The organism is Paenibacillus sp. 3LSP, from assembly GCF_032465655.1.
Classification (GTDB): Bacteria; Bacillota; Bacilli; order Paenibacillales; family Paenibacillaceae; genus Fontibacillus; species Fontibacillus barengoltzii.
Window position 1 is genome coordinate 1 of record NZ_JAWDJI010000219.1, and the last position, 52,986, is coordinate 52,986.

48 protein-coding genes and 2 pseudogenes are annotated in these 52,986 nt (G+C 50.6%); 6 read left to right on the plus strand and 44 right to left on the minus strand.

The annotated features are described in order from the left end of the window. Window positions 1–613 precede the first annotated feature (613 nt). From RW092_RS18860 to RW092_RS18905, 10 genes are all read right to left on the minus strand, one after another. Window positions 614–754, minus strand: coding sequence for a hypothetical protein (locus RW092_RS18860; RefSeq protein ID WP_316010972.1), 141 nt, complete (start codon window positions 752–754; stop codon window positions 614–616). 40 nt (window positions 755–794) lie between these two features. Further along, the gene (mutS, locus tag RW092_RS18865; protein WP_316010973.1) at window positions 795–3,653 is read right to left on the minus strand and encodes a DNA mismatch repair protein MutS; all 2,859 of its coding nucleotides are present in this window, start codon (window positions 3,651–3,653) and stop codon (window positions 795–797) included. 74 nt (window positions 3,654–3,727) lie between these two features. Then, window positions 3,728–5,236 carry a putative amidoligase domain-containing protein gene (locus RW092_RS18870; protein ID WP_316010974.1) on the minus strand — a complete coding sequence of 503 codons (1,509 nt, stop codon included), beginning with the start codon at window positions 5,234–5,236 and terminating at the stop codon, window positions 3,728–3,730. Window positions 5,237–5,393: 157 nt separating this feature from the next. After that, a complete protein-coding gene (gene cotE, locus RW092_RS18875) occupies window positions 5,394–5,939 on the minus strand; it encodes an outer spore coat protein CotE (protein WP_016312022.1) in 546 nt (181 codons plus the stop codon). A 64-nt stretch (window positions 5,940–6,003) separates the two neighbouring features. Then, window positions 6,004–6,999 (minus strand): aromatic acid exporter family protein, encoded by a 996-nt coding sequence (locus tag RW092_RS18880; protein WP_028540110.1) that lies wholly within the window; start codon window positions 6,997–6,999, stop codon window positions 6,004–6,006. A gap of 306 nt (window positions 7,000–7,305) precedes the next feature. Beyond that, entirely contained in the window at window positions 7,306–7,797 is a 492-nt protein-coding gene (locus tag RW092_RS18885; RefSeq protein ID WP_316010975.1) for a hypothetical protein, read from the minus strand. A gap of 272 nt (window positions 7,798–8,069) precedes the next feature. Further along, window positions 8,070–8,816, minus strand: a complete 747-nt coding sequence (locus tag RW092_RS18890) for an ABC transporter permease (RefSeq protein WP_232228388.1) — start codon at window positions 8,814–8,816, stop codon at window positions 8,070–8,072. An 87-nt stretch (window positions 8,817–8,903) separates the two neighbouring features. Beyond that, the gene (locus RW092_RS18895) at window positions 8,904–9,683 is read right to left on the minus strand and encodes an ABC transporter ATP-binding protein (protein WP_016312018.1); all 780 of its coding nucleotides are present in this window, start codon (window positions 9,681–9,683) and stop codon (window positions 8,904–8,906) included. Between the two features lie 34 nt (window positions 9,684–9,717). Continuing rightward, window positions 9,718–10,719: an ABC transporter substrate-binding protein gene (locus RW092_RS18900; protein WP_316010976.1), complete on the minus strand. Its 1,002-nt coding sequence runs from the start codon at window positions 10,717–10,719 to the stop codon at window positions 9,718–9,720. A gap of 198 nt (window positions 10,720–10,917) precedes the next feature. Next, a complete protein-coding gene (locus RW092_RS18905; protein WP_316010977.1) occupies window positions 10,918–12,435 on the minus strand; it encodes a carboxypeptidase M32 in 1,518 nt (505 codons plus the stop codon). A 134-nt stretch (window positions 12,436–12,569) separates the two neighbouring features. Between RW092_RS18905 and RW092_RS18910 the strand changes: the two genes are divergently transcribed. Genes RW092_RS18910 through RW092_RS18920 form a run of 3 tightly spaced genes read left to right on the plus strand, consistent with a single transcriptional unit; the run spans window position 12,570 to window position 14,739 of the window. After that, a complete protein-coding gene (locus RW092_RS18910; protein WP_028540116.1) occupies window positions 12,570–12,893 on the plus strand; it encodes an iron-sulfur cluster biosynthesis family protein in 324 nt (107 codons plus the stop codon). 40 nt (window positions 12,894–12,933) lie between these two features. Continuing rightward, window positions 12,934–13,506 carry a beta-class carbonic anhydrase gene (locus RW092_RS18915; RefSeq protein ID WP_028540117.1) on the plus strand — a complete coding sequence of 191 codons (573 nt, stop codon included), beginning with the start codon at window positions 12,934–12,936 and terminating at the stop codon, window positions 13,504–13,506. 30 nt (window positions 13,507–13,536) lie between these two features. After that, on the plus strand, window positions 13,537–14,739 hold the full coding sequence (locus tag RW092_RS18920) for a MalY/PatB family protein (RefSeq protein WP_254899701.1): 1,203 nt from the start codon (window positions 13,537–13,539) through the stop codon (window positions 14,737–14,739). Window positions 14,740–14,807: 68 nt separating this feature from the next. On the opposite strand, the gene RW092_RS18925 is transcribed toward RW092_RS18920, so the two are convergent. The 5 genes from RW092_RS18925 to RW092_RS18945 form a co-directional block, all read right to left on the minus strand. Further along, window positions 14,808–15,623 carry an ABC transporter permease gene (locus RW092_RS18925; protein ID WP_028540119.1) on the minus strand — a complete coding sequence of 272 codons (816 nt, stop codon included), beginning with the start codon at window positions 15,621–15,623 and terminating at the stop codon, window positions 14,808–14,810. Beyond that, on the minus strand, window positions 15,620–16,648 hold the full coding sequence (locus RW092_RS18930; RefSeq protein WP_028540120.1) for a daunorubicin resistance protein DrrA family ABC transporter ATP-binding protein: 1,029 nt from the start codon (window positions 16,646–16,648) through the stop codon (window positions 15,620–15,622). Before RW092_RS18930 ends, RW092_RS18925 begins: the two co-directional genes overlap by 4 nt. Window positions 16,649–16,756: 108 nt before the next feature. After that, window positions 16,757–17,512: a class I SAM-dependent methyltransferase gene (locus tag RW092_RS18935; RefSeq protein ID WP_316010978.1), complete on the minus strand. Its 756-nt coding sequence runs from the start codon at window positions 17,510–17,512 to the stop codon at window positions 16,757–16,759. 35 nt (window positions 17,513–17,547) lie between these two features. Next, window positions 17,548–18,237, minus strand: coding sequence for a glycosyltransferase (locus tag RW092_RS18940; RefSeq protein ID WP_028537772.1), 690 nt, complete (start codon window positions 18,235–18,237; stop codon window positions 17,548–17,550). A 122-nt stretch (window positions 18,238–18,359) separates the two neighbouring features. Next, window positions 18,360–19,049 carry a glycosyltransferase gene (locus RW092_RS18945; protein ID WP_085170328.1) on the minus strand — a complete coding sequence of 230 codons (690 nt, stop codon included), beginning with the start codon at window positions 19,047–19,049 and terminating at the stop codon, window positions 18,360–18,362. 232 nt (window positions 19,050–19,281) lie between these two features. Here RW092_RS18945 and RW092_RS18950 point away from each other — a divergent pair, with 232 nt between their 5' ends. Then, a complete protein-coding gene (locus RW092_RS18950) occupies window positions 19,282–19,992 on the plus strand; it encodes a GT-D fold domain-containing glycosyltransferase (protein ID WP_028537770.1) in 711 nt (236 codons plus the stop codon). 38 nt (window positions 19,993–20,030) lie between these two features. Here the strand turns inward: RW092_RS18950 and RW092_RS18955 are convergent, their stop codons facing one another. The 18 genes from RW092_RS18955 to RW092_RS19040 form a co-directional block, all read right to left on the minus strand. Next, the gene (locus tag RW092_RS18955) at window positions 20,031–20,321 is read right to left on the minus strand and encodes an ATP-binding cassette domain-containing protein (RefSeq protein ID WP_406879544.1); all 291 of its coding nucleotides are present in this window, start codon (window positions 20,319–20,321) and stop codon (window positions 20,031–20,033) included. 205 nt (window positions 20,322–20,526) lie between these two features. Next, window positions 20,527–21,792: an MFS transporter gene (locus RW092_RS18960; protein ID WP_316010979.1), complete on the minus strand. Its 1,266-nt coding sequence runs from the start codon at window positions 21,790–21,792 to the stop codon at window positions 20,527–20,529. Window positions 21,793–21,915: 123 nt separating this feature from the next. Continuing rightward, complete coding sequence (locus RW092_RS18965) at window positions 21,916–22,755, minus strand: ABC transporter permease (protein ID WP_009226567.1); 840 nt, start codon at window positions 22,753–22,755, stop codon at window positions 21,916–21,918. Next, window positions 22,752–23,936: an extracellular solute-binding protein gene (locus RW092_RS18970; protein WP_009226566.1), complete on the minus strand. Its 1,185-nt coding sequence runs from the start codon at window positions 23,934–23,936 to the stop codon at window positions 22,752–22,754. The genes RW092_RS18965 and RW092_RS18970 overlap by 4 nt, the downstream gene beginning before the upstream one ends. Window positions 23,937–23,952: 16 nt before the next feature. Beyond that, a complete protein-coding gene (locus RW092_RS18975) occupies window positions 23,953–24,993 on the minus strand; it encodes an ABC transporter ATP-binding protein (RefSeq protein WP_085278274.1) in 1,041 nt (346 codons plus the stop codon). Between the two features lie 30 nt (window positions 24,994–25,023). Next, window positions 25,024–25,848, minus strand: coding sequence for an ABC transporter permease (locus tag RW092_RS18980; protein ID WP_085170323.1), 825 nt, complete (start codon window positions 25,846–25,848; stop codon window positions 25,024–25,026). A gap of 5 nt (window positions 25,849–25,853) precedes the next feature. Further along, window positions 25,854–26,888, minus strand: coding sequence for a LacI family DNA-binding transcriptional regulator (locus tag RW092_RS18985; protein ID WP_085170322.1), 1,035 nt, complete (start codon window positions 26,886–26,888; stop codon window positions 25,854–25,856). Then, the gene (locus tag RW092_RS18990) at window positions 26,885–27,628 is read right to left on the minus strand and encodes a glycerophosphodiester phosphodiesterase (RefSeq protein ID WP_016312007.1); all 744 of its coding nucleotides are present in this window, start codon (window positions 27,626–27,628) and stop codon (window positions 26,885–26,887) included. The genes RW092_RS18985 and RW092_RS18990 overlap by 4 nt, the downstream gene beginning before the upstream one ends. A gap of 16 nt (window positions 27,629–27,644) precedes the next feature. Next, window positions 27,645–28,667, minus strand: coding sequence for a CehA/McbA family metallohydrolase (locus RW092_RS18995; protein WP_316010980.1), 1,023 nt, complete (start codon window positions 28,665–28,667; stop codon window positions 27,645–27,647). Further along, window positions 28,667–29,134, minus strand: coding sequence for a hypothetical protein (locus tag RW092_RS19000; protein ID WP_016312005.1), 468 nt, complete (start codon window positions 29,132–29,134; stop codon window positions 28,667–28,669). The genes RW092_RS18995 and RW092_RS19000 overlap by 1 nt, the downstream gene beginning before the upstream one ends. A 242-nt stretch (window positions 29,135–29,376) precedes the next feature. Further along, window positions 29,377–30,297, minus strand: a complete 921-nt coding sequence (locus RW092_RS19005; RefSeq protein WP_085170320.1) for a TraB/GumN family protein — start codon at window positions 30,295–30,297, stop codon at window positions 29,377–29,379. Between the two features lie 168 nt (window positions 30,298–30,465). Further along, complete coding sequence (locus RW092_RS19010) at window positions 30,466–33,123, minus strand: glycosyl hydrolase family 28-related protein (protein WP_316010981.1); 2,658 nt, start codon at window positions 33,121–33,123, stop codon at window positions 30,466–30,468. Between the two features lie 114 nt (window positions 33,124–33,237). Next, the gene (locus RW092_RS19015) at window positions 33,238–34,908 is read right to left on the minus strand and encodes an extracellular solute-binding protein (RefSeq protein ID WP_316010982.1); all 1,671 of its coding nucleotides are present in this window, start codon (window positions 34,906–34,908) and stop codon (window positions 33,238–33,240) included. After that, complete coding sequence (locus RW092_RS19020; protein WP_316010983.1) at window positions 34,905–37,277, minus strand: helix-turn-helix domain-containing protein; 2,373 nt, start codon at window positions 37,275–37,277, stop codon at window positions 34,905–34,907. Before RW092_RS19020 ends, RW092_RS19015 begins: the two co-directional genes overlap by 4 nt. Before the next feature lie 267 nt (window positions 37,278–37,544). Beyond that, entirely contained in the window at window positions 37,545–38,675 is a 1,131-nt protein-coding gene (locus tag RW092_RS19025; RefSeq protein WP_316010984.1) for a glycoside hydrolase family 88 protein, read from the minus strand. A gap of 44 nt (window positions 38,676–38,719) precedes the next feature. Then, the gene (locus RW092_RS19030) at window positions 38,720–39,631 is read right to left on the minus strand and encodes a carbohydrate ABC transporter permease (RefSeq protein WP_406879538.1); all 912 of its coding nucleotides are present in this window, start codon (window positions 39,629–39,631) and stop codon (window positions 38,720–38,722) included. Further along, complete coding sequence (locus tag RW092_RS19035; protein WP_028537757.1) at window positions 39,612–40,535, minus strand: ABC transporter permease; 924 nt, start codon at window positions 40,533–40,535, stop codon at window positions 39,612–39,614. The genes RW092_RS19030 and RW092_RS19035 overlap by 20 nt, the downstream gene beginning before the upstream one ends. 61 nt (window positions 40,536–40,596) lie before the next feature. Then, window positions 40,597–42,252, minus strand: a complete 1,656-nt coding sequence (locus RW092_RS19040) for an extracellular solute-binding protein (protein WP_028537756.1) — start codon at window positions 42,250–42,252, stop codon at window positions 40,597–40,599. A gap of 298 nt (window positions 42,253–42,550) precedes the next feature. On the opposite strand from RW092_RS19040, the pseudogene RW092_RS19045 reads away from it, so the two are divergent. After that, window positions 42,551–42,808, plus strand: a pseudogene (locus tag RW092_RS19045) (YdeI/OmpD-associated family protein); the annotation flags it as partial. Window positions 42,809–42,828: 20 nt separating this feature from the next. Here the strand turns inward: RW092_RS19045 and RW092_RS19050 are convergent. After that, on the minus strand, window positions 42,829–43,209 hold the full coding sequence (locus RW092_RS19050) for a hypothetical protein (RefSeq protein WP_139816661.1): 381 nt from the start codon (window positions 43,207–43,209) through the stop codon (window positions 42,829–42,831). 68 nt (window positions 43,210–43,277) lie between these two features. Next, window positions 43,278–44,132 (minus strand): helix-turn-helix domain-containing protein, encoded by an 855-nt coding sequence (locus RW092_RS19055; protein ID WP_316010985.1) that lies wholly within the window; start codon window positions 44,130–44,132, stop codon window positions 43,278–43,280. A 107-nt stretch (window positions 44,133–44,239) separates the two neighbouring features. Between RW092_RS19055 and RW092_RS19060 the strand changes: the two genes are divergently transcribed. Then, on the plus strand, window positions 44,240–45,406 hold the full coding sequence (locus tag RW092_RS19060) for an epoxide hydrolase family protein (protein WP_028537750.1): 1,167 nt from the start codon (window positions 44,240–44,242) through the stop codon (window positions 45,404–45,406). 36 nt (window positions 45,407–45,442) lie between these two features. Here RW092_RS19060 and RW092_RS19065 read toward each other — a convergent pair whose 3' ends face one another. The 9 genes and pseudogenes from RW092_RS19065 to RW092_RS19105 form a co-directional block, all read right to left on the minus strand. Next, window positions 45,443–46,480: a Gfo/Idh/MocA family protein gene (locus RW092_RS19065; protein ID WP_316010986.1), complete on the minus strand. Its 1,038-nt coding sequence runs from the start codon at window positions 46,478–46,480 to the stop codon at window positions 45,443–45,445. 13 nt (window positions 46,481–46,493) lie between these two features. Continuing rightward, complete coding sequence (locus RW092_RS19070) at window positions 46,494–47,462, minus strand: sugar phosphate isomerase/epimerase family protein (RefSeq protein ID WP_016311989.1); 969 nt, start codon at window positions 47,460–47,462, stop codon at window positions 46,494–46,496. Window positions 47,463–47,486: 24 nt separating this feature from the next. Then, a complete protein-coding gene (locus RW092_RS19075) occupies window positions 47,487–48,197 on the minus strand; it encodes a ThuA domain-containing protein (RefSeq protein ID WP_316010987.1) in 711 nt (236 codons plus the stop codon). Window positions 48,198–48,215: 18 nt separating this feature from the next. Then, window positions 48,216–49,289: a Gfo/Idh/MocA family protein gene (locus tag RW092_RS19080; RefSeq protein ID WP_016311987.1), complete on the minus strand. Its 1,074-nt coding sequence runs from the start codon at window positions 49,287–49,289 to the stop codon at window positions 48,216–48,218. A gap of 162 nt (window positions 49,290–49,451) precedes the next feature. Continuing rightward, window positions 49,452–50,318, minus strand: a complete 867-nt coding sequence (locus RW092_RS19085; protein ID WP_316010988.1) for a helix-turn-helix transcriptional regulator — start codon at window positions 50,316–50,318, stop codon at window positions 49,452–49,454. 178 nt (window positions 50,319–50,496) lie between these two features. Then, window positions 50,497–51,249 carry a sugar phosphate isomerase/epimerase family protein gene (locus RW092_RS19090; RefSeq protein WP_316010989.1) on the minus strand — a complete coding sequence of 251 codons (753 nt, stop codon included), beginning with the start codon at window positions 51,247–51,249 and terminating at the stop codon, window positions 50,497–50,499. 339 nt (window positions 51,250–51,588) lie between these two features. Beyond that, window positions 51,589–51,657: pseudogene (locus RW092_RS23870) on the minus strand (TetR family transcriptional regulator); the annotation flags it as partial. A gap of 150 nt (window positions 51,658–51,807) precedes the next feature. Next, window positions 51,808–52,185, minus strand: coding sequence for a retropepsin-like aspartic protease (locus RW092_RS19100; protein ID WP_127576059.1), 378 nt, complete (start codon window positions 52,183–52,185; stop codon window positions 51,808–51,810). Further along, the gene (locus RW092_RS19105; RefSeq protein WP_127576060.1) at window positions 52,182–52,427 is read right to left on the minus strand and encodes a hypothetical protein; all 246 of its coding nucleotides are present in this window, start codon (window positions 52,425–52,427) and stop codon (window positions 52,182–52,184) included. Before RW092_RS19105 ends, RW092_RS19100 begins: the two co-directional genes overlap by 4 nt. Between the last annotated feature and the right edge of the window lie 559 nt (window positions 52,428–52,986).

Consider the following 52,986-nt stretch of genomic DNA (forward strand, 5'->3'; position numbering starts at 1 on the left):
CAACCAAGATTAACAATTAATTGAATACCATGTCACTTTAGATGCAAGGCTAGTGCGCAAGCCCGGGGTTTCGCTCCAATGTACTCGATTTTTCATACACATCCCGCCAAAACCACCAAACTGAGCTTCATTATACTTGAAATTTCATCCATAATCCGCTGCATCCCCGGGGGTTCGCTCCAATGTACTCAATTTTTCATATACATTAGGGCTAAAAACCCAAACCAAGGCTAATTATACGCGAAATTTCATACACAATAAGGACAAGACAGAATCGGAACCGATCGGCCAACTCTGCAATGCACGTCGTGGTACCGTTGTAGGTAGTGTCGTTGTTCTTCGTTACTGTTGTACGTGATACCGTTGGACACCGTTGTTCATAGAGTTGTCATTTCGAGCTCTATCCTCTATCCTACGTAGTGTGTATGCTTGGCAATCATAAAAACTGACGCTCAATGCACCGTTGGGTCACTCGGTATCAGCATGTGGCCAGACCGCCCGTCGTGCCGCCAGAAACGCGCGCTGGGAGCAGCGCGCGTTAGGAAAGTCATCGATCTATGTTGCCAACTCAACCTCAGCCGAATCAGCCGCACTTCCGTTACAACCACAGGCTTTATTGCAGCCACGCAGTTGCAACTGCTTCTGCCGAACTCCCCTCACACCCGCAGTTCAACAGCTTAAGTCGGTCGAAGCTCCACTCGCCCCCACAGTTAACATCTGCAGCACCTGCACCATCCGCCGCCCACAAATACAACTGATCGTTCCCCTCCTACGTCACAATCCCTATCGTACGTTTACAAATCCTTCACCTTCATCTTCAGATCATTAACCAGTTGCATGGCTTGCAGCGGGGTCATGTTCATTAAATCTGCATTTTTAATGAGGTTAATGATCGTACGAGTTGCCGGGTCTTCCGGCGCCGGAGCTGCCGGCTTCGCCTGAACTGGCGGCTCATCGTCGCCAAACATTGAAAGCTGCACGACCGGCCCAACTTCGCCGGAATCCGACTTAAGCTCAGCCGATGCCGCAGCTTCCGTTACCCCTGCAGCCGCAGTTGCAGCGGCCTCCACCAAAGCAGCGCCTGAAGATCCCCTAACAGCTTCATCGGTGGCTGCCGTTTCCCGCACTATCGGAGCAGTCTGCTGCTTCACAAGCGGCGAAACCGCCTGCGAAGAAGACCCTGCTGTTGCTGCCGCGTCTGCTGATGCGGTTGCTTTCGCAGGCGCACCTGCAACTGCAATGCTGCTTCCGTCCGCCAACGGACTTTTCTCCTCCAGCTCTTTCAGCAGCCCATACGCCCGGCCAATGATCTCATCCGGCAGGCCGGCCAGCCGCGCGCAATAGATGCCATAACTCGTGTCAGCCGCGCCGGGGATCAGCTTGCGCAAGAAATGCACCTTGTCGCCGCTTTCCTGCACTGCCATGCTGTAGTTGTTCAACCCGCGCAGGCTGTGCTCCAAATAAGCCAACTCATGGAAATGCGTCGACACCAGCGCCTTACAGCCAATCCGGTCGTGGACGTATTCAATCACGGCCTGTGCAATTGCCATCCCTTCGCTGGTCGATGTGCCCCGGCCCAACTCGTCGATGATGATCAAGCTGCGCGGGGTAGCCTTCTCCGTCATGATCTGAATATCGGCCATCTCCACCATAAAGGTACTCTGCCCGCCAATCAGATCATCTGCGGCCCCAATCCGCGTGAAGATGCGATCCACCAGCGGGATTTCCGCTTTAGCTGCAGGGACAAAGCTGCCGATCTGCGCAAGGATGGAAATCAGCGCGACCTGACGCATATACGTACTTTTCCCGGCCATGTTAGGTCCCGTGATCAGCAGGATGCTCGCCTCATCCTTGCGGAGCTCCGTGCTATTAGCGATAAATGCCGTATCTTTCATCACCGCTTCCACCACCGGATGCCGGCCTTGCTCCACGACGAAGTCGTAGCCATCGGTCAGCTTCGGCTTCACAAAGCTGTTGTCCGAGGCTACCTGCGCCAGCGAGCGCAACACATCGATTTCAGCGATTTGCTCGGCCAGCTTCTGCAAGCGAGGGATATCCGCAGCGATCCGTTCACGCAGCTCGTTAAACAGCGTGTATTCCAGATCGACCATCTTCTCCTCAGCTTCGAGAATCAGCGCTTCCTTCTCCTTCAGTTCCGGGGTAACAAAACGTTCGGCATTCGCCAGCGTCTGCTTCCGTTCATACCGCCCTTCCGGCAATGCAGACAGATTGGCGCGCGTCACTTCGATATAATAGCCAAAAACTTTGTTGTAACCGATCTTCAGCGATTTGATCCCCGTTGCTTGCCGTTCAGCCGCTTCCAGCTCGGCGATCCAGCGTTTACCGTTAACGCTGGCTTCGCGAAGCTCGTCCAATCTTGCATGATACCCAGCCTTAATAAGGCCTCCATCCCGCACCGACACTGGCGGATCGTCAGCGATCGCTGCATCAATCATGTCGGCCAGATCCGCACACTCATCCATTGCCGAAGCAATCCGCTTCAACGTGGTTGAGGCCGAGTCTGCGCACAGCGTCTTGATCGCCGGCACCTGAAGCAGCGACGTTTTGAGGGCGACCAAATCCCGACCGTTCGCATTGCCGAAGGCGACGCGTCCCACCAGCCGCTCTAGATCGTAGATGTCCTGCAAAGCGCCGCGCAAATCCTCGCGCAAAATAAACGCGCTGTGCAGATGCTCCACTGCCTCCAGACGTTCCTCGATCCGCGTCTTCTGCAGCAGCGGCTTGTCGATCCAGCGCCGCAACAGCCTGGAGCCCATTGACGTTTCCGTGCGGTCAAGCAGCCACAGCAGCGATCCTTTTTTCGAACGCTCGCGAACCGTCTCAACCAATTCCAGATTCCGTCGTGTAAACGGGTCCAAAATCATAAAATGCTCCGGCTCATAAGCCGATATTTTCGTAAGTTGTCCCAGCGAGCGCTTCTGCGTCTCGCTTAAATAACCGACCAGGACAGCGATATTGTCCCGCCGCTCCGGCTCCAGACGAATCCATTCGGCCTCGCCAAACAGCGATCGTGCCGTATCTTCCTTCGCTTTCGCCCAAGGCGTATACACGACGGGCTTGCTCAGCGGAGCAGCTTGTCCCGCAATCCAATCCAGCAGTTCCTTGTCCCCGATGATTTCCGCCGGGTCGTACAGGCCAATCTCGTCGCGCAGCCACTCTTTGTTCGCCGGCGCCGACGTCGCGTACAGCTCCCCCGTGGACAGGTCACAGGCAGCCAGAGCCATCATCCCCTGCCGTTCAGTGACCGACACGATGTAGTTGTTCGTCCGTTCGCCGACGGTTTTCCCTTCCATGATCGTCCCCGGGGTGATGACCCGGACGATCTCACGCCGAACCATGCCTTTGGTTTGCGACGGGTCCTCCATCTGTTCGCAGATCGCAACTTTGTATCCTTTTTCAATCAAACGATGAATATAATTGTCCGCCGAATGGTAGGGAACACCGCACATTGGAATTTTCTCTTCGGCGCCCCCGTCCCGCCCGGTCAGTGTAATTTCAAGCTCCTTCGCAGCCAGGATTGCATCCTCAAAAAACATTTCATAGAAATCGCCCAGCCGGAAAAACAGAAACGCATCCTGCGCTTCCGCCTTAATCCGTAAATACTGCTCAATCATCGGCGTGTAGGTAGCCATGATTCCCCTCCAATTAACCTAAGCACATTCAGGTCTTTCATAGAATCCTATTATACCAGAAAAGGGCAACCCGGTTATGAAGGATTTTGCAATTTCCAGGCGGGGCGAATATCCGCAGATTCGTCCCAGACATAGCCGGACTGAATGGCATTCAGTAAAGGTTCGATATATCCCTGATATCGCGTATAGTCGGGAACTTCATGGATATCGGCGATCAGGCGGGGTAACGCTTCGCGAAGCGGTTGCTTTCTGCCGGTGTAAAACGCCGTCCAAACCGCCTCCTTCTCCAACGGTCGTGCCTTTAAGCGTTCCGCATGCTCGATAATGAAGCGCGCCAATGCCACGACCCCTTTGGTGACGAGCGGAGAGATTAGGAAGCTAGGTAAGGTGCGATATTCGAAGCCGCCGTACTCCTTGAACCGAAAATCGCCGAGAAACCCGTACTTCGGTCTACGTAGCGCACTTCGGGGATCCTCCAGTAGAGCCAGCGGCAGCGCCAGGTAATTGTCGAGCGTCCGCAGCAACTCTGGAGTTAACGACACTCCGCTGAAATGCAGGTGTCCGCCCAACGGAAAACCGCGTTGCGGCATCGCCCCCGCCTGCCAGATCAGCCCTTGATCTTCGATGGAAGCTCGGGCTTCATGAAATGCGCGCAGCAAATGAACGACAACATCGCGCGGTTCCTTGCCGGGGCGCGGCCTTAGCTCTGCCAGCGGAAATATCCGCTGCCCGCGATATCGCAACACATCGCAGCCCGCTTCCCCATGAAAGTGCAAGTAACGGGAAGCCGGAATCACTTTCCCATGGGCACGATCAAACAGCAAAAACTCGGGGTCCATCCCAATCAACCGCTCTGTCGGTGAGTCCAGCAGCTTCTCCTGTTCCTCCAGGGTATCTCGCATCGCCTGGGCGATGGCCTTGGTTGCCGCGCTGCCGAGGTCCGAGATTGGGGTGATGGAATCCACCGTAAATTTCCCCTCTTCCCCGGCCGAGATCACCACTTCACCAAAATCAAGTCCCACGGCGTATAGCGCCCGAACCGCCGTGTTCGTCAGGCGTTTATAAAGCGGTGACTCCGGGGACAAGGCTTCCCCCAAGAGCGGGAGCGTTAGCCCCGCTTGACCAAGCGGACGTACCTCCCAGGCCCGCAAGTGGAATACCGTAACGGCATAGCGGCGGAGATATGACGCAGTAGTGCTTGCAGCTGTTTGAGCGGTTCTTGCCTCAGGCGTTGGCTTCAGCCCAGCGGTTTCGAGCCGGCGCCGCCAGTCTTCCAACGAGTGTGTCGGCCGTCCCAACACGATCTCCTGGACCCGGCCGCCCCAATACGCTTCCTCGCGTCCGTAGTAAATCCATTGGGAAGCGTCTGCAGCAGTTCGCACACCCCGTCCTCCTGAAGCAGCCCCTGCCCCCGCTGACTTCCTGCCGAAACTCGAAGATGTACGCGATAACGCTCTGCTGGATGATTCCGGTCCTTTCAACACCCGGTAGGGTCCGCCCAAACGTTCCAACGCCTGCAGCAGCCGAGCTTTAAATGTGCTGGAGCCCAGACGCATTTTTAGTACGAGGTGCTCATCCTTCACCACTGAGTTCATCCCCCGTCTTCGATAGAGGTATTATTCAAAAATAAAAACAAAAAGAGGGCAGCCGCCCTCTTCGACGACGCCCCTGCCGCATATGCTACAGTGTACACTGAAACTGTTGATACTTACCCCTTTGCCTACTTGCTTCCTGATCGAATTACAGTTCGTCGTCGAGGAGATCCGGATCCAAATCTTCATAATCGCCGAGCTCGGAGCCGAAATCGTAGTCCTTGTCATCAATGCCGCTGTTCGGCACGACCAGCACGTTCAACTTCGTTTCGGCAACCAGTTCCACCGCGAATTCGCGTTCCACCCGAATGGATACGCGGCCGTCTCCCGATACGGTGGCTTCGACGGTGCTCGGTTCCTGCGTGGCTTCTGCGGACACTTCCACCGTCGACGAACGGTGTCTGGAATCCAAGTAGTTCAGCGGTACATTCTCAACATACGATACCGTTTCTTTAGCGACCTCGGTCTGCGAGTTCTTGTCGTACGAATACCAGATGTTAATATCGTAAGTACCAATAACTTCAATTCCGTCTCCCGCTGCGACCGCTTCGTACTGGTGGTTGATGATCCAGGCCCCCAGGATGCTCGACGGTTTATGAGGGGGAGTCACGGTATGTGTTACGGTAGAGAACTTACGACCTTTGCCGCAGATCGCTTTCGTGATGATCTCTCTACTTTGATATTTCAATGACATGTTAGAACCTCCTCCATACATCATTCAATACAAGTGTATGCAGGACATTCGTCTAGGGTGACAACTATTTTATTGACGCCTGTTTTCGTTTTGCTCCCCGTTTTTCCGCGATTCGTGGAATGGGAGCCTTATTTTTTTTGGAGACAGCTAGATATAAGGAAAGTTCTCGGCATAACTGCAAAATGGCTGAACGCATTTCAAATTCCTCACGGGTTGAAGGCATTTCCATTTTCTTGAACTCCTCCTCCAGCTCCGCGAGCATCTGCTCGGTAATCCCCGTATATTCCTCTTGATTCACATCTACGCTAAGCCGATCAAACAATACAGCCACAAATTCGCCTTGCGGGATCCGATGGTACACCTGCGAAATCAGCTCCAGCATCCCTTCGATCCGGCTTAACTGTTCTTTGCGCATGATAAAATACGCCGTCCAGGCCTCGTTGGGCGAGATCATCTGGTTCTCGGCTGCCCGCTTCGCGAGCGCATAACCCTCGTCGATCTTTCGGGCCGCATCGGTGATCTCCTTGCCATCCCATAAGCGGTAGGGATCACGCAACGAAGCGGCAATCTCCTGAAATATGCCGGAAAACAAAGCATCCACCTCACGCCGAGTTTCCAGCAGCTTGTCTTCCGTTTTGGGCATGTACAGAAAATTGACAACCATGGCCGAACCCAACCCAATGATCAGCAGCTCCACCTGGATTAACAGCACGTGCCAGGAGATCTCCCCGCCGCTAAATACGCGGAACACGACAACGGAGCTGGTCACAATCCCTTCCTTGAAGCCCGCGCGAGCGATCAATGGGAAAGCGACGAGGATGTAAATGGCCAGCACCCAAATATGAAACCCGAGGAAGTAGAAGATGCCAAAAGCAAGCAACAACCCCAAAGTTGAAGCAAAAAAACGTGCCGTTATCGATGCCAGGCTGCGCTTGCGGGTGACGTCGACCCCTAAAATCGCCAGCAGTCCCGCCGAATTGGCACCAGGCACCCCTAAGGCATCCGCAATAAATATTGCCATTAACGTGGCAATGGCCGTTTTGATGACTCGAAAACCCATGAATTCTCACCCTTTTTGTCGAAAGCGATCTATGAAAATATCCTACTTGATTTTCGGAATCCAAACAATCCCACTTTCACCCTCATCCTTTACTGTAGATTACCGACCACGGACCGGCAGGGTAACGTCAATACAAGTCGGACTCCAAGAGCTGCAAAGACTGTTCCTTGCTTGAGGAGTGCACCTGAACAAGCAAAAGGGCCTGACCCTACATGCCTGGCACAGGACAGCAAAGAAGAAGATCGCCAACTACCTGACCAAGCTGGCCGGATAGGGCGATCTTCCTGTTTTCTTAAATAATTAGAATCAGAACTGTCTTGCATTGATATTAAGTTTGTATTTATCCCCAGTTTTATTATAGATATAAACTTCCCAATCTCCGGATAATCCATTACCTAACATATCTTCAAAGCTTATTGTTTTTTGACTTCCTCCCTTTAATTCATAACCATCTGTAATTTTCAGACCATTACGGCTGATATCAATAAAGACAGATGAAGAAGCATTATTTTTAACCCAAACGTTCAAATAGATACCATTTTCGGGCGCTGTAGTAAATTTACCAGTATATGCCGAAGAACCTGTATGAGTGACATTATTAATGAGATGCGCATCCATTGGATAGAACATGTTGTCATCAATAATTGTAGGTTTAATGTTTGATACTTCTTCCGTAGCTGACAATGACACCACAGATTGAGCGGATACCGGAGCAACATGTTCAGACGCAGATGCAACCGGGGCAAGAGATAACAAAGCCGATGCGATCAAAACAGCTGATACCTTTGTTTTCTTCACAGACTTGTAAACCTCCAAAAAAATTCTAATTTATGTAAATAAACGGTTTGTGTAGATATCATACAATATTAGCCAATTCTGGCGGTTACGTTTTTTTCATTTTTAAGAAACCGAAGTTTATACTTTTCTATATTTCCCTCTTTTTTCTTAGTTTTAAGTTGTTTATTGACCAGTGAACTTGTTCCTAACGCGATAATTCAACATATGCCAGCCCACGGTGCGCTTATTTTGACTTTTGATTTCCTGATAATGGGGAAATCTTGTAGGGAGCGTTACCGCTCCCTTACCAGCTTCCGCTCGATATAAACGACCATCTGGTACATCGCCGTCGCCACGATGGCGATGATGACCAGGCTCGACAGCACCAGGGTGAAGTTAAACACTTGAAACCCGTAGACGATCAGGTAACCAAGACCGATTTTGGCTACGAGGAATTCTCCAACGATAACCCCGACCCAAGCCATCCCTACGTTCACCTTCAGCGTAGATACGATGGTTGGGAACGAAGCCGGCAGAATTACCTTCAAAAATACATCGCGTCGGCTCCCCCCAAACGTGCGAATCACCTTCACAAAGTTCGCGTCGACTTCGTTGAAGCTGTTAAAGACGACAAGGGTGGTCACAATCACCGTAATCGATAACGTCGTAACCACAATTGCTGTGAAGCCAGCACCAAAGAGGACGATAAAGATCGGGCCCAGCGCCACCTTCGGCATACTGTTAAACACGACCATGTAAGGATCCAGCACACGCGATAGAAACGGCGACCACCAAATCAGCACAGCTAGCAATGTGCCTATCAGCGTTCCCAGCAGGAAGCCTACCGCTGTCTCGCCAACCGTCATCGCCAGATGCGGCCACAATTCTCCGCTCAGCGCATCCTTTACGATCTGTCGTCCTACCTTGGACGGGTAGCTGAAGATCAGCACATCAATCCATTTCAGTTGGCCTGCCAGCTCCCATAATCCTACAAACAATACGAGGATCAAGGTCTGCACACTCAATACGTAACGACTCATTCGCCGTTTGCGTTTGCGGTGTTGCAGCCATTTCTCCTGCAGCCAGTCTTCTGAAGCGGCCGGTTTTGTCACAGGCGGTGCCAATGGCTATCCCTCCTCCCTTTCCGACGTCTCCAGATCGCGCCAGATTTCATGGAATAGTTCATTAAAGCCTTCGGCCTCCCGGGCATAAAACGGTTGAGCTTTCCGGATATTTTCCGGAATCTCGTACATGCTGCGAATTCGGCCTGGTCGGGGCGCCAGCACGATCACCCGATCGCTGACCGCAATCGCCTCCGATAGATCGTGGGTCACCAGTACCCCCGTTTTCTTCCGCTGCTTTAGCGTCCCCCACACCAAATCCTCAAGCTGCAGCTTTGTTTGGTAGTCCAGCGCCGAGAAGGGCTCATCCAGCAGCAACAGCTCCGGATCGGTCGCCAGCGTTCGCACAAGGGCCACCCGTTGACGCATTCCGCCCGACAGCTGATGGGGATACAAGTCCGCGGTATCGCCAAGCCCCATTTCGGCCAGCAATGCCCGCGCGTGCTCCACTCCTTCCGGCGTTAACCTTCCGGTCAGCTCCAACCCCAGCACGGTATTGCTCAGAATCGTCCGCCACGGGAACAAATAGTCCTGCTGCAACATATAACCCACTTGCGGAGTAGGGCCCGTTACCGGTTTGCCGTGCAGGAGCACCTCTCCTCGAGATGGGGCTAACAGACCAGCCATGACGGAAAGAAGCGTGGTCTTTCCGCAACCGCTGGGACCAACCAAACTGATGAATTCGCCAGGCTCTACCGCTAAGTTCATCCCTTGCAAGGCGAGGACGGCCTCCCGGTCCGTCACGTAGACCAAATCTAGGTTTTTTAGTTCCACGACAGATGGCAAAAGCGCTCACGCTCCTTTTCCGTTCACGTTCATGTTATTTGACGGAGTTGACGACTTTCTCGGCAAAGCTGTTATCCACCAGCTTATTGGCTTCTACCCGTTCATTGAGTTCTCCGGCGCTTTCCATCACATCAAGCAGGTTGTTCCAGGCATCCTCTGCCAAAGCCGGCGTTTCTGCATAACTTCCCTGCTCCTGGTACCGCTTGATCGAGCTGACCAAGATCTCCATGTCCGTATCTTTGAAATATGGCGCAACCGTCTCAGCGATTTCTTCCGGCGTATGCGATTGAACCCAGCGCTGGGCTTTATGAATCGCATTCGTAAATTTCTGAACGATTTCCGAGTGTTCGTTGATATAGCTCTGCTTGGTCATAAATACCGTATAAGGCAGCCTTCCGCTCTCCGTACCAAAGGAAGCGACGACATATCCTTTCCCTTCCTTCTCCACGATGGAGGCTTGAGGTTCAAACAGTTGAACGAATTGTCCCGTTCCCGATATGAATGCAGCCGTGATGTTGGCGAAGTCCACATTCTGGATTAACTCCAGATCCTGATGCGGATCGATTCCATGCTTGCGCAGGGTGAACTCGCCCGCCATTTGCGGCATGCCTCCTTTTCTTTGACCCAGAAAGACGCTCCCCTTCAGCATCTCCCAATCAAATTCGGCGGAGTCCCGGGCAACCAGGAAGGTACCGTCGGTTTGCGTCAATTGGGCAAAGTTGATCACTGGATCTGTAGAGCCTTGCTGGTATACGTAAATCGACGTCTCCGCTCCGACTAGTGCCACGTTGATGGCTCCGGACAGCAGCGCCGTCATCGTTTTGTCACCACCCGCTGTTGTTTGCAGCTCCACGTCCAATCCTTCTTCTTTAAAGAAGCCTTTTTCCAATGCGACGTACTGAGGTGCATAAAATACGGAACGGGTGACTTCCCCGATTTTGACCTTTTGTGCTTTGCCGCTTCCTCCACAAGCGCTTAGCGCTGCGGTCAGGAGGACGATGAGCGCGATCCATAACCCCTTTCTTACGTTGTTCATGCCATTCACCTCTCCTTCTAAATGGGGTTTCATAGCCAATCGATGTCTAGCGGTTGGCCAGAAGATACACTAAATACTATGCGATGGCCTAACAAAAGGTTAAGCCGTGCCGGGGCGTTCCAAGTTCGATGTACGAAAAAAAGCTGCCCCTAAGAGCGGATGAATCCGCCTTAGGGGCAGCTTTCGACCGGCATCGCTTTAGATGCCGTAAATGCTTTTGAATTTCTGTTCTAGATAATCTGCGAGATAGTCCGGGTTTAACTCTTCGCCGGTGACCGCAAGGATCAGCTCCGACGGTTTCCGGCTCTTGCCGTATTTGTAGATTCTGTCGGTCAACCATTCCTTGATCGGCTGGAAGTTCCCTTCGGCGATGAGTTCTTCAAATTGCGGCAGCTCTTTCCGCAGCGTATTGGCGATTTGGGCTGCGTACATATTGCCAAGCGCATAGGATGGGAAGTACCCAAACAGACCGGCCGACCAATGCACGTCCTGCAGTACGCCAAACCCATCGTTAGGGGGAGTCAAGCCGAGATAGTCGCGGTATTTCTCGTTCCATACCTTCGGCAGCTCGCTGACCGGCAACCCTTCATTAAAGAGCATCTTCTCAATCTCGTAGCGGATAATAATATGCAAATTATAAGTCAGTTCATCCGCTTCAATCCGGATTAACGAGTTCTCTACACGATTGATGCCGCGGAAGAACTGCTCCGGCGTAACATCCTTAAGCTGTTCCGGAAAATGCTGCTGCAATTCTCCGAAATACCGTTGCCAGAATTGCAGGCTGCGCCCAACGAAGTTCTCCCAGAAACGGGACTGGGACTCATGGATCCCCATCGACGTTCCTTGGCCCAGCGGCGTTCCAGCCAGCTCTTTCGATACGTTCTGCTCGTAAAGCGCATGCCCGCCTTCATGCAAGGAACTGAAGATGGCACTGGCGACATCATCCTGCTTGTAGTTCGTAGTGATCCGCACGTCGCCATGGTTGATCGTGGTTTGGAACGGGTGAACCGTTTCGTCAATCCGTCCAGCTGCAAAATCGTAGCCGATTTGTTCGAGCAGGAACCGGCTGAACTTCGCTTGCTGCTGCGTGTCGTACAGTTGGTTCAGGAAAGGAGCTTCCGGCTTATTCTTAGCCCCAGCCACCGCCTCAACCAATGGAACGAGCCGATCGCGTAGCTGGCCGAAGACCTGGTCGAGTTTCTCGGTAGTCAGGTCCGGTTCATACATATGTAGTAACGTATCATAACGCGTAGCCTTCGGACCCCAGTAGTCGATAAACTCCTGAATCTTTGCCACGATTTTCGTTAAATAAGGTTCAAAGCCGGCGAAATCGCTGTTCTCCTTAAAGTCTTCCCACACCGTTTCGGCATGGGCTGTCAACTCCGTATATTCGCGGAATTTCTGTGGCGGAATCTTGACGCTTCGGTCGTATTCCTCCTGCACATCGAGCACCATCCGGCGCTTCACATCATCCAATTCCTCCAGGACGGCAGGCTGGTTCAAATAAGCTAAGTACTCGCCCATCTCGGCTGACGTTTGCAGCTTAAAAGCTTCCGTGGACAACAATCCGATGGTCGCTGCCCGGGTCTCCGCCCCTTTGCGCGGTGCACCGGTGCGTAAATCCCAGTTCATCAGCGCGACCGCTTCCCCGTATGCATGAATCTTCTGCAGAAGCTCCCGAAAGAGCTCCCATTTCTCAACCGTTTCCTGTTTCATGACAACTCCGCCTTTACTGGTGAAATATAGTTGCTACTCTTGATGATACTTGTAACTAAACGTATAATCAAATTTTAAGTAGACGAATTCGCAAATTGAAATATTACTTTCATGAAAAGGAGTTGCCTCTCCCTATGAAAATTACGCTTAACGCAGCGGCCAAAAAACTGATCGACGACAAATTGGCTGGCCAGCCTGGCTTGCTCCGCCTCGTCTACGATACGGAAAACTGCGGCTGCGGCATGAGCGGCGTTCCCGTATTGAATATCGTATCTGAGCCAGGACCCTACGATATTCCTATGGACAATGAAGCCTACCCATTTTGGATTGACAAAATGCAGGCTGTTTTTTTTGAGGAGGAGTTGTCCCTGAAAGGCGAAGATGCAACCGGGACATTCCGCTTGGATGGGCCTTCCCAGTTCTACAAATCCAATATTCCATTGGTTGACCGCCGGTAATTCGCGGATATGTGCCAACAGCAGACAAGGAGGCAATAACATGAATCAATTAGAGTCGATACTGGAGTTCAACCGCAAATTTGTCGAGGAGAAGGAATACGAGAAATATGTAACGGATAAATTTCCGGAGAAGAAAATGGCGATCGTGACCTGCATGGATACGCGGCTCGTCGAACTACTCCCGAAAGCGATGAACCTGCGCAACGGTGACGTGAAGCTGATCAAGAACGCTGGTGCCATCATCTCTCAGCCTTTTGGAAGCGTCATGCGTAGTCTTCTTGTTGCGATCTACGAACTGCATGCTCAGGAAGTCTTTATCGTGGGTCATACTGGCTGCGGGATGGCTGCGCTCAATTCGGACCGGATGATTGGTTCCATGCGGGAGAGAGGCATCAGCGATGACACGCTGAACACGATCGAAAACTCCGGCATTAAGCTAAACAAATGGCTGCGCGGTTTCGATAACGAGAAGGAAGGGATTATTCGGACCGTCAATATTGTCAAGAAACACCCGCTCCTTCCTGCTGATGTTCCGGTTCACGGGTTATTGATTGATTCGACGACAGGCGAACTGGAGCTGGTTATTGACGGGTACCAGCCTCTTCCGAAATAAGTCCGACACGACTGGAGTTTACCTGCATCTATGGGAAAGGAATGGAACAGAGAGATGACGTATAATTTCGACGAACGTGTGCCGCGAAAAGGAACCTACTCCGAGAAATGGGATACTGGACAGGAGCTGTTTGGGGATCCAGACGTATTGCCTTTGTGGGTAGCGGACATGGATTTCCGTTGTGCACCAGCCATTGTCCAAGCCGTCACGGAACGGGCCAAGCTGGGGATTTACGGCTATACTTCCCGGCCTAAAGAATATCTGGAGGCGATCACCGGTTGGCTGGAGCGCCGTCATAACTGGAACGTTCATCCGTCCTGGTTGACCGACACTCCCGGCGTCGTACCAGCGCTTAGCGTAGCTGTACAGGTATTAACCGAGCCAGGAGATCGGGTGATCCTGCAATCCCCGGTCTATAATCCGTTCTATGATGTGATCCGCAACAATGGCCGTGAAGTTGCCGAAAATCCGTTGATTCTCAAGGATGGACGTTACCGGATGGACTACGATCATCTGGAATCGTTGATGCAAGACGGAGCGAAGCTGTTGCTGTTGTGCAGCCCCCATAATCCCGGCGGACGGGTCTGGACCCGGGAGGAGCTGGAACGGGTTGGCGAGTTGTGTCTGAACTATGGTGTGAAGGTCGTCTCGGACGAAATTCACAGCGATTTGGTCTTCGCCGAATACCGTCATGTGCCGTTTGCCTCGATGTCCGAAGCCCTGGCGGGAATTACGATTACCTGCGCGGCTCCTTCCAAGACGTTTAACATCCCTGGACTCGCGACAGCTTATACGATTATTCCCAACGTGGCTATCCGTAAGCAATTTAGCGAACGGATCAAAGCCCAAGCCATCGGTTCGCTGAATTTTTTTGGCCCTACCGCGACAATCGCAGCGTATACGCAAAGTGAAGAATGGCTTGATGCCGTCCTGATCTATATTCGTGCCAACCGTGACTTCGCCGTCGCCTATCTCGCCGAACATCTGCCAGCGGTGGTCCCTGTTCTATCCGAAGGAACCTACTTATTATGGGTGGATTGCCGTGCACTCGGATGGAAGAAAGCCGAGATGAAGCAAGTGATGTATAAAGAAGCGAAAATCGCCTTTACCGAAGGTTCCATCTACGGCCAGAACGGCGAAGGTTTCCTGCGGATCAACCTGGCGTGTCCACGCTCGTTGCTGGAGGAAGCTCTGGAACGCTTTTGCACAGCCGTTGCTGCTCATCAAGCTTGATGGCCAGTATCATGAAATCAGCGTAAACATATCAAGCCGGAAGACGATAAGTCTTCCGGCTTATTTTTTTATGCTCTTCTCATGTAAGCGCGCACCGTCATCGGTGCAAATACCGCTACAATCACGGCTGCTCCAAAGAGCGAGCTCAGCATATCCCCACCGATGGTTCCATGGTTCACCAGTTCCCGTACCGCTGTCACCAAATGCGAAATCGGATTGATGTTTGCAAACCATTGCAGCCATTTCGGCATCGTTTCAACTGGAACAAACGCATTGGACAGGAACGTTAATGGAAACAACACGATCATGGATATGCCTTGTACGCTGGATGCCGTTCGTGCGATGACGCCAAAGAAAGCAAAGATCCAGCTAACTGCCCAGGAACATACGATCACCAGCAACGCTGCTAGCACGACATTACCCAATCCTCCATCTGGACGAAGTCCCATGATGTAACCCATGGCAAACGTCAGCACCGTTGCAATCGTATATCGGACGGTATCGGCCAGCAGGGCGCCGGCTAATGGCGCAATCCGCGCGATTGGCAGCGACTTAAAGCGGTCGAAGACGCCCTTCTCCATATCCTCGCGCAGCTGTACGCCCGTAACGACAGAAGTAGAAATGACGGTTTGCACCAAAATCCCTGGAATAATCACCGGCAAGTAGCTCATCACATCCCCCGAGATCGCTCCGCCAAAAATATACGTAAACATCAGTGTAAAAATAATCGGCTGAAACGTCACATCAAATAATTGCTCCGGTGTCCGCTTGATTTTTAACAATCCTCGATACGCCATGGTCAACGAGTGATGAAGTGATTGTCGGAAGTTCGTTTGATTCTTTAGAGGCTGTACGGCCTTCGCATTAATATCCGCATGATTCATGCAATGACCCCCTTCTGATCAAGAACATACGCCTGTGGATCTGCAGTGTTCTCTTCAACACCCCGCCCGGTCAGTGTTAAGAAGACTTCATCCAGCGTTGGCTTCTGAACGCTTAATTCCGCCAAATCCACGCCTGCTTCACGCAAAGCGATCAATAGATCAGTCACCAGATCAGCCTCCGCCATTGGGGCGGTAATTTTCCCTGCCTCTGCTGTGAGGGTGGAAGGCACTTTCAGCACCCGCTCCACAATTTGGCGAGTTGCTGTCAAATGAAGCGGATCCTTAATTCTTAACTGCAACGACGAAGCCCCTACCGACGTCTTTAACTCATCGACTGTGCCTTCTGCGATGACCTGTCCGCGATCAATAACGGCGATCCGGTCTGCCAGTTGGTCAGCTTCATCCAGGTACTGAGTGGTTAACAACACCGTTGATCCAGTCGCCACAAGACGGCGAATCGTCTCCCACATCTGCGAGCGCGTCCGCGGATCCAGCCCGGTTGTCGGTTCATCCAGGAAGATCAGCGGCGGCTGGGCAATCAGGCTCGCGGCCAAATCCAGCCGCCGGCGCATTCCGCCAGAGAAGTGCTTCAGCGGGCGCTTGGCCGCTTCCGACAAGCCGAACTCCTCCAGCAGCTCTGCCGCTTTCCGGCGAGCCTCGCTGCGCCCCAAGCCTAACAGCCTGGAGAAGATTATGAGATTTTCCGTAGCACTCAGCGTTTCGTCCACCGAGGCGTACTGTCCGGTCACCCCGATCAACTGACGGACGATATGCTGCTCTTTGACAACATCGTGTCCAAAAATGCGGGCGGAACCCGCATCGGGACGCAGCAAAGTCGCCAGCATACGAATCGTCGTTGTTTTTCCCGCTCCATTGGGTCCCAGAACGCCATATATCATCCCGCTCCCCACCTGCAAATTCACTCCATCAACCGCACGGTTCGTTCCAAATATTTTCACGAGTCCCTCAGCCTCAATCGCCGGCTTACTTGCGCCGCCCGTGAAAGCGGAAGTTTTCGTCATCATCGATGATGTCCTCCTATCCTTCAATCAATTTGTTTTACAGTTAGGAGAGTAACGGAGGTAGTTAAACTGAATTTAAACAATAAAAAACACCCGATGGATCGGGTGTTTTCAAACCTTGGACGCTTGATTGGACTTCAATTTTCGCAGTTCTTTCAGTTGCTCATTTGCTTGCCCCAGCGCTTTTTTTCGCTGCTCGATGTCTTTCATGTGCTGGCGTTCAATCTCGGCAAATTTTACACTGTCAAAAAGAATCCATTGCTTCATCATGGAAGCATCAGGAAAGATTTGATTCCGAATCTCTTTACGTTTCACAGCCACGCAGCACAAATAGTTATGATGAACTTCCATCTTCGTGACCTCGAACCAAGGATCCAGGCAGATACCTAGGTTCCCGGCATAGAAGGTCTGCTTATGATCGTGGAAGGGATGATATCCGTATGGCACCGTTACAATCAGAGTGCCGCCGTCTGCCAGCAATCGATGTGCATGACTGATCAACACTCCGGGATTCGCAAAATGCTCCAGAATTTGTCCTAGAATGACGGTATCAAATAGCTTATGACCTTGGAATTCCGTAACATCGGCGACTTTAAATTGAACCTTGGATCGGACAGGCTTAGATTCCCGGGACAACTCCCTTTTCGCATACTGGATCGCCCCTTCTTCCAAATCTAATCCAAGAACTTTGCGTCCTTCTCGGCCCAGCAGGATCGAAGTAATCCCTTGGCTGCACCCTACGTCGAGCACTCTTCTACCCGTTACTTGACGGCAAATCCAATGAATGCGTGCTCTTGTTGCTTCATGGGACTTTTCCGAGTTCACCTGACCATAATAGCGCTCGTTGACCCGATCTTGGTTTACCAAAATCCTTCACCTCCTCTATTTCGAGGAAACCGCGGTTAACTCATAAATTCTTTCAGGACTTTCTGGATTTCTGCCGGGCTTAGACGATCTTTTTGCGGTACCTTCTTGACTAAGGTATTATTTTGATGGATGACATTCACATAATTTCGGGGAGCCAACAGTTCATGGGGTAAATCAATCACATTGCCATGTGTACCCCGCCCTGGAAGCTTCACGCGATATCCCTTCATATACTCGGCAGTCTTGTAAAGAAAAACATAGAATTGCGGGGAATAATGAAAGGTTGGTGCCATTTCTCCATTGACCGTGTCCCATAAATAGCCGTTTTGATTGATCAAAGCAATCGTTCCTTGCTTCGGTTGATAATCGTACAGCTGCTGGACATACGTTTTATGATACAGGTCGTCAGAATCCAAACGTGCGATATATAAATCCTCGCTATTTCCGGCGTATGCTTTCATTTTCTCGATACTGTTGCGTTTCGTTCCAAACCAGATATTGTTTGGCAGCGGCGGATATTTTGACAGGATATCTGCTACAATCGCTTCGCTTTCTTCGGCAATCTTAAATATCGCCAGAAAGTTTTGATTCGTTTGGGCTCTTAATGATTTCAAGGTAAAGTTACGAAAGATCGCGATGCGCTTCTCCAACCACGGCCGAGTCAGCCGATCTGGCGATAACCCGAACGTATTGAAATTGCTTTCAATCACTACTTTTCTAGTCATGCACTTCCCTCCTTGTCATAATAGCCCGTATGGTTACTTTTACTTTCGTGTAACGGAGCTACCGATCTTTCACTATATGTTGGACGTGAGGAGAAGGACAGGGCCGTCTTCCAATAACGCAGTTACCCCATGAATTCTTTTAGCACTTTTTTCTGCTCCTCTTTCGACAGTCGTCCTCTAACCGGGAGCGTTCTCGGGATCGAATTATAGCGGTGAATAACTTCGACAAAGTTACGAGGAGTTAAGATTTCATGAGGTAATTCAATCACGTTCCCGTGTGTGGCCCTTCCTGGCAGCTTGATGCGATATCCGGATGTAAATTCCGATGTCTTATACAAGAACACATAGTATGGAGGAGATTTTCGAAACATCGGTACCATTTCTCCATGGATCGAGTCGTAAGCGTAACCGTTTTGATTAATTAAAGCAAGGGTGCCTGGCTTCGGTCGATGGTCATGCAGCTGTTGGATATAGGATTTATGGTACATATCGTCAGATTCCATGCGAACTAAATACAAATTCTCGCAGGATCCAGCATAGGTTTTAATGCGCTCCATCCCTTCTTGATGGGTTACAAACATGATGTTTTTCGGTAGACGAGGGTATTTAGCCAAAATCTCGTTGATCATTTTCTCTGTCTCGGGTACGACCTTGAAGATCGCCATAAAGTCTTGATTGGTTTGAACTAACAGCGACTTCAGTGTGAACTCGCGAAAAATCTGAATTCGATTCTCTAGCCAGGGACGGGTCAGCCGGTGCGGACTAAATCCAAATGTATTAAAATTGCTTTCGATTACGATCCTTTTTGACATCTACAATCCTCCTTGCTTATAGCCGCTCACTCAGCTTAATCTAGTTCTGGAAAACAGGCCTTCTACTTTTTACTATATGTTTGTGATAACGAACGGACAGGACGGATTCCATTGCTTGCTGAAAATAGTCTTGTACCCTCCTCTACTACTTGGCAGTACAAGCACACAATTCATTCCGTGCTCGCAATCATAGACTGAAATGATTAAGCATGCGAAAGGAATGAATTGTCGGATGCAACAAATCTATTTAGATACTAAAGACTTGCTAAAGACAATCGAAGACGCACTCAAGAATCAGAAGGCATTTTCCTTAGTAAGGATTGGTGACGGGGAGAATTTGGTCATGTCTCAACATCATGTCTGGCCTGTGTCTAAAGTGCTTCAGGAACGGTGGGCCATCAAAGCCAACCGAGGGGAAAAAGGCCTGACCCTACCAAATTTACATCTGCGAAACGCCGTGATTTCTTCTGTAAAAAAGGCGACCGTTGTTGGAATCCTTCCTCCCGGAGACAACACGATTAAAGCACCGGATTATTTAAAAAGACCCTTAACGGACGAAGTGTTCTCCTATTACAAGATTGAGCCGCCTTTGATTTGCCATGCCGGAGTGAACCGGGAGTTGGCCAAAATGGAGGAATTCTGGTCCCTCCTTTCCGGCCGGAGAATTCTGATCATCACACGGGAAGCTGCAAAGCTCAAGGAACGGCTTGAACAAGAACCCTATAATCAAAAGATCGTACATGCACTGCCGTTTGACCAATGGTCGGAGTATCGGAATACGATGAAGTGGGTTATCGCGCATAAGAATAGCTTTGACGTGGCTCTGATTTCCTGCGGAGTCAGTGCAGTAGTTCTCGCGGAACAGATTGCGGCGAAATCGGGCAAAGTCGCTCTCGACTTTGGCAAAGCTAACAATATCATATTGAAAGGGCGCCCCAATTAACCTGTGGGCGCCCTCGTTAGGTTCTAAACTTAGCTGTCTTACTTTCCAATCCGCATATAGTCCCGGATCGACATCGCCCCCGGAACTCGGGCATATTGATCCAGGTGTCCTAGCCGCAGACGCGGCTGCCATTTGATGAGGCCTTGATCCGGAATCAACTCGCCGATAAGCATGCGGATCAGCGTACTTTTTCCTGCACCGTTCTGTCCGACAAGCCCCATATGCTCACCCGCATGTAATTCCAGAGAAGTTCCTTGTCTCCAATTCGGTGCGTTACACCGCTTATTTCTAATAACCTCATAGCTAACTCCCCTTATCGCTGAAAAAATAAAAAAGCAGAGAAACTAGCGCCTGTCGGCGCCGGTCCTCTGCTACGGGAACTCCCTTAAAAAACGCAAAGGACCAAGGACAAAACATTGTCCTTGGCCCATCCATTCATACACCGGTTTCAAGCACACTTAAATAAGCCTAGGGATTTTATGCTTTCCGAGTTGCGCTGTCACTTAACATGAATCGATTTCGAGGCTACGTTTGTCACGGCAGTGCGCCTTCCTGGATGACCGGTTTGCCGGCTTCCAGCAATGCTTGATTCCGTCCAAGAAAGATCGAAAGAATTAAGATGAGAAGGCCGGTCGCAATCAGCAGCCATTCGATCGCGATCACATCGGCGATCGGCCCGAAGATCAACATCCCGATCGGCATCATCGACGTGGAAATCATACTGAACACCCCGAAGATCCTTCCCAAATAGCTCTCATCGACTTTTTCCTGAATCATCGTCATCGTTGGCGTATTAAAAGCCGGCATGGCTACCCCAAACAAGGCCATAAACGCCAGATAGATCCAAAAGACGGGAATGACGCCGAGCAAAAACGTGCATGCCCCCATCAGAACGGTAGCCAGCGTCATCGTATGGACTTTATTCTTAAAGCCGCCCCATGCGGCAATCAATCCCCCACCCGCCATCATGCCGACAGAAAAAGCAATTTCAATTGCAGTAAGCCGCCAGACTTCCTCGCCGTAAGTTCGAGTCACCTGAAGCGGGTTTAAAAATGCGGCGGGGGCCATCAGAATAAAGAAGACCGCCATGAAAGCGAAAAAGGATTTTAAGTACGCTTGCCGACGAATGTAGAGCAGCCCCTCCTTAAGATCGCTGAAATAGCTGGACGACTGCTGGTCGGTGGCACGTTGATGCGGCGGAATCCGGAAATAAAGCAACAGTGTCAAAATTGCGATCGCCGCCGTAACCACATCGATGAAGAAAATGGTTTCGATCGTAGCCACGGTAAGCAGTGCAGCGCTGACGATAGGGGACACAAACATAATGACGGCTTGAATGCTTCCGTTAATTCCATTCACCTTCGTTAATTGGTCGGACGGTACGATTTGCGGCAAAATTGCCCCAACTGACGGCGTCTGCACACCCGAGCCAAGCGCACGAATCGCAGCCATAACAAAGAGCAGCCATGCTTCCTCATATCCCATCAGGAACAGGAGCGCGAGGATCAGGGTGGCCAAAGCGATCATGCCATCTGACAGCATAATTAACCATTTTCGGTTGTATCGGTCCGCCCAAACGCCCGCCACCGGGGATAACAGGAACGTGGGAATAAACCCGCAGATGATATATAACGTCATCATAATCCCCGACTTCGTATTCAGCGTAATATACCACATGATGGCATACTGCACCAGCGAAGAACCAAACAGTGAAATGGTTTGACTGCTCAGGAACAGGATGATATTTCTTTTCCACTGCTCTTTTGTTGTCGCTTGATTTGACCTGTCTACGTTATTCACGGACATCCCCTCTCGATCTGAAAATTACAGAATAATTATACTGTAAGCGACTCCAAATCACCAAATCAATGGAAAAGATGGTTATAAAAAAGAACCCCGAATCCCGGGGTACATCGAGCCTTGTTATAATTTGGCGTTCTCCTCTTTGGCCATGGAACGAATGTAGAACACTCCCAGCACGGAACAAAGCAGAAACGAGAAGAACGCCATCGCTGCTGCCTGCTCTCGCTCCTGAAAGACACTAAACACCTGCTGCATGGACACGCCCAGCATTTGCGGTGAGTTAGCCCCCAGCAAGAATGGAGCCGTAAAGGAGCCAATAGCCCCCATAAACACGAAGGTTAGCGCAACGAGAAACGTTTTGTAGGACAACGGTAAAATAAATCTCGCAAACAATCTTAACTTCCCTGTTCCGACGTCTTTGGCGCTTTCGATAACCGATGAAGGAATTCCGGCCAGCGCCGAGCTGAGCAGCATGGTCGTAAACGGAATATTGAACCAGAGGTTCGCAATGATGATCCCCTTCTCATCGAAAATAATCCGCGGCAGCGTGACGCCGATGTGCGTAAGCAGGCGCGCCAACCAGCCGTGGTTCCCGAGCAGATTGATCAGCCCATAAGTCGCGATCACCCCTGGAATGAACAACGGGATCATATACGTCTTGCGTATCAGCTCGACGATGGGGCCCTGATTAAAACGCATGTAGATCGCCAGCGTATAGCTGATTAGCAGCACCAAGGCACAGGTAATGAGGGTGATCCGCAAGGTAAACAGTAAATTCGCCCGCATCCCTTTATCCGCAAACAGGTAATGGTACCGGCTCAAATCGTATCCCCCAGCCTCGTTCGTGAGACTTAGCACCAATGATTGGATGATAGGGATGATGACGACAACCAATAAAATGGCGAAGGAGGGGAGGACCATTGCCAGCCCCGCCATCGCTTGTTTCCACTCTTTACTCATTGTGCAGCAACTTCACTTTGCCAACGTTTGTTGATTTCTGTGCCGAGGTCGCCAATGTTGAAGGTGCGGAAGCCTTCGGCCACCCCTTTGAATTTATCCTGTGTTTCCTGCGGCATATTGGACAATTCGATCCCCGGGAACCCGTTCATTTTCTCGACGATGACGTTTTGTGCTTCTGGCGACAGGACAAAGTCGAGGAACTGGTAGATTGCTTCTTTTTTATCGGACTCCCCGTTGACCATCAGATACGTAGGCCCGCCGTTAAAGCCAGGCGTGATTTGCTGCATTTTGATCGTATCGGGAAGCAAGCCTTCGTTAATTTGCTGCAGCACCATATCCGACCATGCCGGAATCAGCGATACCTCGCCGTTCATCAGAAGATCTAAGGTGCCTTGGTTCTTCTTAGGGTAAATCCCATCACCGTAAACGTATTGACCCAGCTCTTTGAGCGTTTGGAATCCAGGATCCCATTTGGCCATCACGGATGGATCGGAATTGTGAATATCTTCCTCTGGTAAGTCCTTGTAGATTACCGTATGAACAAAGGAACTGCCCGCACCGCCGGTGGACGGGTCATTATAAGCAAATTGTCCAGGGTTCGCCTTGATCCAAGCCAACAGCTCGTCCAACGTTTTTGGCGGGTTGGAGATTTTCGTACTGTCGTAAGCTAGAACAACGGCGGAGGAACGGTAAGGAATTGCGTAGTTATCCACGTCTTTCATAGTATCGGGATTGACCTTGGCCAGATTCGGGATAGCGTTCGAATCTAACTGCTGCCACACTCCGTCCTTCGTGCCTTGGGATACAACGCCGATTCCGTCTTCATACAAATCGATGTCCCCCGAGCCTTTGCCAGCCTGCTTGGCAGCCAGAATCCGATCATAGGTCGGCTGCGCACCGGTTCCGGACGGGATATAAACGGGGTTCACGTCTACTTGATTGTTTTGCTTCTCGAACATCGGAATCAGTGTATCCCACAGATCCTTCACGTTTTGCGAGCCTGTAAAGTAAAAGTTAAACTTCACCGGTGCATTCGCCGTTGCCGGCGTTGTCGTTGATTCGCCCTGTGCTCCTGTATTTGACGCCGCTCCATTTATACCCGCACCCCCACATCCGGCAAGCAAGGTCATTGACAACAACGCAGTAGACAATAGAGTTAACCACGGTTTCTTGGATCTCATGTTCGTTTATCCTCCCTTAGTTGGGTTCACCTGACGGAAACCCGATCAATTTGACGATCTTGACGCCAACGTCCTTCCCAACCGACAAGTGCTGTGTTGCTTCCTTCGATTGGAACGTACGCAGCGTCCCCCATCCCGGCAGCTCCACGGTCACTTCGGCATAATGCCCTAGTACCATCACTTGCTTGATTCTCCCCGCCAACTTCTCTTCATTCTCCTCTGCCTCACTTAACACGACATCCTCCGGTCGGATCGCTGCGGTAACTTTGCCGCTGAGCCGCTTCTCATTCGGAAAGCGGAGCGCGCCGATCCGGATGCTCCGTTCATCCGCCACCCCCTCCAAAAAGTTCATCTTGCCGATAAAGCTTGCCACATATAAAGTCTCAGGCGCATCGTAAATTTGTTGCGGGCCTGCGATTTGCTCGATTCGCCCGTGATTCATCACCACGATCCGGTCGGAGAGCGACAAGGCCTCCTCTTGGTCATGCGTTACGAACACCATCGTAAGTCCGGTTTGCATTTGAATTTCACGGAGTTCCTCACGCATCTCGTGACGTAGCTTCGCATCCAGCGCCGAGAACGGCTCGTCCAACAGCAGCACAGCCGGCTTCAGCAACAAGGAGCGGGCCAAGGCGACGCGTTGCTGCTGTCCGCCCGACAATTCAGCAGGATACTTCTTCTCGTAACCCGATAACCGGACCAGCTTCAACGCGTCAGCGACGGCAGCACGGATTTCCAATTTGGGCATTTTACGGATCTTCAGCCCAAACGCCAAATTTTCGTACACAGACATGTGCGACCATAAATTGTAACTTTGAAACACCATCGACGTAGGGCGCTTCTCCGGCGGCACCCCGATAACGCTACGGCCTTCGATCAGGATGTCCCCCCCATCTGGTTCGAGAAAGCCGCCGATACTGCGCAGCACCGTCGTCTTTCCGCATCCCGATGGACCCAGCAGGGTCACGAGCTCACCTTGCTTCACGGTTAAGTTGATATCGCTGACTCCGTCCCCTGTCTTATAACGTTTCGTCAAATTTTGCACCACTAATTGCATGCGGTTTACCCCCTTTTCCCTTGGGTCGGCTTATTTCGTTTGGAACCCGCTCGCCAGCACATCTGCGCTGACCAGACGTTGTGCAGCAAGCAGCAAGATAATGGTCGGCAAGGTTAAAATGATGGAGAACACCGCTCCTGCGCTGCTCGGAAAGTCCGAAATAATGGAGTACATCACGATCGGCATTGTCTTGAAATCCGGAATCCCCACAAGGAAGGTCCCTTGCGCCTCATCCAACGAGTTGAGAAAGGTAAAGACCGAAGCAACCATAATGCCGGGCATCGCCATGGGCAACGTGATACTCCGAAACACCCGAAATGGAGTTGCCCCAACATCCCGTGCCGATTCCTCCTGCGCCCGATGCACATTACGGAAGGCAGCCGTAGGAATCCAAGTCATGAACATCAACACATTAATCATATGAATCAAGACGACACCCAGCAGGGTATTCATGAGACCAATTCGATAAAACAACACCGCAATCGAGACATATAACCCCATCTTCGGGAATGCATGCGTCAGCAGGAACGAGAACAAGAACATTCGCTTCAGCGGAAACTGGATTCTCGCGAATGCATACGCAGCTGGAATACAGATCAGGATGGATAACGCCGTTACGATCACTGCGATCAAGAACGACAATGAAATCGAGGAGACGATGTCGTCCTTGGCTAATACGAAGTTCCACCATTTGAATCCCCAAGTCGCCGGCAAGACGTCCGGATAGTTCCACTTCTCACTGAACGCCAGCACCAGCAGGTTCAAGAGCGGGCCGGCGAAAAATATCGCAAACACGGTAAGCAGCACAAACTCGATAATTCGCCTTGCCCCTACTTTTTTCCAATACCATCCCATTCAGGTCACTCCTTCCCTTCCGTTGATTGACGTTTGACCACATAACTCTCATATTCCACCAGCTTCGGCAAATCGGCTTCGCCGCGGATCAGCTTGTCCAACAGCTCCACCGCATCTCGTCCGATCCCGACGGCATCTACGGTAACCGTTGACAGCGACGGTGAGTACATGCGGCCAAGCTCGATATCGTCGTACCCCAAGACAGCAACTTCCTGGGGAATCTGAACGCCTCGATCCAGCAGCAACTTCATGGCGCCTAGCGCCAGCATGTCGTTGGTCGTGAACAGCGCGGTATATCCGTATTTCCGAAAGTCCGAGAAGTGCTTCTCCATCCGTTGGAAGCCGGTATCAAAGCTGGACTCCGGAGAAGGAATCACCCTTACAGCGCCGGATTGCTCCGAGAGGCCTAATTGTTCCAGACGCCGGAGGAATCCCGTTAAGCGGAGCGAGTGACTGCGATGCTCCACTGGTCCGGCGATGACGAAAAATTGACGATGTCCCAGCCCGTATAGATATTCGGCTGCCCGCGCGCCGCCAGTTTCATCGTTGCTGACGAGATGAATCACATCCGGATCGTCGGTCGAACCGTTGACCATGAGGTAAGGCAGATGAAATTTTTTGACGTAATCGATCACGTTCTTCTGCAAACGGCTGACCAGAATCAATCCATCCACCCGCTGTTCCAGTAAAAAATCGGTGGAGCGTAAGCTCATCTCTCGATCCGTCTTCAAGAAGACAGAATACCCGCGGGCTTCGGAAGCGAACAGAATTTCGTCAATGATTTTGCCGTACAGCGGATGAGAGACGATCGGCGGCTTCTCACGAAATACGATGACCCCAAGATTGTAGGTGCGTTTGGTCACCATCGCCCGGGCGACAGCATTCGGCTTGTAATGGAGAGCTTCCGCCGCTTGCAGCACCCGTTCCTTCACCTCCGCACTGGCATATCCGTTGCCGGAGATCACCCGGGAGGCGGTGGACTTGGATACTCCCGCCACCCGGGCTATCTCCCGCAAGCCATGGTTCGGCTTCCTAGTCAACGTAGAGTCTCTCCTTCACTTGCGATCATTTCGTTTTTCACAGCGATCAGCTCGGCAACATTCCGGGAAGTGATCGAATCCACGCCTAAGCCAGCCATTCGCCGCATAACGTCTGGCTCTGCGACAGTCCATACATATACCGCCAGCCCTACTTGTCTCGCCGCAGTTATGAGCTCCGGTCGAACCAACTGGTACGGAACGTTTAACCCGAAGCATCGCGCCGAACGGGCTTCATCACAGGCCTGGGCAACAGCCTCTGCATATGAGCTCAATCGAAAGCTGTCGATATTGACGTTCAGCAGCTTACGAATGGACGGGGTGAGACGTTCAGCTTCCATGGCAACCGCGTATCCACATCCGCTGAAGAAGGCTTGATTCGTCATTCCCATTTGGAGCAGCGTCGCAGCCGCTGGTTCCAGGCAGGCCGCTGATTTGATATCAAGGTTCATCGTTTTTCCAGTTTCTTTGATCCAACGCAGAACGGATTCCAGAGGGAGACGCTCCTCCTTCGAAAATTCCTCCAGCTCCTCCAGTGTAATGTCTGATAATCGGGTCTGCCGTCCATCTGCAAGCACCACCTCGTCGTCATGAGCCAACACCAACTTTGCGTCTCGCGTAATCCGAATGTCGTCTTCATAAACGTCCACTCCAAGGGCCAATGCAGCATTAAATGAGGCTAAGGAATGATCGGGGTGCCCCATGCACCCGGTATGAGCTGTGATCAAAGGGAATTGCTTCATGTCATGAACTACCTCCTTAATCGAAATAAACCGGATTGGTAAAAGCAATTAACGTATAAATTTCGCGCACCATCCCCCAAAGCTCGGCTCGCAGCCATTTTCTCGGCTCAGACGAGAGCGGCAAACCGGATAGACGGATGACATCGTCGCCCGGTTTGCCGCCGTTCCACATCACCTCGGTATCCAGCTCCTGGCCCCGGTCCGAGCAGAGGATCAGCTTGTAATTTTGATCGGGCAACGACCATAACCCCGGCCGAACGGAGAAATCAATCGTGATCTCCGCTTGCATATCCCTGTCCTCTTCCAGTTGCAGAGGTGACGGAATGACGGAACCCAGAGCGTAGCTTTCGCCGCCGCAGCTCACCGAGAGCAGCAGCAACGGGCCGATCGTCACCGAAGCTTTCCCTTCTCGAAGTGCGTTGACCAGATGTTCCTCCTTCGGCAATTCGTCTTCCGGGATGCCGAGATAGGTCACCGACAGCGGCTCATCCGTCTCCTTCTGCACATGCCAATCCCGGCCAGACGTCGCTGAGATCCGCAAGCCTTCACTCAGCTTGTCGGTCCAGAGGGCATACGCTCGTCGGTTGTTGGTGCGAATGGAAGCAAACGTCTCAGACCAAACCTCAATATAGTCAACAACGGACCAGTCCTGAATCTCATACTCCCAGAAGCATCCGGTGCAAGCCGGACTGCCGATCCGGAACGGATGAGCCAAACCGGCAATCCCGCCGAGTCGATGCACCGCTTGAATCCCCTCATCGATTTTGTTGCGGTCGGCTTTCCGCCAATCCGCATATTCGCTTAATCCGATCGTCACCATATGGCCATAGAATGTCGTCCACTCCATCCCAGGAACGATGAGCAGTCCAAACTTTTTGGAGATAGCCTCCTTCCCTGCGAGCCCGGTCATCGTATTGTGATCGGTAAGCGCAATTGCATCGAACCCAAGTTTTGCCGCGCCCTCTGCTAATTCTTCCAGCGTCTGGGCGCCGTCGCTATGCAGCGTATGAGTATGCAGCTCACAAGCCAACCACTTCATTACGCCTCATTCTCCTTTTCGGCCCAAACTTGGAGCAAATAATTACAGGTATCCGTGACGATCGAGTGAACGCTTAGCGTGACTTCCCAATCTCCGGCAGGTAGAGGGCCTGGAAGTAACCCAGGGGAAGCTTCTCTTGCCGCAAGCGCCAGCTCCTGTACCGGGTCATGACGATGACAGGCGCCCCGATAACCCAGCGGATCGTCAAGCGAGAGCGTGATCAGGTTTTTTAGGGGGATATAGTTGTCTGCCTGGGCTAATGCCAGTGCCTTCTGTTCCGGCAACAGATAAGCATCGAAGCTTTGATTTAGCAGTTCCAAAGATCGTCCGCGGTCTTCCAGCACCTTTGGGGAATATTCAAATTTCAGTCGCAGCCGGCTGCAATCCTCATCCAACTGAAACGGAATCCGGATATGCGTCTTGTTATCGACCGGCGTCACACGCCCTATCACATCGAGTACCAGCAATACGGCTCATCGCCTTTCTTGTTTTATAGAATCATCACAAAGCCTAATGTCCTATCTTGAAGTGGGAACGGTCCCACATGTTCTCATGGTACTGCTCGAACATCAAGGCGGTATCATCCGCGTGTTAATCTTGTGTAAAAGCAAAAGAAGGAAGCGAACAGGTTCGCATCCTTCTTTTTTCATCCTTATTCATGTTCAGTTGTCCGTATGCGTACAGATAAGCCTCACCCGCCGATTGCTTCTTACCGGTCTTGCAGCATAATTCGGTAAGCAGGGTATTGATGGATGGCGATGCCGCCAAACCCGGCATGCTGCGCAAAATAAGCGTTGATGGCCTGAATCTGTTGGTTCATGTAAACTAAGCCTTTATTATAGTACGTAATCTCACTGGGAATCGTAGAGCCATTAGGCGGACTGGTCTCTGCACCGATATAAACCTTCTTCCCCAAGCTTGCGGCATAATCGGCTTCCGCCAATGACGCGCGAATCTGCCGGTCAGCCGTGTCGCGGTAAGCCATTAGGGATACGGTATCCACGATATCCAATACGAAGTAACTTAACGGCTTCCGTTGTCCGCCTGTCTCCACCATCACCGGATTTTCCCCTGTCGCATACCAGCAAGGAATCGCCGCATTAAACTCGAGCGGATCGCCGCTGGTGCGAATTTCTGCCGCGATTTTCTTCAACACCTGCAGGTATTGATAATTGACAGAACCTCGCTTCGTTTGGTATTCCGGCAAGACATGCGGTTCAATATCAAATTGAATGCCGTCAAAGGTGCTGTCCGGGTGGGAAGCATTAAACGCCAGCACCTGCCGAAGCTCTGCGAGCGCATCGCGATGTCGTCCTTCCAAGGCCCACTCGGCTCTTCCGACCAGCGCAAAGACGCGGATCCCCTCCGCATGTGCACGATTGATCAGCTCCGTATAGGTTGCCGGTTGATCCGGCAGCGTTCTGCTTGTTCCAATAAACAACAGGTTGATGTTCTGGTCCTTCAAAAACTCCAGCAAAGACGTAATTTTTTGTGAGTTGGAAGCCGCATCATAGAAATCCCATGCCCAAATGGCTTTGGTTGATCTTGCCTCTGCTTGGGCCGGAGTGGTGACTCCCATAATTCCCGCCAAACAGATTGCCAACAACAGCAAGATTGCCTTGTTCTTCACTCGTTCCTCTACACTCCATTCCTTCTCTGATTTCCCTGTGATGCGATCCTCAAATGTCCGTACTTCTTCCAGGGCGAATTGATTCAGAATGAGATTAACATAAAACGGAGGAGCGCAAATGATCTGTTTGGCCTATTGTAGAGGGATTCCAGCCCTGATTATTCGACATTATTCAGCGTGAACCCAAACTTCAAGCAAGCTGTTCCACGTATTGATCTCGTTACCTTGCCCCACATATCGGATAAATTTTGCCGGCGTCGGCGTAAACTCAAACGTCTCCAGCTCCGTTTGTTTCTTGCTGGCCATCCCCGTTAGAACGGGTTCGAAATGCACGCCATCCACGGAGACCTCCAGATCAAAATAGTTCGAACGGGTGTGACCGTTATAAAACCACAGGCTCACCCCATCTACCGTCGTGACCTCATCCAGCTCTATCTGTAAATATTGGCCTTTCCCATCCGCCGACCAACGGGTGTCCGGATCACGATCCAGCGTGTTGCTCGGCACATTGCCGTCATCTGCGCTGGCCGATACTTTGGCAATTGCGGCTAAAGGTCCCTCCGGCTCAGGGATAGGTTCCAGCACCTCAAAGGTCTGGCGCGCTTCAACAATCACGCCTTGGAGCTGGCAGCTGGCAATGATATCAACGACACCGGGCCGTTCAGCGTAAAATGTATTCCCTTCGATATAGCCCACCTGTTCGTCACTAACCCGGTACGTTACCGGGATATTCAACTCGGAAGTGTTCACGACTTCTCCATTATCGAGCGTCAGGAAAGATTGCAGACGTCCGGTCTTGCCTGCACTGATCGCATAACCGGCGGAACGCCAGCCCGGTACGCTTTTGTCCGGAGCAATCGTAATATTCTCCGGCAGCACCGGCGTCTTCGCCACGCTGAACTTCACCCGAACCGTTTGTGTCTTTCCACGCCGTGTAATCGTAATTACGCCAGTTCCGTCGGTCCCTTTGGGTTGATCGATCTTGAGACGGGCATCCTTAGAAGCCGCCTGTGCAGATAGGATTGGGGTTTCTGTCGTGCCAAAGGGCAGTACGTAATCATATTGCGTTCGCAAAAATTGCACGCCCGCTACGGCTTCCCCGTTGACGAGGATCGATTGGAGACCTAATGCCTGGAGATCCAACCGTTGCTTCGTTTGATCCTTGTACAAGCTTTGCGGGAATAGCCGCTCCCCTTGCCCAACGCCTTCAACCCAATCAAACGGCGAGGTATCGGCATCCGGGATCGAGCCAACGATATCGACCTTCACCCCGTTCACTTTCCCTCGGGTACCGATGATATACCCGTTGCCAAACTGCTCCGATTCGATAATGACCCCAGGTTTACTTGAATGGGCAGCGATGCCTTTCGTATTCCAAAATACGCTTTCGGTTGTCACTACGCCGTGCCGGTTCGTCGCGGACGAGCCGTAATCCCTTGTAATCGCGGATATCGCGTCCCCGTTCACCGTGAAATTATCAATCAAATTGGCCATGCTCAAATACATGTGGAAGTCCGTGAGGTAAAAAGAGTTCTCAGAATACGAATCGAGCAACACATTGCCATTTGCAGAGAAATTGGCATAGGTGAAGCTGTGTCTCGCCCCAACGGCACGGCTGTTCTTAATCAGGTTATCGTTTCCGATGAATTGGTACAGGTAGCCGTTCCCGTTGGCTCCCCGGTATTGTGGATACTGCATCGTGACGTTGTCGACGGTAATATTTTTTGTCCGGTCTAAAATAATGCCCTTCGATAAAATATGGTAGGTGGCATTCCCCGGCGGCTTGTACGTGCTAACATTGCGGATCCAACTGTTAGTCACTGCAATCATGTTGATCGCTTTGGCATTATCAGATTCGTACCCGGCGGTTCCTTCCACTTTGAAATCATCTTCCCCAAGCCCCGGCTTCGAGTTCTCAATGTTCGCGATCGAGAAGTCCTCCAGACCAACTTCCGTAATGGGGGCTTCCGTTTTGGTAATCGTAATGTCATCGCGAAGCTTCAGAGGGTATCGGGTAGGGATATCCAGGGTCAGGGTTCTGGCCTTGGGATCAACCGCCACGATCTGCCGATAAAATATCGGCTCCACCTTACCTAGACGGGAAGCCCATTTATTCTGCATCCCATGCTCCTTCAGGAAGCCTTCCGTCGTCTCAAAGGTGATCACGACAAAGTCATCTACTTGAAAGCCATCCGTACTTTCTACGGGCAACAGCACCGTAGGTTCGGACACCGTTTTGCGCAGCTTGGTCACCGTGCTGGTCCGTTTCCAATCTCCATTGCCAACCCGGATGATGTCCTTTTGTTTCATAAACTCCTGCGCATTGTAAATATGCGTCTGTTGCTGCCCGTCCCCCTTAAGCACCACCCCGCTGGAGTGGATATTCAGAGCATAATCCTTCCCTTCCTGCGGTGTCACAAGGTACGTCCCTTTGGGAAGGTAGACCACGCCTCCTCCGCGCGCCGCCGCATCATCAATTGCTTGTTGGATGGCGCGTGTGGAGTCTGTACGCCCCGTAGGGTCCGCGCGGTACGGAGATTTCGTTACATTAATGCCCCGGTGCTTGTTAACGGAAGGAATCGGCATCTCACCTCTCCGATAGCCTGCATAGGAGAAGTCATGCAAGAATTGCCCCTCTTCCGTCCGGTATCCCGGATACCACCCCTTGGGATAAAGCAGGCTTCTCCCATCACGACCAAGAGACGGACCTTGATTGGCTGTAGGATTCGCTTCTTCAGCTGACACCGAGACAGCACCTCCTCCCGGAACAGCGAATCCGGCGACAACGGCGAGGGCGAGCAGCAGAGCGGGCCATCTTTTGCGCATCACATCATCTTCCTCCTTTGTATATGGGATTCACCCCCGATTGTAGAGTGAGAAAGCTTGTTTATCGATGCTCAAAAACGCCACTCGCGTTGCCATTTTATCCAAATCCAACCATCATCTCGCAGATAATGCCGCGTTATATCGATCAAGGGACTGTTGTTGGATTTGAATCGCCCGGTCGATCCCCATGGCGTGGATTTGCTCCACGTAACCTTCAAACGCATCCAGCGGCTCCATCCCATAGATGATCTTAAGCGACATCTCATCCACGAGGCGGTTCACGTCCTGCATAATGACCGAAAACTCCGTACTCTCCTCCTCGGTCTTCGGCAGTACCGGCAAGATGTGCAGCGCAGCGTCCGTGTCGGACCACAGCCGGGCAGCCTCCTGCTGCTCTGGCAACGCATAATACTGCTCCATATACCGTACATCTTGCACGAACGGACCAAAATAACTAGCCCGTGTATACATCGCCAGCGCTTGTGATGGAGCCCACTGGTTCGGATTGTTTAAAATGAGGTCGGTATAAGCTGGATAACCGTCCTTCATTTCATAGCTAACCCCTTCGATCCCAAAGTTGAACAGCATATGCCCCTCAGGGCTGTAACCATAATCCAGCATCCGGGCCGATTCCTCCACATGCTGATTGCTTGTTGAGATCGCAACACTGCCGCTGACTCCCGCGACCGGAGCAAGTTGACCAAATTTCGGACGATCCCCCTTTTTCAGTACCGGATAAGACGTCGGCGCCAGTTCGACCTTCGGGTCCCGGGCTCGCATCACCGGCAACCAAGTCCCGATTCCCGCCCCGGCGTTCCAGATGCCGGCGCCGCTGCGCCCGAGAATCATGCTTGTATCCTGGGTTTCCGAGTCCACTGCAGCAAGGTTGGGATCGATAAGCCCTTCCTGATACCAGTCGCGGAACAGTGCAAGAAACGCCTTGTACTCCGGCTCGATGGCGCCAAATTTGACCTTCCCCTGCTCCTGGTAGAAGTTTTTCTTAATCCCAAAAGCGCCAACGAATCCACCGCCTTCGATACCAAACAACGGATTGGGTACGCCAAGGAAGGTGAGCGGAGCCTCTGCTCCCTTCCGTTCTTTGAACGCCTTCAGCACATCATGCCATTCCTCGATTGTCTCCGGAATCTCAAGCCCAAGGTCATCCAGCCAATCCTTGCGGATGATCGGGCCTTGGTAAGTGCGAAGCCGCGGTTCACCCTGAATAAAAGGGAAAGCGTAGTAACTGCCGTTTGCAGTACGAACTTGGAGATCAATTTCGGGATGGGCTTGGAGATACTTTTTCAAATTCGGGGCATTTTGGTCCAGGATATCGTTAAGCCTCAGAATATAACCATCGTTCATTGCCTTCTCCGGGCCGCCCGGATAATTGATCCATTCATATTCGATCAAATCCGGCAGTTCTCCGGAAGCAAGCAGGACGCTGATTGCCTCCTTCCCTTGATTGGCTGGAGGCTGAATGAAATTAAGCTGGACTCCGGTTCTCCGTTGCCATTCTTGAAAGAAGGGAACTTCGCTGAACTTAGATTTGATACTGGCTGCATTTCCGTTGAGCTCAGCCCAATAGGTCAGCGTCACCTGTTCCTTCGCTTCTTTCCCGACCGATTGTTGTATCTCCTGTGGACTCTCCGCCGAAGCAGCGGATGACCCGTGGAAAGGCCTCACACTGGAATCACAAGAGCTCAACAAGACAAACAACGCCAGGATCACCACCATCGCGAGTCCTCGGTTTGCATAAGGCTGAACCTGATCTCGATTCCGACTCATACCGTAACCTCCTTCCCATTCATGCCGCTGATCTCTTTATATCTGCCTGGCGTGATGCCTTCATACTTCTTAAACACCCGAATAAACGTAGCGGCATCGTTATACCCCACTACTTTGGACAGCTCGCTGATCGATTCCGATTGCGCTCGCATGAGCTCCTTCGCCTTCTCAATTCGACATCGGTGGATGCTGTCCAGCAAGCCTTCTCCCGTCTGATTCTTGTAAAGCTTGGAGAGGTAACTGCCTTTCATCCCAAAATGATCACCAATCGCATTGACATTTAAGTTGGCGTCGTTATATCGTTCCGCGATATACGCCGACACTTTCTCGATCAGGTTGCGGAGCGAGTCCTCCCGTTCTCTTAACAGATGGCTTGCACGTTTGTCGGCGGCAAAGGTGCAGACCTCATGCAGCAAGCTTTGCAGAGCGCTTTGCATTTCCTGTACGGTATCACAGGCCAGCACCTCATCGATCCATAGCGGATAATCGGCCAGCCGGCAATCATCCTCATGTCCGCCAAGTTCATGGATGACCTTGATCATCGTACTTACCAAATTAAACATGAGGCATTTAGCCACGTTCAGCGACATCACCGGCTTCTCCAAATTCCGCTTCATGATCTCATTCATGTAATGACCGGCCTGTTCGGCATCCCCGGCTTTGATGAAGTTAATCAGCTGCTGCTCGGTCTGCAGCGGATAGTCATACCCATACAACCCACCTGTCGTCTCTTGCTGGATTTCCCCGTAAGCAATGATCCCTTTCTTCCCCAAAACCATCTTGTATTCCATCGCATCCACTGCTTCTTGATACGCCTCATGAATGCCAATCCAGGATGGATGGCGACCGCTGAACGAAATCGTCAGCTCCATCTCGTAACGCTCCAAGAATCGCTGAGCTTCCGCCGCAATCGCTCTCAAATCCTCGCTCCATGTCACGGAATCCGCCTGCAAATTCACCAGGCATACGATCATCTCGTCGACCTCGGCAACATAGCCCACATGTCCTCGCGTGGCAACCAGTTCCTCGACCACATTGGAGATGATCAGCTGAATCAGTTTGCTCCGTTCGCTTAATCCCACGCCAGGCAACTTGTCATAGAGCCGATCTTCATTTTCGATCACAAATAAAATAACGGCAAAATCCCGCGAATACAGCGGCATCTGAAAGGAACGGAACGATTCCTCATAAGGAACAAGCGGGTCGGTCTTCCCCTTCAGCAGTCGATAGATCAAATTCGAACGAAGCACCTGCTGATGCTTCTGGAGTTGCTGGGCAATCTCATTCTTCTCGCTCCGGGCCCGCTGGATCATGTGCTGGATAAACCGGAGCTCATTCGGTTCTCCAGGTACAGACTGCGACGTTTTGTCCTTCAACGACTCCACCAGCTGTTGGATAGGAGAATAATTACGGCGCATAAAAAACCACGTCAACACGCTGGCACCGACCAAGCTGACCAGGATGCTGATATACGTGAAATTGCGGACGTTCACGGCTTTTTCCCAATACAACCCGCTTGGGATGATCAACGCATATTTAAGATCCGATACCGCCGAATCCATATAGAACAGCTCCGATTCTCCGACCTTCGCCTGATCCAGCCTTACGCGGTTGCCCTCCATAAAGGGAAGCAGCTCCTCGGCAGGGTCCCGATTGGTCATCAGCACTTCGTCATTCTGATTGAGGATCATTAGCAGACCATCACTGAAGCCGGAGATCCCCTCAAGTGCCTGCTGGAATCGGCTCGTATCCGTCATCACCACAACGGTCCCGGTCTCTTGCCCATTTAGATCAGCAGGCAGCTGCGTGACATAAGCGATCGAGGATTCCGCAGGCCCCGCATTGAGGTGAGGGAGCACCATAAAGCGCTTTGTATCCGCTTCCAAAACTGACCGTTTCCATGTCTCCAAACTAAGGTCTCCGGTTTCGTGAATCGTATGAAAGGCGGTAGGGATATCCCGAATATTCCCCGCCCGGAGAACCGCATCCCCTTTTTTCCAGACTACGTAAAATTCATCGATCGTGGCGTACGACGTCTTGAACAGGCGGAACTCCTTGACAAGCTGATATGCGGTGTAAGGCGCTTCGGCGTCAGATTGGCTTGAGTACATCAAAGTTTGCAAGTTCGGACTCCAGGTCATCTCCATGTTGAGCCGCTTCATCAAATCGATTTGCGTATCGATCGTGTAGCGCATTTGCTTCAGCAATGAATCATTCGCCCGATGAATTTCGCTCTTTAATGCCGTATTGGCCTGAGCGTAAATGATGAGGCTGAACAGAATCGGCACAAACAACACTGCACTGTACGAAACGAGCCAGGTTACGATCACGCTTTCCCGTTTCCGCCACAAAGATTGAATGTTCAACATCCGTTCCTCCCCCGTATCCTTCTGGTTTGTAAATAAGCAGGTAACTGGGTTAATCGGTTCGTTAGTACGTTGGTACGTTGGCTTTATGCGTTTGTCAGTATGTCAGATCAAGACCTAATTATAACGTGTTTCCCCGGCCCAAGCCTATAGATAAAAAGTTCAATTCGATTGATAATTCTGCTTACAGGCCGTTCTGCAACCTATCCAATGCCAATAGCCCGAGGGACTTAGTCGTCCTTCGGGCTGATTATAATCGAGTTCAAGTTCTTAGAAAATTCGCCGCCTCCAACCTTGGAGCTTCGCCAAAGCTTCAACGAAGTAATAATCTCCATAGATCAGCGACACGTTCACGTTCTGATTCGCTGGCTTATGACCCGTGCCTTGAAGCAGGATCGCCTCATGCTTCGGCTCGTCCCAAGTAGCATAATTCGCCGCGAGGGAGCTTAAGATCCGCTCAGCTGCAGAGCGGTACGGTCGGCCAGTGGGTTCATCCAGCTGGTCGGCAAGCTCCAGCAATCCGGAGGCAGCGATCGCTCCGGCCGAGGTGTCCCGAGGAATTTCTTCCTCTCCGCCTTCGCGCACGGCCCGGAAGTCCCACGGAGGGACATTGTCCTCAGGCAAGCTGGCGATAAAGAAATTCGCCACCCGCTGGGCTGCACTTAAGTACACGGCATCATTCGTATGACGGTACGTATTCGTCAAGCCGTATAGCGCCCAGGCGTTCCCCCGGCTCCAAGCCGAGTCAGGACCCGCACCTTGCCCGCCTAATGCCCCCACACGTTCACCTGTTTCAGGATCAAACACCACGATGTGATGGGTCGACCCGTCCGCCCGTACGAATTGCTTCACAACCATATCTGCATGAGCCTTGGCGATATGCGCAAACCGCGGGTCGCCGCTTTCCTCAGAAGCCCAGAAGAGCAGTGAGATGTTCATCATCGTATCGATGATTGACCAGCCGGTCTTTTCGATGCCGTTCCAGGCCCTAAGATAGCCGCCCTTTGGGTTGAAACGACCGGTTAGGAAGTTTGCCGCGAACAAGCCTCGCCGCAAGGCGTCTTTGTCGCCGGTCAGTTTATACTTAAAAACCGCTGTCGGCAAAAAATGAAACCCAACATCATGATCAAAAGCATTCTCCTGCTGGAACAGCGCAAACAACCGCTCATCCCAAGACCAGGCCGCCTCCCGCCAACCTTCATCTCCTGTCATGTCGTACATCAGCCAAAGCATTCCCGGCCAGAATCCGGAGGTCCACCAGTCCAGCTTCGTATCATCATAAATCCCGTTTTGTCCTGCAACATGCGGAGCCTTGGTCCCCAAGGAATCCCTCATCTGCGACACCTTGGACTCCAACCGCGGCCAGATCTCCTGACCGATCGTATTTAAGGTCGTTGTCATGCTTCTCCTCCTCTACCTGTACTCGTGGATATCCCCTTCATCCATTACCCCTTCAAGGATCCGACCATAACACCTTTCACGAAATATCGTTGTAAAAAAGGATACACGCACATGATCGGAAACGTAGCCACAATGATCGTGGCATATTTAATCGTCTCCCCGATCTGGAACCGATCTCCAGCGGAGGCACCAATCGACATACTGTCCGTCGAGTTCGAGATCAGGATTTCACGGAGTACGAGCTGCAAAGGGAACAGCTCCCGGCTTCGAATGAATACCGAGGCGTAGAACCAACCGTTCCATTTATCTACAGCATAATACAAGATCATTACAGCAATCACGGGCATTGAGAGCGGGATGATGATTCGGAACAAAATCGTAAAATGGTTCGCTCCATCAATCTTGGCCGACTCCTCTAAACTGTCCGGGATGCCCATAAACGACGTCCGCATAATAATCAAATTAAACGTGCTGACAGCAAACGGGATAATCGTGGACCATAACGAGTCCAACAGACCTACGCCCTTGACGATCAGGTACATCGGAATTAAGCCGCCGCCGAAAAACATGGTGAACACGATGATGAACATAAAGACTTTGTTCCACATCACGTTTTTGCGGGACAAGACGTAAGCGCCCAGGGCGGTCATAAAAATATTCACGGTCACCCCAAACACGACGATAAACAACGTATTGCGAAACCCGATCCCGATACCTGGGTTGGCGAGCACAGCCCGATAAGCTTCCAGACTAAAACCGATCGGTTTCCAGAGGAACCCTTTATAGGCCAACAGGCGTGCTGGATCACTCAGCGAAGCTAACAGAACATAGACCAACGGATACAAAGTCGCGATCACGAGCAAAATGAGCAGCGTATAATTCACTACATTAAATAATCGATCCAGCCAACCGCTTTCCGTCTTCATCGCTTCCACCTCACCATAAGCTGTTTTCATTCACTTTGCGGCTGATGTAGTTCGCGGAGATGAGCAGCGCGAGATTGATCACCGAGTTAAATAATCCTACGGCCGAGCTGTAGCTCCAGCCAAATTCCAATAGCCCTTTGCGGTACACAAATGTGGAAATAACATCCGCCGTTTCGTAGGTAATCGGATTGTAGAGCAAAATGATTTTTTCAAAACCTACATTCAACAAGTTTCCGATCCGCAAAATAAACATGATGGTGATGACAGGCACCAGACCGGGCAAGGTGATGTAGAACATTTGCTTCAGCCGGCTCGCCCCGTCGATTCGCGCGGCTTCGTACTGCTCAAGATCGATACTCATCAACGCGGCAATATAGATAATCGATTCCCAACCGATCCGTTGCCAGATTTCCGACAGCACGTAGATCGGCCGGAACAGCTCTGGCTTTTGCAGCATCGCTTGACCATCGTATCCAAACAGCATGAACAGCCGGTTGATCAGTCCATCCGCATTCGTAAAGTCCGTAATTATCCCGCAGATGACAACTAAAGAGATAAAATACGGCATGTACGTAATGGTCTGCACGACCCGTTTGAAGTAGCGGCGGCGCACTTCATTGATCAATAAGGCCAGGATGATCGGTGCGGGAAATTCGAAGATTAACGTATATAAGCTGATGAGAACGGTATTTTTAAGCACTCGCAAGAAATAGTAGCTTCCGAAGAACTCTTCAAAATGCTTTAGACCTACCCAGTCGCTCCCCAAGATCCCCTTCACCGGGGTAAAATCCTTAAAGGCGATAATCGCGCCATACATCGGACCATAATGAAAAATCACGTAGTAGGCGATGACGGGAATCATCATGAGATACAAGTATTTGTTTAACCGAAAATCCCGGATGAACCGGCGTTTGAAGGACACGGGTTTATTCATGGGCTTTAGGGGTTCACCTCATTTCAAGTCGGGAGGGCAGATCCGCCCTCCCGCATGCTTCTTATCGGTTGTTGTAACGCTCCAGCGCTGCAGTTTGGATCTCGATTGCACGGTCCAGGCGAAGCGACTTCATTTTTTCTACATAACTTTCAAATTGGTCTGCGGATTCTTCCCCTAAAATGATCTTGATCGTCATCTCATCCACCAGCGTGTTAATGTCGTTCATAATCGTAGCGTATTCCGAGCTTTCCTCCGGCGTTGGCGTAATCGGCGGCAATTGGTATTTCGCGACATCGGTGTTCTTCCAGATTTCAATCGCATCCCGCTGGGTTTGCAAGGCGAAGAATTGCTCCGCATACCGTTTGTCTTGGACAAACGGTCCGTTGTAGCTGCCGCGGGCATGTAACGAGATCGCTTGCGCAGGTGCGAGCTTCTCTGGATTATTCATGAGCAAGTCGGTGTATTTCGGATATCCATCCACCATTTCGTAGCTGACGCCTTCTTCGCCAAAGTTAAAGAACATATGGCCTTCCTCGCTGTAGCCGTAATCCAGCATCCGCACCGCCAACTCCGGATCCTTGGCCGTTGTCGTGATGGCGACGGTGCCTTCAGAGGAGTACGGTTGGTTGCGCTGTCCGAATTTAGGCTTCTCGCCTTTGTTCAGCACCGGATATGGGGCTGCCACAAGCACGGCTTTCGGATCGTTGGCTTCAATCAGCGGCTGCCATTTCCCCATCCCGCCGCCGGCGTTGCCAATCGTTGCCCCCGTGGCGCCGGAGGCCAGGTTGCTGTCGAGCGCTTTCCCATCCACCGTCGCAATATTTTTATCGAGCAATCCTTCCTTATACCAAGACTGGAACAATCTTAAATACTCTTTAAATCCGGGCTCTGCAGGGCCAAATTTGACTTTGCCGTCCTCCTGGTAAAAGCCTTGCGTTACCCCGTAGGCACCTAGAAACGCCCCGTTGTAGGATTCATTAAAGAAGCGTGGCTTGCTGACCAGCGAGAGCGGAGCGGCAGCCCCCTTCTTCTCTTTAAACGCACGAAGCGTGGTCGTCCATTCGTCGATCGTTTCCGGCACCGGCAGGCCCAGTTCATCCAGCCAATCCTTACGGATCATCGGGCCTTGGAAGACCTGCAGGTACTCATCGCCCCGAATAAACGGGAAGACGTAATAGCTGCCGCTGTCGGTTTTCACCATCTTATCGATCTCGGGATGCTCCGCTAAATACTTCTTCAGATTAGGCGCGTACTTGTCGATCAGATCATTCAGGCGCAAAATATACCCGTCACTGATTGCTTTCTCCGGTCCGCCGGGAAAACTCATAAAGTTGTACTCGATCATATCCGGCAAATCACCCGAGGCCAGCATGACGTTCAACGCCTCGCGGGCTTGACCTGCCGGCGGTGCGGTAAATTCGAGCGAAACCCCCGTTTTCTCTTGCCACTTCTGGAAGAACGGGACATCGTTATGGGAATTCACGATCCCGATCAGGTTCCCGGTCAAATCCCCCCAATACGTTAGCTTCTTATCGGTTTGGATCGGATACGTTGTCGCAGTTTCGGTGACTGGATTGTTGCCGCCGGTATCTGCTCCCCCTTCATTCGATTTCGCGCTGTTCGTCTGCCCCCCGTTTGAGCATGCCAGCAGCATGGTGCCAAGCAAGCCGATAGCTAGGCCAGTGGAGACCCAGCGGGCTAAGGATTTTGTCTTCATATACCTTTCCCCTCCATGATTTGTGATGGGAGTGAACCCATCCTCAGCATACGAACGATTCGAAGAGCAGCCTATGGGCAAAACCTCCAATGGCATGTTGATTTCATTTGAGGCGGATTGATGATTTATGTAATGAGGTTGATGATCTATTCCAGCGGTCGAGTCAAATTAATCTCCACCTTTGTTTTCTCTCCTTTACATCAAAGTAAGGATAGGATAAACTGTGCACAAATTATGCAGTCGTACGCACTATTTTGATAGGTACTACCCGAAACTTATGGGAATGGCGGATTATCAGCAGGTTCTTCCCAATATGGCTCCCGAGGCTTTTCAAATTAATAAACAGATCGAACAACGGCTGCGAGAAGATCCGCAAGTCTACGAGAATTTCAAGAACTTCCCGGCGCTCTATCAACGAGTTCGGATCGATACGATCCAGAGCGTCCTCCAACAGCCGGAACTTTTTCAGCGCAGGCTGGATAAATTTATCGCCTGCACGAAAGCAAATCAAATGTACGGCCAATGGCATGATGGCGGACGATTGCTGGAGGTTTAGATACTTCAATCGCGCAGTAATCACTCTGTGGTAACCAGAACCATCTCTTGAGCTTGGGAGGTGTGATCACTGCCTAAGGCTTGAACTACGATACGGTCGTGCATGCTACGGCTGCCAAAGTTCCACGTGAATGACCATCCATCGCTTCCATCGAGGTCATAACCGAGGAGTTGCCGTTCTCCCCACGTTTCCGTCCCTGTAGGAACAACCCAAAACAATACGGTTTCGGTATTTAAGGCTTTCACCTGAAGGGTCATCGACTTCATACCGTCGCGAACAACCCACCAGCCTTCGTTATGCGGCAAATCCACGGTAACTTCAACAATTTGAGCTCGTTTATCCTGGGCTTGAGGTTCTTGGGGTTCAGCGGAATAGCTGCATGCCGATAATATCAAGGACATGAATAAAAAGAAGCCAACAAGATGTAATTTCCTCATCCTAACCTCCCCTACTAAAACGACTTATACTATTATTGCGCATTCGAAAAATGACGAGAAGTGTTCCGGTACGTTGTCGGGGATATCCCCTTCTTGGACGTAAACTGTCTAATGAAATAGGTATCGTATTCAAACCCCGTCGCACGTGCAATGTCGTTCAGATTCATATCGGTATGGGTTAGAAGTTCGCAGGCGACTTTCAAACGATACGAGAGCAAGTAACCCATCGCGGTTGAACCACATCTTGCTTGGAACAACTTGTTTAAGCTGACCCGGTTCAAGTGCGCAGCTTGAGTGAGATCCCCTAAGGTGATTTTGCGGGAATAGTTGGCATGAATGAACTCTAGCACTTGATCCACCGGGGAAGGCTCCCGAATTTGATTCAACTCCTCTAACAAGCCCAGAATCTGAATCAGATACTTCTTAATCCGACAGGCCCAGCGTTCATCGCTCTGTGCCATCACTTCCATCCCCAGGACAAAAAACCATTCAAAGATATGCGGATAAGCTTGACTCGTCATTCGGGGAATGATCGGATACGGTTCCACGCGTTGAAAAAACGATCGCCCGGTTTGGATACTTGGTGCTGACGGAAATAGGTCCTCCGTTTCAGCCACCCTAACGCTCCTCAAAAATTCAGGGTGAAAATGAAACGATTGGGCAGCTATACCTTGCATCTCGGTAATCTTCCAATCATCGCTTTCAACCAAACAGAGAATTGCTGGAGCTTCGATGGTAATCGGGTGATCGTTCAGGGTGCCTTGAAGGCTTCCAGAGGTAATCAAGACCAGGGAACGGCGCTCAGGATAAGGCAGCCGAGTGACCTCCTCCATCGGAACAAACTCAATGTTGACAATGCGGTTCTTATAGCGGTCTAGTAGCGGCATGGGCTTCACCTATCAAATCGTATAGTCAGATCCTTCATTTATGTCAGTGTATCATATCTACCCGAGGGATATAATGAGCGATATAGCAAGAGAAGGAGGGAAACGCAATGGCACCTATGCCGTATCGCATTCATGTTCCCGAAGAAGTTTTGGACGATCTGAACCATAGACTTCAGCATATCCGCTGGCCCGATCAGCCCGAACATACCGATTGGGAACGAGGAACCGAACTAAAGTATTTGCAATCGCTAGCTACTTATTGGAGAGATCAATTTGATTGGCGAGCCCAAGAAGCTAGATTAAACCGCTTCTCTCATTTCCGTAGCCGTATCGACGGGATCGATATCCACTTTGTGTATGAACGCGGGAAAGGCCCTAATCCCCTGCCATTGATCCTGACTCATGGATGGCCTGACAGCTTCCTTCGTTATGAAAAAGTCATCCCGCTCCTTACCGATCCGGCAAGTTACGGGGGCCGTGCGGAGGATGCTTTTGATGTGATTGTCCCATCCGTTCCCGGGTTTGGGTTCTCTAGCCGTCCTTCGCATCCGGGCACGAACAACGCCCAGGTTGCAGAGCTTTGGGCCAAGCTGATGACGGAGGAGCTAGGTTATAAGAAATTCGCTGCCGCTGGTGGGGACATCGGCTCTGGGGTAACACGGTATCTGGCCGCAAATCATCCAGAGCTGTTATACGGTATCCATCTCACGGACATCGGGATCATCCGGTCGCTCATGAACGCCTCAGGAGAGGAGCTCTCAGCTGAAGAACGGGAATATCAACAAGCTGCTTTGGCTTGGGTCGCTCAAGAAGGGGGCTATATGTCCATTCAATCTACTCGTCCCCAAACCTTAGCTTATGGGCTTTCCGATTCACCTGTTGGATTGGCCAGTTGGATTTTGGAGAAGCTGCGCGCCTGGAGTGATTGCAACGGGGATCTTGATCAAAAATACACCAAAGACGAGTTGCTCACCCATATTATGATTTATTGGGTAACGAACACGGCCGGCTCCTCAGCCCATATGTATTATGAAAATGCGCATACCCTTCCGCCTCTCGGATACATCGAGGTTCCAACTGCTCTCGCGTTGTTTAAAAAGGACATTTTGCCTCCGCCTAAGGCATGGGCTAAACAAAACCTAAATATCACGCGTTGGACAACCCTCCCCCGCGGCGGTCATTTTACCGCCATGGAGGAGCCGGAGCTGATGGCCAAAGACCTTTGGGCGTTCTTCCGATCATTTCGAGCGTCCCATCAAACAGCAAAAGGCTAACCGCAGAGGCGGTTAGCCTTTCAACTTGCTATAGCATTATTTTTTATGATTGGATTGTAAAATATCATCCATCAGCTTCATAACCCTGCGAACTTCAGCATTCTTCACGATGGGCTCAGCGCCTTCGCGTACAACTTCATAGAAGTTCTGATAGAACGGTACGAAATCCGCTCTAGGCTCAGGGAAATCCAATTTCTCCGTAGCTTCCTCCGAAGGAGGCGCCATCGTCTTCGTGAGTCCTACGCCCGCTTGGATCGGGGTTGGAGCTGCCACATCCTCACGGCCGGTAGCTGCGATGATCTCGCCGGACAGATCCCAATCGTTAATCTTCGCTGTCCCTTCAAGGCCCTTCACATACCAACGCGGAAGCTTGGTATAGTTGGTGGTGCCGACTTCGACCAACGCCTTGACACCATTCTCAAAGGTAATGTAGCAGATGAATCCGTCATCAACTTCATCCCCTAAGATGTAGCTTAAATCCGAAAATACGCTTTGAACCGGGCTGTCGACCAGCCACAGCAGTTGGTCCAACAGATGAACGCCCCAGTCCAGGAGCATCCCGCCGCCGTGCTTCTTCAAATGACGCCAGTCGCCTGGAATGCCGTTCGCCCCTTGAACGCGGGATTCGATTTGAAAAATCTCCCCAATCGTTCGGTTCTGATACAACTGGCGAATGATAAGGAAATCCGGGTCCCATCGCCGATTTTGGTGAACCATAAAGACCTTGCCCGTCTCTTCCGCCACCGCCAAAATCTCATCCAGCTCTTCGGTATTCATTGCTACCGGCTTTTCGCAAACCACATGTTTACCAGCTCGCATCGAGCGGATCGCGATTTCCTTGTGCGAATCATTGGGTGTCGCGATTAAGACGGCTTCGATGTTGTTATCAGTTAATACTTCCTCCGAGCTGCCATAAATATGCAGGCCTTTGCTCTTGGAGATTTGCTGTCTTTCTCCGGAAATATCGTAGGTTCCCACGACATGAAAGCGAGAGCTTTCTGCCGGAATGAGGCTGTGGGCATGATAAGAGCCCATCCCGCCATAGCCGATGACGGCAAAATTGATCTTCGACATCTTGCTTGCTCCTTTACGCCCACCACATGGCAGAAGGCTGCTCATGGATCATGATGGATTTCAAGTTCGTAATGGCACGTGTGAGGCCTTCATCCACTGACATAATTGGGTCTTCATGCTCGATGCTGAGCACATAATCGTAACCATATACGCGCAAAGCGGAGATGATATCCGACCATACCTTCAAGTCATGACCGCAGCCCACCGAACGGAACGTCCAAGCCCGTGTCTTCACATTGCCATAAGGCTGCATGTCCGTTAACCCGTACATGTTGATGTTATCTTGATCCAGATACGTATCCTTCGCATGGAAGTGATGAATTGCACCAGCTTCGCCAAGGATCTTCACCGCAGCAACTGGATCAATCCCTTGCCACCACAAATGGCTTGGGTCCAGGTTACAACCGATCGCTTTACCGGTCGCTTCACGCAATTTCAGCATGGTGTACGGCGTATGAGCCAAGAAGCCGCCATGGAGCTCGATCCCGATTTTCACGCCAGCCGCTTCCGCTTCTGCGTTGATCTCCTTCCAATACGGAATCAGCTTCTGTTCCCATTGGTAATTGTAGTTATCGTCGTATTCGGTTGGCCAAGGCAAGACCGGCCAGTTCACTTGGGTATCCCCGGGTTTCCCGCCGGAAACGCCGGAGAATCCGTTGACGACCGGAACGTTCAACAAGCTGGCCAGCTTAATCGTTTTGCGCAGCAAAGTGTCTGCTTCGGCAGCTACTTCCGGGATCGGGGAGATCGGATTGTTGTGACAGCTGAGCGCAGAGATTTCGAGGCCTTTGTCCGCTAATTTGGCAAGATATTCTTTACGCTCATCGCTGCTTGCCAGCAATTTGTCGATATCTAAATGAGCGTTGCCTGGATAACCGCCGGTTCCGATTTCAACCGTCTGCAATCCTTTTTTGGCTACTTCTTCAATCATCTCTTCAAAGCTTAAATGATTAAACAAAGGTGTAAATACACCGAGTTTCATTGCTCTCACTCCTACTGGTTTACCTTATTTTTCGCGTGCTTCATAGTGTCCGTATACAGGGTACAGGTTCTGGGTAGGTGCGCACCAGCGGATCCCGTTCTTAATGACCTTCTGCACTTTTTCGTTATAGTAGCTTGGATACGTTTCATGGCCAGGTTGGAAGTAGAAGATCTTCCCGTTCCCCCGCCGGAACGTACAGCCGCTGCGGAACACTTCGCCTCCCGGGAACCAGCTCACAAAAATCAATTCGTCCGGTGCCGGAATATCAAAATGTTCCCCGTACATCTCTTCCTTCTCCAATTCGATAAAATCACCGATGCCTTCAGCAATCGGGTGGCTCGGGTTCACGTTCCAAATGCGGCTATGCTTCCCGTCTTCGCGCCATTTCAGGTCACAAGAGGTTCCCATCAGTCTTTTGAAAATTTTGGAAAAATGCCCCGAATGCAGCACAACCAGCCCCATACCTTCCAGCACCCGTTTATGCACGCGTTCCACGATTTCATCCTGGACTTCATCATGGGCCATATGCCCCCACCAGATCAGGACGTCCGTATCTTCTAGCACTTCTTCCGTCAGGCCGTGCTCTGGTTCGTCCAACGTTGCCGTATTGACTTTGAATTGATCCTCACGCAGAAACTTGGCGATTTGCCCGTGAATCCCTTCCGGATATACTTCTTGAACGACTTGGTTGGTCTTCTCATGCCGATACTCGTTCCACACGGTGACTTGAATCATGAATATCGCTCCTTGATTTTAGAGGTAAACCGGCTCGCCGGTCTTCGAGGATTTGTAGATCGCTTCAAGGATTTCCGTAACTACCAAAGCTTCTTCCGGTTTCACGACTGGCTCGGTATCATTAAGGATTGCCTGAATCCAGGATTGGGCTTCAAGCACTTCTGGTCTTTCCCCTGCTCCGTCGTAGAAGGCTACGCCGCCGGTCTGCAGCTCGATCTTCTTCTCATACAACAAGCTGTGGTCTTCCCCGTTGATCGTCAGGCCATTGTTCATATCGGCGCCCGCTTTCGTACCGCACAGCGTCGTTTTCGCTTCCTTCACGTCCAGGCTGTTTAACGCCCAGCTGGATTCCAGGAAGATGGTGGCCCCGTTTTCCATCACGACAAAACCAAATGCAGAGTCTTCTACAGTGAATTTTTCCGGATCCCAAGGTCCCCATGCATTGGCTGCATTTTTCGTTTGGGACAATTTATGATACGTTTTCCCTACCACGTACTTCGGCTTGTAGTTGTTCATCATCCAGAGCGTCAGGTCTAAGGCATGGGTACCGATGTCGATCAACGGACCTCCGCCTTGCGCCTCCTCATCCAGGAATACGCCCCAAGTAGGTACCGCGCGACGACGAATCGCATGAGCTTTAGCAAAATAAATTTCACCCAATCCGCCCTCTTCACATACTTGATGCAGATATCTCGAATCCGTCCGGAACCGGTTCTGATAACCGATCGTTAATTTTTTGCCGGTACGTTTCGACGCTTCGATCATGCTTCTAGCTTCTTCCGCTGTCTTCGCCATCGGTTTCTCACACATTACATGGCAACCGGCTTCCATCGCTGCAATCGAAATCACCGCATGCGAGGAGTTCGGCGTACATACGTGAACAACATCCAAATCCGTGTTCGCTAACATCGTTTCATAGTTATCAAAAACCTGCGCATCCGCAGTACCAAATTTCTTCTTCGCTTCCTCCGCACGTTCTACGACAATATCGCAGAAGGCTACCATTTCTACTTCTTTGACCTCGGAAAGTGCTGGCATATGCTTGCCGTTTGCAATCCCGCCGCATCCGATAATACCAACTTTTAGTTTCATCTTATCCCTCCTGAAAGCGTTTCTATTGTCGAATTCATTATAGCCAAATTTATAACTGCTTTCTTCCCAATTTCCTCGCATGATACTCCCGAATATTGCCCTCCGGTTCAAAAAACAAACAAGGGCTTCTACCGAGAATAAACTCGTAAAAGCCCTTGATCTTTAAGACTCTATTAGATTTTTGCGATACTGCAGCGGCGATTGTCCAACCTCATCTTTAAACACATGATGGAACGTTTTGACGCTGGCGAAGCCGGCTTTATCGGCGACTTCCGCCATAGGGATATTTTCGTTGGCCAAAATAAACTTTGCTTGATTGATCCGATACTCCGTCAGGAACTGCATGAACGTCTGCCCAGTATTCGCCTTAAAGAATCGAGTGAAATAGTACGGACTAAAGCCCACGAATTTCGCCACGTCTTCTAGGGTAATCACTTCCCGATAACGATTTTCCACATATTCAAAGACTTGATTCAGCAAATCCAAGGTTTCTTTGTGCTGAATGGTGGATCGCTTGCTGGGCAAGTTTGAGGTTTGGTGTCTTGGCAAGTGCAAATAGAACTCGCCGATTAATTGGTACAGATACCCGAGGGTCAAATAATTCATGCCCATCGGTTTCGTCTGTTCGACTTCATATAAATGAATTAACAGCTCCGTCGCCTTCTGGGCTAACCCCTGCGGCCAGTTGCGGCTAAGCGGCTCGCCAGTCTCGAAGAGATTTAATAAGGAGTCCTCCGATATCCGCAGGATTCGCTCATCAAACAGCTTCAAATTAAACTGATAGACATACCGTTCACTCTCAGGCGAAGCCAAGAAATAATGGGCCTCCCCGCTAGGAAAAATGAAGATTTCCCCTTCCTCCAGCTGAACGATCTCTTCCCGAACGCCGATGTTCACCTTGCCTTTTCGGGAATAGATGATTTCAATTTCTTTATGCCAATGCGGATAGACAATCGTCATTCCGTCATTTTGGAACGTTCGAAACAAGAGGGAATCCTGAAACTCCGGGATTTCCAAGTACTCGCTCATAAACCTGATGACTCCCTGTACGTTGGATTTTGTCGTGTTCAGTTTGATTATAAGGGGCATCACTTGTCCGGACAACCCGAGAGGGGATTTACCTTTATTTTTTACACTTATGATTAGAAATGTACATGAAAAAACCACCCTCTGCATCTTAGCTTTGGATGGGTTAATATAATTCCTTCTATGCTGAATGAACCTCATCCACCATCGCCCGAAGACGCTGGCAATCAATCGCTGTAGCCTCTAACGGCGGATAGTTCTGAAACTCCTCTTGCTCCACAATTAACCATGGAATATCGATCTGCTTGGCGATCTGGACGTATTCCTTCATCGGCAGGACGCCGGAGCCAATTTCCGTGCTTTCCCGAGGAGAATCCTGCATATCTTTCATATGAAATAGACCAATCCGATCCTTATGCGTCTCTAGCCAAGAAAATGCGTCCACGCCGGCATCTGCCAGCCAGTATAGATCCACTTCCAGATCAATGTGCTTCGTACGTTGCACCATTTCAGCCAGAATGTCTACGCCGGAGATCTCCGAGAGTTCATTGGCATGATTATGGTAATAGAACTCGAAGCCTTCAGCCGCGGCCTTTGTTGCAACCTCCTCCATTTTGCCAATGAAGATGTGCCAATCTTCCAAGGTCTGGAAGCTGGCATAAGGAATCACAAGCCGAGAATTGCCAATCTCCTTCTCGAAGGCCAACGTCCCCTCGAAATCCCGTTCCAAAGCCTCAAAAGAAAGATGCGAAGCCGCGACCTTTAATCCCAGTTCCTCTAAGTAACCTTTGACTTCAGCAGCACTTTTCCCATGATAACCGGCAAATTCAACGCCGTCATAACCGCTTTCTTTTACTTTTTTGAGCGCCTCATAAAAGTCGTCTTTGCATGCATCCTGAATACTCCATAATTGCAAGGCAATTTGGGGTTTCATCGAACCTCCTCCTTTCACGAGTCCATTATAGCGAAATCACCTCCCACATTCTTCCCGCTTTCTTCCGAAAAGCTCCTGAATAATGCGCTTTCATTAGCGATATAATAAAAAGCCACAACAAGAATATCTTGTTGCAGCCGGTAGATCATGAACTTCTTTCTATTAATTTGTTTGGAACAACTGAGGATACAATGCTTGAATGCCGCCAGCAAAGTCCTGTTGCACTTTACGGCTAAAGTCATCGGCGACAATTTCGTATTTGTTTGCCTCAATCCCATCGATGGCAATCTTCGCAATATCCGCAGGACTTGCTTTTGGTGCTTTTACATTTGCAGTCCGATCGACCAAATCCTGAATGGAGGTTCGCTCAAATCCTTTCTCCCAGAACAATTCCATCGCTTGCTGCAGTGCGGTCTCCTGATCAAATTCCCTTGGTCACTCCATTCTAAGCTCCTCCTTTCTTCTTCATCATACAAGTTTGAGAATGATTAATAAAGAATGATCGATTAATGAATACTATTGTTCCGACTACCGTCAAAAACAAAAAAACTTCCATCTTTATTGCAGACGAAGTTCTAAGGTGTTTAGGTCAATTTTGAATTTTCCTTCCATTAATATATCAAGTCCTAGTAATCCATTAATGTGCTCGTATGGAAACGACATAAAGTCAATGAATGCATTCTCTATTTTAAGTTCAGCTATCTGAATGGAGTCTACTTTCTTAACATAAGAATGCTCTTTTCCACCAATTCCATAGCTGGTATATATCTCATCCCCAGCCTGCACTCGAATGCCTAAATCATCAACAGCATCCTGTGAAATTAATGTGTGACTCGCTCCCGTGTCAATCACGATATTATCAATCGTCTTTGAGCGGCCTTCATAAGAAAGTAAAATTGTCGTAAAGAGCAATCCATCTCGATATTCAAATTTCATTTTATCTTGCTCCTTAACCCAATACTTTTTCTAATCCTTACAATAATCTTGTCATTGGATGTATGATAAACCAAAGTATTGTCCTTGCTATTTAGTAGTTCATAAGTAGCATCTTCGTCACGAACAGGTCCAATTACAGCTACTTCAGAAACAACTTCTTTATCGTCAATTTTATTGAATTGGAGAACTTCGAATTTAACAAATTGATTTGGATAAATGGCTCTAACTTCATCCCATTTCATAAGTTAATTCCTCCAATTATTTTTCTTAATTGTATCATAAACAAGATGGACATGTCGGTTAGATATAAATTCACATAAACGGAATAACCATCTCTTAGTAAATTATTGTTACCCTCAAATAACTTGTAGGAAGTTATCCACGCCTCCGCCTCCTCTTCCTCAACACAAGTTTAATCGAAAGAATGAAGGTGAATTGGAATTTTATGAAGTATTCGCATAATTTTACGAGTCCGCGATCAAACATGGAGCACGGCCGGGTATCAGTTGTTTCCTTCCCCACATTACTCCTGCCACCGAGACATTGAAACTGGATATTGATCCGAAAAATAAACCCACTTTTCTCACTTCCTCTTGTTTTCGATAAAGCTGTTCGCCTGAAACTTAACCATCAAACATTCTCTGTATGATATAATGTATTAAACGCATTGTTTGTGACCATATCCTTATTTAAGGAGATGATTCTTATGTCTATAAGCAAAAATGAACTTAATGAATTAATTGAGCGTTTTGCATAATTCCGTTTCAGAGAAGAAGCGATAGCATATTCACTGTATGTACC

Excerpts from the sequence above, each read along its gene's own strand:
- mutS (WP_316010973.1), bottom strand. The coding sequence starts at position 3,653 with ATGGCTACCTACACGCCGATGATTGAGCAGTATTTACGGATTAAGGCG.
- cotE (WP_016312022.1), bottom strand. The coding sequence starts at position 5,939 with ATGTCATTGAAATATCAAAGTAGAGAGATCATCACGAAAGCGATCTGC.
- RW092_RS18880 (WP_028540110.1), bottom strand. The coding sequence starts at position 6,999 with ATGGGTTTTCGAGTCATCAAAACGGCCATTGCCACGTTAATGGCAATA.
- RW092_RS18890 (WP_232228388.1), bottom strand. The coding sequence starts at position 8,816 with ATGAGTCGTTACGTATTGAGTGTGCAGACCTTGATCCTCGTATTGTTT.
- RW092_RS18900 (WP_316010976.1), bottom strand. The coding sequence starts at position 10,719 with ATGAACAACGTAAGAAAGGGGTTATGGATCGCGCTCATCGTCCTCCTG.
- RW092_RS18905 (WP_316010977.1), bottom strand. The coding sequence starts at position 12,435 with ATGAAACAGGAAACGGTTGAGAAATGGGAGCTCTTTCGGGAGCTTCTG.
- RW092_RS18910 (WP_028540116.1), top strand. The coding sequence starts at position 12,570 with ATGAAAATTACGCTTAACGCAGCGGCCAAAAAACTGATCGACGACAAA.
- RW092_RS18915 (WP_028540117.1), top strand. The coding sequence starts at position 12,934 with ATGAATCAATTAGAGTCGATACTGGAGTTCAACCGCAAATTTGTCGAG.
- RW092_RS18920 (WP_254899701.1), top strand. The coding sequence starts at position 13,537 with ATGGGAAAGGAATGGAACAGAGAGATGACGTATAATTTCGACGAACGT.
- RW092_RS18925 (WP_028540119.1), bottom strand. The coding sequence starts at position 15,623 with ATGAATCATGCGGATATTAATGCGAAGGCCGTACAGCCTCTAAAGAAT.
- RW092_RS18930 (WP_028540120.1), bottom strand. The coding sequence starts at position 16,648 with ATGATGACGAAAACTTCCGCTTTCACGGGCGGCGCAAGTAAGCCGGCG.
- RW092_RS18940 (WP_028537772.1), bottom strand. The coding sequence starts at position 18,237 with ATGACTAGAAAAGTAGTGATTGAAAGCAATTTCAATACGTTCGGGTTA.
- RW092_RS18945 (WP_085170328.1), bottom strand. The coding sequence starts at position 19,049 with ATGTCAAAAAGGATCGTAATCGAAAGCAATTTTAATACATTTGGATTT.
- RW092_RS18950 (WP_028537770.1), top strand. The coding sequence starts at position 19,282 with ATGCAACAAATCTATTTAGATACTAAAGACTTGCTAAAGACAATCGAA.
- RW092_RS18965 (WP_009226567.1), bottom strand. The coding sequence starts at position 22,755 with ATGAGTAAAGAGTGGAAACAAGCGATGGCGGGGCTGGCAATGGTCCTC.
- RW092_RS18970 (WP_009226566.1), bottom strand. The coding sequence starts at position 23,936 with ATGAGATCCAAGAAACCGTGGTTAACTCTATTGTCTACTGCGTTGTTG.
- RW092_RS18975 (WP_085278274.1), bottom strand. The coding sequence starts at position 24,993 with ATGCAATTAGTGGTGCAAAATTTGACGAAACGTTATAAGACAGGGGAC.
- RW092_RS18980 (WP_085170323.1), bottom strand. The coding sequence starts at position 25,848 with ATGGGATGGTATTGGAAAAAAGTAGGGGCAAGGCGAATTATCGAGTTT.
- RW092_RS18990 (WP_016312007.1), bottom strand. The coding sequence starts at position 27,628 with ATGAAGCAATTCCCTTTGATCACAGCTCATACCGGGTGCATGGGGCAC.
- RW092_RS18995 (WP_316010980.1), bottom strand. The coding sequence starts at position 28,667 with ATGAAGTGGTTGGCTTGTGAGCTGCATACTCATACGCTGCATAGCGAC.
- RW092_RS19010 (WP_316010981.1), bottom strand. The coding sequence starts at position 33,123 with ATGCGCAAAAGATGGCCCGCTCTGCTGCTCGCCCTCGCCGTTGTCGCC.
- RW092_RS19015 (WP_316010982.1), bottom strand. The coding sequence starts at position 34,908 with ATGAGTCGGAATCGAGATCAGGTTCAGCCTTATGCAAACCGAGGACTC.
- RW092_RS19020 (WP_316010983.1), bottom strand. The coding sequence starts at position 37,277 with ATGTTGAACATTCAATCTTTGTGGCGGAAACGGGAAAGCGTGATCGTA.
- RW092_RS19025 (WP_316010984.1), bottom strand. The coding sequence starts at position 38,675 with ATGACAACGACCTTAAATACGATCGGTCAGGAGATCTGGCCGCGGTTG.
- RW092_RS19030 (WP_406879538.1), bottom strand. The coding sequence starts at position 39,631 with ATGAAAACAGCTTATGGTGAGGTGGAAGCGATGAAGACGGAAAGCGGT.
- RW092_RS19035 (WP_028537757.1), bottom strand. The coding sequence starts at position 40,535 with ATGAATAAACCCGTGTCCTTCAAACGCCGGTTCATCCGGGATTTTCGG.
- RW092_RS19040 (WP_028537756.1), bottom strand. The coding sequence starts at position 42,252 with ATGAAGACAAAATCCTTAGCCCGCTGGGTCTCCACTGGCCTAGCTATC.
- RW092_RS19050 (WP_139816661.1), bottom strand. The coding sequence starts at position 43,209 with ATGTCCTTGATATTATCGGCATGCAGCTATTCCGCTGAACCCCAAGAA.
- RW092_RS19055 (WP_316010985.1), bottom strand. The coding sequence starts at position 44,132 with ATGCCGCTACTAGACCGCTATAAGAACCGCATTGTCAACATTGAGTTT.
- RW092_RS19060 (WP_028537750.1), top strand. The coding sequence starts at position 44,240 with ATGGCACCTATGCCGTATCGCATTCATGTTCCCGAAGAAGTTTTGGAC.
- RW092_RS19065 (WP_316010986.1), bottom strand. The coding sequence starts at position 46,480 with ATGTCGAAGATCAATTTTGCCGTCATCGGCTATGGCGGGATGGGCTCT.
- RW092_RS19070 (WP_016311989.1), bottom strand. The coding sequence starts at position 47,462 with ATGAAACTCGGTGTATTTACACCTTTGTTTAATCATTTAAGCTTTGAA.
- RW092_RS19075 (WP_316010987.1), bottom strand. The coding sequence starts at position 48,197 with ATGATTCAAGTCACCGTGTGGAACGAGTATCGGCATGAGAAGACCAAC.
- RW092_RS19080 (WP_016311987.1), bottom strand. The coding sequence starts at position 49,289 with ATGAAACTAAAAGTTGGTATTATCGGATGCGGCGGGATTGCAAACGGC.
- RW092_RS19085 (WP_316010988.1), bottom strand. The coding sequence starts at position 50,318 with ATGAGCGAGTACTTGGAAATCCCGGAGTTTCAGGATTCCCTCTTGTTT.
- RW092_RS19090 (WP_316010989.1), bottom strand. The coding sequence starts at position 51,249 with ATGAAACCCCAAATTGCCTTGCAATTATGGAGTATTCAGGATGCATGC.
- RW092_RS19100 (WP_127576059.1), bottom strand. The coding sequence starts at position 52,185 with ATGAAATTTGAATATCGAGATGGATTGCTCTTTACGACAATTTTACTT.
- RW092_RS19105 (WP_127576060.1), bottom strand. The coding sequence starts at position 52,427 with ATGAAATGGGATGAAGTTAGAGCCATTTATCCAAATCAATTTGTTAAA.